Consider the following 56,697-nt stretch of genomic DNA (forward strand, 5'->3'; position numbering starts at 1 on the left):
CCCCGCCCCCCACCCTCAAGATCGGCCTCAACCGCCTCGGCGGCTACCGCAACGAGGTCACCTTCGTCCTCACCGGCCTCGACATCGAGGCCAAGGCCGCCCTCGTACAGCAGCAGATGGCGGAGGCACTCGCCAAGTCCCCGCCCGCTGACGTCCGTTGGGACCTCGCCCGCACCGACCACCCCGACGCCCCCACCGAGGAGACCGCCGCCGCCCTGCTCCACCTCGTCGTACGCGACCCGGACCCGGAGACAGTGGGACGGTCCCTCGCCGGAGCCGCCGTCGAACTGGCCCTCGCGAGCTACCCCGGCTTCCACGTACTCGCACCGCCAGGAAAGGCCGCGCCCTACGGCGTCTTCGAGGCCGCGTACGTCGACCAAGGGGCCGTGGACCAGGTGGCCGTCCTCCACGACGGGCGGCGGGTTCCTGTGCCGCCGGCCCACGATACGGCCGTACTCGACGATGTGCCGGAGCCGCCCCTTCCGGAGCCGCTGCCACCGGGGCCCACGACACGTGCTCCCCTCGGCCTCATCGCGGGTGCCCGCAGCGGGGACAAGGGTGGGAACGCCAACGTCGGTGTCTGGGTGCGCACGGATGACGCCTGGCGCTGGCTCGCCCGTGAGCTGACGGCTGACAGATTTCAACAGTTGATACCTGAATGTCGTCAGCTGAAACTCACTCGGCACCCGCTGCCCAACCTCCGCGCCCTCAACTTCGTCGTCGACGGCATCCTCGGCGACGGCGTCGCCTCGCAGGCCCGTTTCGACCCTCAGGCCAAGGCCCTCGGCGAGTGGCTCCGCTCCCGCCACCTGGACATCCCGGAGATCCTCCTTTGACGGTCCTCACCTCCACCCTCGACCCCCACGCCCCCGACCACACGGCGAACCGCGAGGTCATGCTCGCCAAGCTCGCCGAACTCGACGCCGAACACGCGAAGGCCCTGGCGGGCGGCGGCGAGAAGTACATCGAACGGCACCGCGAACGCGGCAAGCTGCTCGCCCGCGAGCGCATCGAACTGCTCCTCGACCCCGACACCCCCTTCCTGGAGCTGTCCCCGCTCGCGGCCTGGGGCAGCGAGTACACGGTGGGCGCGTCCCTCGTCACCGGCATCGGGGTCGTCGAGGGCGTCGAGTGCCTGATCACGGCCAACGACCCGACCGTACGCGGCGGCGCGAGCAACCCCTGGAGCCTGAAGAAAGCCCTCCGCGCGAACGACATCGCGCTCGCCAACCGCCTGCCCTGCATCAGCCTCGTCGAGTCCGGCGGGGCGGACCTCCCCTCCCAGAAGGAGATCTTCATCCCTGGCGGCGCGATCTTCCGCGACCTCACCCGGCTCTCCGCCGCCGGAATCCCGACCACCGCCGTCGTCTTCGGCAACTCCACCGCCGGCGGCGCGTACGTCCCCGGCATGTCCGACCACGTGATCATGGTCAAGGAGCGGGCGAAGGTGTTCCTCGGCGGCCCGCCCCTGGTGAAGATGGCCACGGGGGAGGAGAGCGACGACGAGTCGCTGGGCGGCGCCGAGATGCACGCGCGCGTGTCGGGCCTCGCGGACCACTTCGCCGTCGACGAGCCGGACGCCATCAGACAGGCCCGCCGCATCGTCGCCCGCCTCAACCACCGCAAGGCGTACGAGGATCCGGGCCCCGCCGAGCCTCCGAAGTACTCAGGCGACGAACTCCTCGGCATCGTCCCCGGCGACCTGAAGGCCCCCTTCGACCCCCGCGAGGTCATCGCCCGCGTCGTCGACGCCTCCGACTACGACGAGTTCAAGCCCCTCTACGGCACCAGCCTCACCACCGGCTGGGCGACCCTCTACGGTTACCCCGTCGGCATCCTGGCCAACGCCCAGGGGGTGCTGTTCAGCGAGGAGTCACAGAAGGCCGCCCAGTTCATCCAGCTGGCCAACCAACGCGACATCCCGCTCCTCTTCCTGCACAACACCACCGGCTACATGGTCGGGAAGGACTACGAGCAGGGCGGCATCATCAAGCACGGCGCGATGGTGATCAATGCCGTCAGCAACTCGAAGGTCCCGCACCTCTCCGTCCTCATGGGCGCCTCGTACGGCGCCGGCCACTACGGCATGTGCGGCCGCGCCTACGATCCCCGCTTCCTCTTCGCCTGGCCGAGCGCCAAGTCGGCCGTCATGGGTCCGCAGCAGCTCGCCGGGGTCCTGTCCATCGTCGCCCGGCAGTCGGCGACCGCGAAGGGCAGGCCGTACGACGAGACCGCCGAGAACACAGACGCCGCCCTGCGCGCGATGGTGGAGCAGCAGATCGAGTCCGAGTCGCTCCCCATGTTCCTGTCCGGACGGCTGTACGACGACGGGGTCATCGACCCGCGCGACACCCGCACCGTCCTCGGCCTGTGCCTGTCCGCGATCCACACGGCGCCCTACGAGGGCGCGCGCGGCGGCTTCGGCGTCTTCCGGATGTGAGGAATGTGGACGTGAGGATGGTGGATGTGAGGAACGTGAGGGACCACATGATTTCGACACTCCTCGTCGCCAACCGGGGCGAGATCGCCTGCCGTATCTTCCGCACGTGCCATGAGTGGGGAATCCAAACCGTCGCCGTGCACTCCGACGCCGACGAAAACGCCCTCCACGCGCGCGTGGCCGACGCGACGGTACGACTGCCGGGCGCCGCCCCCGCGGACACGTATCTCCGCGGCGACCTGATCGTGAAGGCGGCCCTCGCCGCCGGCGCCGACGCCGTCCACCCCGGCTACGGCTTCCTCTCCGAGAACGCCGACTTCGCCCGCGCGGTCCTCGACGCGGGCCTCACCTGGATCGGTCCGCCCCCGGAGGCCATCGAGGCGATGGCGTCCAAGACGCGCGCGAAGGCGCTCATGGGGCTCCCGCCCCTCGGGGAGGTGACGGAGGCCGACCTACCGGTGCTGGTGAAGGCGGCCGCGGGCGGCGGAGGGCGCGGCATGCGCGTAGTACGCCACCTCAAGGAGCTGAGCGCCGCCCTGGAGGCAGCCCGCGCCGAAGCCCTGAGCGCCTTCGGCGACGGCGAGGTATTCGTCGAGCCGTACGTCGAGCACGGCCGCCACATCGAGGTCCAGATCCTCGCCGACACCCACGGCACCGTCTGGGCCCTCGGCACCCGCGACTGCTCCCTCCAACGCCGCCACCAGAAGGTCATCGAGGAGTCCCCGGCACCCGGCCTCTCGGAAGAGCTCGCGGAGGAGCTGCGCACGCTGTCCAAACGCGCGGCCCGCGCCGTCGACTACGTCGGCGTCGGCACGGTCGAGTTCCTCGTCGCCGACGACGACAAGGCCCACTTCCTGGAGATGAACACCCGCCTCCAGGTCGAACACCCGGTGACGGAGACGGTCTTCGGCATCGATCTGGTCGCGCAACAGATCCGGATCGCCGAGGGCCACGCCCTGCCCATCGACCCCCCACGCGCGCGTGGCCACGCCATCGAGGCCCGCCTCTACGCCGAGGACCCATCCCGCGACTGGGCCCCACAAACAGGCACCCTGCACCGCCTGGCGCTCCCCTCGGCGGTACGCCTGGACACGGGCTACACCGACGGCGACACCATCGGCATCCACTACGACCCCATGCTCGCCAAGGTCATCGCCCACGCCCCCACCCGCGCCGAGGCGCTCCGCAAACTCGCGGGTGCCCTGGAGAAGGCGACGCTCCACGGCCCGACCACCAACCGAGACCTCCTCGTCCGCTCCCTGCGCCACCCCGAGTTCACGACGGCCCGCATGAACACGGCTTTCTACGACCGCCACCTCACCGACCTGACGACCCCCGCCCCCGACCCGTACGCCCCCCTGGCGGCAGCCCTCTCGGACGCGGCCGGCCGCTCCCGCTTCGGTGGCTGGCGCAACGTCCCCTCACAACCGCAGACCAAGCGGTACGCGATGGCGGGCGAGGACCGGGAGGTCCACTACCGGCACACACGAACCGGGCTGGAGGCGGACGGGGTGACGGTCGTGCAGGCCACCGCGCACCTCGTCGTCCTCGAAGCAGGCGGCATACGAAGGAAGTTCGAGATCGCCCGCTACGGCGACCAGATCCACGTCAACACCACGGCCCTCACCGCCCTGCCCCGCTTCCCCGACCCCACCACCCAGCACACACCGGGCTCCCTACTGGCCCCCATGCCGGGCACGGTCGTACGAGTGGCCGAGCACCTGAAACCGGGCACCCCGGTAGAGGCCGGATTCCCCCTCCTCTGGCTGGAGGCAATGAAGATGGAACACAAGATCACAGCCCCGATGACGGGCATGCTGAGCGCACTGCACGTAGTACCTGGCCAACAGGTGGAGCCGGGCATGCTGCTAGCCGTGGTGCAGCCAAGTTAGGGGCACGGGGCTGTATCAATATGCGGCTCCGCCGCGTGAGCGCGACCAGCCACAAACCACCCGCACCCGGCAAGGAGCCCTGATGCCCCCCACCCTCGAATCCGAAGAGCACAAGTCCCTACGAGAAGCCGTATCCACCCTGGGCAGACACCACGGCCGCAACTTCAACCCCGACCAACTCTGGAACGACGCAGCCGAGCTCGGCTACCTAGGCGTCAACCTGCCGGAGGCACACGGAGGCGGAGGCGGCGGCATCACCGAACTCTCCATCGTCCTCGAAGAACTCGGCGCCGCAGGCTGCCCCCTCCTCATGATGGTCGTCTCCCCGGCAATCTGCGGCACAGTGATCGCCCGCTTCGGCACGGACACCCAAAAACAAGAGTGGCTCCCCGCCCTGGCGGACGGCACCCGAACCATGGCCTTCGGCATCACAGAACCCGACGCCGGCTCCAACAGCCACCGCATCACGACCACGGCCCGCAGGGACGAATCCGGAGACTGGCTACTCACCGGCCGCAAGGTCTTCATCTCCGGCGTGGACAAAGCAGACGCGACCCTCATAGTCAGCCGCACGGAAGACGCCCGCACCGGCACCCTCAAGCCCTGCCTCTTCATAGTCCCCCGCGACACCCCCGGCTTCGAGTACCGCCAGATCCCCATGGAACTCAAGGTCACGGAGAAGCAGTTCGAGCTGACCCTCGACGACGTACGGCTCCCCGCCGAAGCCCTGGTGGGGGACGAGAACGCCGGCCTCCTCCAGCTCTTCGCCGGCCTCAACCCCGAACGCATCATGACGGCGGCGTTCGCGATCGGCATGGGCCGGTACGCGCTCGCGCAGGCGATCACCTACGCCCGCGACCGCACCGTATGGAACACCCCCATCGGCGCCCACCAGGCCATCGCGCACCCTCTAGCCCAGTCCCACATCGAACTCGAACTGGCCCGCCTGATGATGCAGAAGGCGGCGTATCTCTACGACGCCGGGGACGACGCGGCGGCGGGCGAGGCGGCGAACATGGCCAAGTACGCGGCGGGGGAGGCCTGCGTGAAGGCCGTCGACCAGGCCGTGCACACCCTCGGCGGCAACGGCCTCACGAGCGAGTTCGGGCTCGCCTCGCTGATAACGGCCGCGCGCGTGTCTCGTATCGCGCCGGTGAGCCGGGAGATGATTCTCAACTACGTCTCCCACCAGACCCTGGGCCTGCCCAAGTCGTACTGAGCGGCACCGGCACCGTGTGGCGCGAGGAGGAACCATGTTCCGCAGCGAGTACGCAGACGCCCCACCCGTCGAACTCCCCATCCACGACGCCGTACTGGGCCACGCCGCCGAGTTCGGCGACCTGCCCGCGCTGATCGACGGCATCGACGGCACGACCCTCACGTACGAACAGGTGGACCGCTTCCACCGACGGCTCGCCGCCGCGTTCGCCGACGCCGGCGTACGCAAGGGCGATGTGCTCGCCCTGCACAGCCCCAACACGATCGCCTACCCGACGGCGTTCTACGCGGCCACCCGCGCGGGCGCCACCGTCCACCCGCTGGCCACCCCGGGCGAGCTGGCCACCCAGCTGCGGGACTCGGGGGTGAGCTGGATCGTCACCGTGTCCCCCCTCCTCGACACCGCCCGTGCCGCCGCCGAACGCGTGGGCGGCCGGGTGATCACCGATCGGCTGAACGTCTCAGGAAGCATGGCGTGCGCCGCGGGCGTCGCACGCCGGTTTGGGACTGTCGCACTGGGACGTCGCGGCAGGGTAGGGCGGGTATCTCCCGCCCCTGGCGGTCAGCCGGTGCCGGGGGGATGTCAGCGGTCACCAGCCGCTCGAACGTCCGTGAACCCCAACCCAGGTGGGTTGGAATCCCTCTCCACGGAGGGGGAGGATGCCAAATCTACGGCCTCACCGCCCGCGTGAACGCCCCGCCTCGGCGGGGCGCTTCCGCCGTCCTGCCCCGCTTCGACCCGGAGCCCTTCCCCACGGCCATCCAGACCACCGCATCACCGCCCTCTACGTCGCCCCGCCGATCCTCCTCGCCCTGGCCAAGCACCCGGCCGCCGACCGCTACGACCTCTCCACGGTCCGGCACATCCTCTCCGCCGCCGCACCCCTGGACGCGAAACTCGCCGCCGCCTGCTGCGCCCGCCTCGGCCTGCCGCCCGTCGTCCAGGGCTACGGCATGACCGAACTCTCCCCCTGCTCCCACCTGGTGCCCCTCGCCCAGGCCGCCGACGCGCCCCCCGGCACCGTAGGCAAGCTCATCGCGAGCACCGAGATGCGGATCGTCTCCCTCGACGACCCCGACAAGGACGTCCCCGTCGGCGAGCCGGGCGAGGTCGTCATCCGCGGCCCCCAGGTCATGAAGGGCTACCTGGGCCGCCCGCAGGCCACCGCCGACATGATCGACGCCGACGGCTGGCTGTACACCGGGGACGTGGCGTACTGCGACGCCGACGGCTGGCTCCACGTCGTCGACCGCGTCAAGGAACTCATCAAATACAAGGGCTTCCAGGTCGCCCCCGCCGAACTCGAAGCCCTCCTGACCACCCACCCGGGCATCGCCGACGCCGCCGTCATCGGCCACTACAACGACGACGGCAACGAGGTCCCGCACGCCTTCGTCGTCCGCCACCCCACCGCCCCCGACCTCTCCGAGGGCGAGGTCATGATGTACGTCGCCGAACGCGTCGCCCCGTACAAACGCGTCCGCCACGTCACCTTCATCGCCGCCGTCCCTCGCGCGGCCTCCGGCAAGATCCTCCGCCGCGAACTCCGGGAGCGCCTATGAGCCATCCGCTACGGGAGCACGTGTGAACAAACTGATCCAGCACGCCCACGACCGGGGCATCGCCACCCTCACCCTCGACTCCCCGGCCAACCGCAACGCGATCTCCGCCACCCTGGTGAGCGAGCTGCGCGACGCCGTCACGGAGTGCGGCCGGGACGGCACCGTACGGGCGGTCGTCCTCACCCACACCGGCAACACGTTCTGCGCCGGCGCCGATCTGCGCGACCCGCCCGACCCGAAAGCCCTGGTCAAGCTGCTCCGGCAGCTCATCGAACTGCGCAAACCCGTCGTCGCCCGCGTCACCGGCCACGTCCGTGCGGGCGGCCTCGGACTGCTCGGGACCTGCGACATCACCGCCGCCGGCCCCGAGGCCACCTTCGCCTTCACCGAGGTCCGCATCGGCGTCGCCCCCGCCGTCATCTCCCTCACCCTCCGCCTCCGTACGGACCCCCGCGCCCTCGCTCGCTACTGCCTCACCGGCGAGGAGTTCGGCCCCGCCGAAGCCGCCCGCATCGGCCTCCTCACCACCACCGGCGCCGACGTCGACGACGTACTCGAACCCGTCCTCGACGGACTGCGCCGAGCCTCCCCGAGAGCCCTGGCAGAGACGAAACACCTGCTCACAGCTAAGGTGCTGGAGAACTTCGACCAGGACGCGGGCGAACTGACCCGCCTCTCGTCCCGGCTGTTCGCCTCCGCCGACGCCCGCGAGGGCATGACGGCCTTCCTCGAAAGACGGGAACCGGGATGGGTGTTGTGAGCACGGCCGGATTCAACGCCGCCGCTCCGAAACAGGACCGCAGCCGGGCCACCCGGCAGCGGCTCCTGCAAGCCGCCGTGGCCTGCCTCGCCGAACACGGCTGGGCGGGTTCCACCGTCTCCGTCGTCGCCGAACGCGCCGGAGTCTCCCGAGGCGCCGCGCAACACCACTTCCGCACGCGCGAGGACCTGTTCACCGCGGCCGTCGAGTACGTAGCCGAAGAGCGCTCCACCGCCCTGCGCGCCCTGTTCAAGGAAGGCGCCCCCGACGGCGCCCCCGACCGCCGGGCCGTCGTCGCCGCACTCGTCGACCTCTACACCGGCCCCCTCTTCCGCGCCGCCCTCCACCTCTGGGTCGCCGCCTCCAACGAGGACCAGCTCCGAGGCCGGGTCACCGAACTGGAGGCCCACGTCGGCCGCGAGACCCACCGCATCGCCGTCGAACTCCTCGGCGCCGACGAGACCCGCCCCGGCGTCCGCGAAACCGTCCAGGGCATGCTCGACATGGCCCGCGGCCTGGGCCTCGCCAACCTCCTCACCGACGACACGGGCCGCCGCGACAAGGTCGTAGCCCAGTGGGCGGCCCTGCTGGACGAGGCCCTGGGCTGAGCCACACGTCTACGGACTGAGCCGCTCCACCCGCCACGACCCGTCCGGCTCCGCCACATACCGCAACCGGTCGTGCAGCCGGTTGTACCGCCCCTGCCAGAACTCCACACTCTGCGGCGCCACCCGGAACCCACCCCAGTTCGGCGGCACCGGCACCTGCTCGCCCTCCGGATAGCGGGCGTTCAACTCCTCGTAGGCGGCGTCCAGTTCGGCCCGCGAGTAAATGATGGACGACTGCACGCTGGCCCACGCGCCCAGCTGCGAACCATGCGGCCGCGTACGGAAGTATGCCGCCGTCTCGTCCCGCCCGGTCCGCCGGGCCGTACCGCTCACGATCACCTGCCGGGCGATCGCATGCCACGGGAAGAGCAGCGAGACGTACGGGTTCTCGGCGAGGTCGAGGGCCTTGCGGGAGTCGTAGTTCGTGTAGAAGACGAAGCCCTGCTCGTCGTACGCCTTCATCAGCACCGTACGGGAGCTGGGCCGGCCCTCGGCGTCGGCGGTCGACACGACCATGGCGTTCGGCTCGAAGACCGCGCCCTCCTGCGCGGCCTCCCGGAACCACCGCCCGAACTGCGCCATCGGATCCCCGGCCAGCTCGCTCTCGTCGAGCCCGTCGGCCCGGTACTGCTTGCGCATGAGAGCGGGATCGGGAACGGGCACGGGTTCGAGACCGGGATCATTCACGTGGTCATCTTGCCGTATCGACGGCCGACGGGGAGTCTGGTGGCACTGAGTGCCGCGGACTCTCCCCAAACCTGGCACTCAGGCGTAAGGTACGCATCCACCAGTCGCACGCACCCACCAGTCGTACGCATCAAGAGGAGCCGCCTGATGTCCGACTTCGTACCCGGACTCGAAGGAGTCGTCGCGTTCGAGACGGAGATCGCCGAACCGGACAAGGAGGGCGGCGCCCTGCGATACCGGGGCGTCGACATCGAGGACCTGGTCGGCCACGTCTCCTTCGGCAACGTCTGGGGCCTCCTCGTCGACGGCGCCTTCCGCCCCGGCCTGCCCCCCGCCGAACCGTTCCCGATCCCCGTCCACTCGGGTGACATCCGAGTCGACGTCCAGTCGGCCCTGGCCATGCTCGCCCCGGTCTGGGGCCTCAAACCGCTCCTCGATATCGACGAGGAACAGGCCCGCGCCGACCTCGCCCGCGCCGCCGTCATGGCCCTCTCCTACGTCGCCCAGTCCGCCCGCGGCCAGGGCCTGCCCATGGTCCCCCAGCGCGAGATCGACAAGGCCCAGTCCGTAGTCGAACGCTTCATGATCCGCTGGCGCGGCGAACCGGACCCGAAGCACGTGGCGGCGGTGGACGCGTACTGGACTTCGGCAGCCGAACACGGCATGAACGCGTCCACATTCACGGCGAGGGTGATCGCGTCGACGGGCGCGGACGTGGCGGCGGCACTGTCGGGAGCCGTAGGAGCGATGTCCGGCCCCCTGCACGGCGGCGCCCCCTCCCGAGTCCTCGGCATGATCGAGGAGATCGAACGCACCGGCGACGCCGACGCGTACGTCAAGCGAGCCCTGGACAAGGGCGAACGCCTCATGGGCTTCGGCCACCGCGTCTACCGAGCCGAGGACCCCCGAGCCCGAGTCCTCCGCCGCACCGCCCGAGACCTCGGCGCCCCCCGCTTCGAGGTGGCGGAAGCCCTGGAAAAGGCGGCCCTCGCAGAACTCCACGCCCGCCGCCCAGACCGCGTCCTGGCGACAAACGTCGAATTCTGGGCCGCGATCGTCCTCGACTTCGCCGAGGTCCCGGCCCACATGTTCACCTCAATGTTCACCTGCGCCCGCACAGCAGGCTGGTCCGCCCACATCCTGGAGCAGAAGCGCACAGGCCGCCTGGTCCGCCCATCGGCCCGCTACATCGGCCCGGGGCCGCGCGACCCGAGGGAGATCGAGGGCTACGGCGACATTGCCCGCTGAGCGCTCCGCCAGTCACCAATCGGCATCTGAGTCTCAGCGACACGCCACCGACACGGCGTGTCGCTGAGACTGAACGCCCAATCGCTGTGGCTCCTTACGGCGAGGACGTCCGAGCGGCGAGCGCGCCGGACTTTGGGTGTGGGTGGTCGTGAGGCGGATTGTGGGGTCGTCGCTCTCGCGGAGGTGGAAGGCGGTGGGGGTGGCGGCGAGTTCGACGCAGGTGTCTCCTTCGCCGCCATGGGAGAACGTCGACTTCTGCCAGCGCACGGTCCGGTTCATACGGCGCCTCACAGCTCCTTCGTCAAACGGTGGATGAAGTCCCGAGACGCTGTCGGGTCCAGTGATGCTTCCTCCGGCTTTACGAAGGAGTGTTCGGAGCCGATTCAGCTGAGGTTCTGCATCGATGAACACGACCCCGGTGGGCGCGTCCCGGAAACAGGTGTCCAGCTGGGGCACAGGACCACCCGCGTACACCATCGAAGCTCCAGTACCGGCGAAGCCGTCCTGATCGGTGGAAATGACGCGAACGGTGACGTGACCCTGTTCGATCTGTTCGAGAATCCACCGGAGTTGAGAGAGGGACACCTGACGGTCGGCCACGCGCACGCGCAGAGCGAACTCGTGGACGATCGTCTCGTACGGGATGGCGGCGTCGCCCTCGATGACGGCACGCCTTCTCAACCGGTACTCGACCCTCGGTGAGAGCTCCCCTTCGGACAGCTCCGGGCGCATGTACCTGAAGACCGCTCGTGCGTAATCCGCAGTCTGAAGAAGGCCGGGGACGCGGTTGATGACAATCTCGCGCAGGAACGTCGCATTGTGTTCCGCCTCGGCCACGTCCAGGTTCACCTGAGGCAGGACTCCCCGGTACTCGTCCCACCACCCGCGCGTGTGCGATCACCGGCCATGGCCGCCAACGCGTCGACGAAAGCCTCGTCTGTACAGGCGTAATGGCCGGCGAGGCGGCGGATGCGCTCCGCGCTGACGGCCGCGATGCCCGCTTCCACGTGACTCATCTGACCCGACGTCGTGTTCAGGAACGCCGCCGCCTCACGGGCCTTCGTTCCTGCGGCCTCGCGCAGCTTCCGCAGCTCCGCCCCCAGGCGTATCTGCCGTGCGGTGGGATGGCTCCCCGGCGCCACGTGCTCTCCCGTCCCCAACGCCCTCGTTGTCGTGCCCCGTTCGGGTGTCAGAGGTGCGGGCCCTCGGTGATCGAGGGCTGCTCCGCGATGTGATCGACGTGCATGCCGCGTGCCGCTACTACTCCGTAGCCGAACTTGAGCAGCTGGGATCGCGCGACGAAGCGGAGTTCGAGGCCTACGGTCTGGGGCCGGGGGAGATCGCAGAATTGCGGCAGTGGGCGCTGGACTGGGAATCCGATCTCAGGCTTCGGCTCGCCGAGGAATATGCCGACCGGGAGGAAGGAAACGATTGGTAGCGGTTGGAAGCGGGCTTCCGACCACGGCGTGGATCGGAAATGCTCACCCCGCGACCCGCCACTGCTGCGCCCGCCCCGCCACCGTGATCGTCGCCCCGCCGGGTGGCGTCGTGCCCTGCGGTGGGTGACCTCAGCGGCGACGCAACACCCAGGACGACCTGGAGGGCGCGGCCGTTGGGGCGGTCGCCGGTCGGGCTGGGGCGATTGAAACGCAGACGACCCGCAGGCTCTGGGTCCCTCCGCCCCAGGGGCGGAGAAGCCGGCCGGACGTACCGGCGAGCCTGCGGGTCGGGTGACTGCTTGAGATTGGGCCGGCTGCGCACTCAGCACGCGCTGGTCCGGCACCGCACTGGATGTGGTGACGGGCCGCTAGCCCGCAGCCACCTCACGCGTCCGGTTGTTGTACATCTGCCGAACCACCTCCTCTCTCGTGTACCGCCCACCCTAAGAAGTGCTGTGGAGGGGCTCAAGCGATTTTCCGAGAGAATTTCTGTGGCTGAGCCGAAGGTCAGACCTTGCTGCCGACGCCGCTCAGCCTGTCGCCCGTCTTGTACTCGGCCTCGGCGGAGTCACAGTCGACGACCGTCGGCAGCGGATCGCCCTCGGGATCCTCGATCTTGACGCAGTCACCGATATTCGGGTTGTGCGCGGACTGCGAAGCCTCCGCCTCGGCCTTGCCGCCGGTGGGGCTGGTGTTGTAGTCCCACACGTAACAGCCCACACCGCCGATCACCGCGATGACCACCACGGCGGCCTTCAACCCCGCAACGCACCCCCCGGCTGCGGCGGGCGCGGGCCGCGCGGCGGCTGGGGCTGTTGCGGGTGTCCGTACGGCGCCTGGGGCTGCCCGTACGGGGGTTGGGTGTAGACCCAGCCGTGGGTACCCTTCACCAGGCCGCTCTTGGCCTTCTTCGAAAGCTTCACGTAGAGCCAGGTCTTGCCGGCCTTGGTCCTCCAGCACACGCCGGAGGCCGTGTCGCCCTTGTTCAGCAGCCCTTGGAGCGGTACTTGGACCCGGGCCCGATGCGCAGGTTGACGGCGTTGGAGGTGACCTTCGGGCCCCGGTTGTCGCCGTTGCTGTAGTGGCCGCTGCAGGCGCCGCTGTTGACCGCGGCGGTGGCGGCGGTGGCACCGGGGGCCAGGGCCAGGCCGCCCCCGACCGCCAGTGACGCGGTGAGGGCGACGGCCCCCAGCACACGCTTGACGCGCTTCACAGAAAATCCTCCCGTAGTCACTCCGGTCTGCCTCAGATCCGAGGGCCCGTACGCAGCACGGCGAACACCGCCCGGGCCCGGGTGCCGTCCGGCAGGTCCCAGTGGCCGGCGACGTGCCCTGTCGCCCCCTCCGGAAGGTCGACTGGCCTGTCCGGGGCGAGCTGCGGAACCCGGTTCAGGCGGAGGGTCGTGCCCGGTGCCACGGACAGTTCGGTGCCGTCCTTGTCGTCTTGCGCGGCGGCGACGGTGAGGGCGTCCAGGGGAGTGGAGCCCGTATAAGACCGGGTGACCTCGTGGTCCAGGGTGTCGCTGATGCTCTGCTGCTGGGCCTCGGTGCGGCCCTCGAACAGGGCGAGGAGCTGGGTGATCAGGACCGGGTCGTGGGCGCCGTCGTAGGCCCAGCGCTTGCCGAGTACGCCGTGTTCCGAGGTACCGATGAGGGCGTGGTCGGCGCCGTCGAGCGGGGAGCCTCGGTAGGTGAGGGGGACCAGGTAGTGGACCGGGGTGGGGGCGGAGGTGTCGGTGGTGACCATGAACTCGATGCCGACCTCGCCCGCGGGGTCGTCGAGGCGGAAGCCGCCCGCCTTGGTCAGTTCGGGTTCGCCGGGGCCGCCCCGGTACCAGGGCTGGGTGGGCAGCCATGTGGTGAGGAGTTCGAGCTTGGTGGGCTTCATGGTGGTCTGGTGGATGTGAGCCATGGGGGAGATTCTTACTCCGCCGACCTCTCCAGCGCCTCAAGATCGAGCGCGGCGGCGATCCGTACGGCCACGTCCTCCGCGTATACCGCGTCGGCGCGTTCGAACTGGGGGCGGCCGGCGCCGCGGAGGAAGGTGACGACACCGAGGGTGCGTCCGCGGCTGCGGAGGACCGTGCACAGGGCGTGGACGGCGTCCGGGGGCCATTGGCGGCCGGTGGCCCAGTCGCGAGCGGCCTCGGGGGTCGCGGACCCGGCGCTGGCGCGGACCGAGCCCGCCCGCTCCACGCACTGCAGGGCGGGGTGGCCCTGGCCGTAGCGGACGGGCAGGCCGGCGTGGCCGGCGAGCCGGCTGGGGCCGGGGGAGCCGGCGGGGGTGGCGGCGGCGCGTACGAGGCGGGCGGGGCCTTCGCCGTCGGTGAGGGAGCCGCCGGCGACGCGGTCGATGAGGGCGTGGTCGGCGAAGCCGGCGAGGGCGAAGTCGAGGTGGACGGTGGCGGCCTCGCCGGGGTCCTCGCACTCGGCGGCGGCGCGGGCGGCCCGGTGGAGCTGGTTGACGCGGAAGCGGAGCAGTGCGGCTTCCTGTTCGTTCTGTTTGGCCTCGGTGATGTCCTGGAAGAGCCAGCCGACGCCGAGCGGGACGGGTTCCTCGGCGAGGGGTGAGGCGAGGCGGAGGAAGCCGCTGCGCCAGCAGCGTCGTTTCTCCCCGTCGGGGGTGCGGACGCCGACCCAGATCTCGGCGGGTGCGGGCGGGGCGCCTTCGGCGAGTACGTGGGTGAGGGCGCTCTCCACTTCCTCGACGCCCTGGGCGAGCAGTTCGCCGAGGGGGCGGCCGAGGACGGTCGTACGGCCGATGCCGAGGGCGCGGGCGGCGTGCGCGTTGACGACGGCGGGGCGCAGGTCGGCGTCGACGAGGACGACTCCCCAGGAGGCGTCCTCGAAGAGGGCCTCGCTGAGGGCGATGGACCGTTCGAGGTCGATCTGGGCGTGGACTTCGCTGAACGCGCAGTACAGGCCCGCGGGCTTGCCGTCAGGCCCTCGTACGGCGGCGGACTGGGTCCGTACGAGCACCCGCCCGCCGTCCTTGGTGACGAGGGCGAACTCGTGGACCTGGCGTCCGGGGGCGCGCATGGCGGCCATCAGCCGGCCCTCGACCTCCTCGGCGTCGGCGGTCCGTACGGCCCATCCGGCGAAGCCTCGCCGTCCCACGGCCTCCTCGGCCGTCCAGCCCAGGATGCGCTCGGCCTCGCGGTTCCAGTGGGTGACGACGCCGTCGCCGTCGAAGGCGCACAGCGCGGCGTCCATGCCGTCCAGCAGGGCGGCGAGCAGGTCGGAACCACCGGAGTCCATCGGGTCCACACTGTCCACACTGTTCACACTGCCCTCAGTGTTCTCGGTGTCCTTGTCCTCCGGGCCGGCTCGCTCGGGCTCGTCGGGCCCCAATTCGTCGGTGGTCCCACTACGCCGGGAAGCACTCACCTGAACCCCCTGCAGGCTGCGTTGCGTCCGCATGTACGGCATGTACGGCGCGTCGGTTCGCTCACTCGTCATCATTCAACTCGAACGTGACTCAGCCCACATCTGGTTCGCGCAAGATTTGGACGAAATCGTTGTACGCCGACGGTCCGGCGATGACCTGCCGCCCCTCGCGCCTGGAGAGGCGGCGCAGGTCATGGTCGGGGCGCCTTCAGAGGCTGCGGGCGGCGATGTTGCCGTAGTCGGTGGTCGCGTGGATGGTCAGGCCGGCGGCGCCGTCGGTGTTCTTGAGCGCGTTGTGGATCCGGCCGTAGCCGGTGCCGGCGTCCAGGGAGGCGGAGACTCCGGCGGCGGCGCCGACCGACACGTCGCCCATCTGGGTGCGCAGTACGACCATGCCGCGCACGGCCTCGGTGATCCGGATGTCGCCCTTCGCGGTGCTGATCTCCGCGGGGCCGCCCAGCCGGCCGACCGAGATGTCACCGCCGGAGGTGGTGACGCGCACGCTCTCCGCCTCGTCGAGCTTGACCGCGCCGCACGCGCCCTCGAAGGCGACGTCGCCGAACCGTCCGACGGCCCGGAGTTCGGCGTAGGCCGCCTTCACCTCGACCCGGGAACCGGCGGGCAGCTGGACCGTCACCTCGACGGATCCGGAGGGGCCGAAGTACTGGTTCTTCGCCGAAGCCCCGATCCGCAGGACGCCGTCGCTGTACGTGACCTTGGCCTCCTCCGCGACCTTCACGTCGCGGCTCTTCGAGGCGTTCGCCGGCAGGACCTCGACGGTGGTGTCGGCGCGGTCGGCGGCGATGAACCGGACGTTGCCCGCGGGGATGTCGAGGACTGCGGTGATCGGGGCGGGGGTGGTGAACTTCTGCATCGTGCTCTCCTCCTGTTGCGTTCTGCGCTTCCTGCGCTTCGTTGTTTCTGACATCGGAAAAGCTACGTTGCTTTCCATGATGCGACAACAGGTTCGTTGCGAAGAATCTGTATCATTGCAGGTGGCGGCTATATAATCGTTGCAACGGGTTTGCATTCAATGCAACGACAGCCACTCGATCGTTGCAATGGATGGAAAGTGAACGCTATGCTGGAGGCGTCTGAGGAAGCACAGGGAAGTACGAAGGGAGACCGCGATGCCGGGAGGCAGGCTCACCCAGCAGGAACGCCGGCAGATCGCGCTGGGGGTGGCCGACGGGCTCGCCTACGCGGAGATCGCCAGACGTCTCGACCGCCCCACCTCGACCATCACGCGGGAGGTGATGCGCAACGGCGGCCCCGCCGACTACCGCGCCGACCTGGCCCACCGCGCCACCGAACGCCGCACCCGCCGGCGCGGGCAGGCAGCGCCCCGAGGGCCGCAGGCGCCCGTGCAGGCCGACGGGCGTGACTCCGAGGCCGTGCGTGAGTACGAGGACACGTTCGCGACCCTCTTCATGCAGCAGGGCCTGCCCAAGATGACGGCCCGGGTGCTGGCGGCCCTCTACACCACCGACGCGGGCAGCCTCACCGCGTCCGCACTCGTCCAGCGCCTCCAGGTCAGCCCGGGGTCCGTCTCCAAGGCGGTCACGTTCCTGGAGGGCAAGGGCCTCATCCGCAGGGAACGCGACGAACGCCGCCGCGAGCGCTACGTCGTCGACGACGACGTCTGGTACCAGGGGATGGTCGCCAGCGCCCGGGCCCACGCCCAACTCGTCGAGACCGCACGGCAGGGCGTCGGCATCCTCGGCCCCGGCACCCCGGCCGCCATCCGCCTCGAAAACATCGCCCGTTTCGTCGACTTCGTCGGCGAGAGCCTCATCCGCGCCGCCGAGCAGGCCCGCGAGGTCCTCTACACGAAACCGGAAGCGACCTCGGGCGACACCGGCACCGCCGCGCCAAGCCCGGATCGCGGATAGGCGGCCGCCCTGGCCAAAGGGGCAGTCACCGGGTGTGGAAGATCCGGTCGCCGTACTCCCGCATCACCCGGTCGTTCCAGTCGAGGCCGCCGTCGACGTTCCCCGAGCGCAGCAGCGGCGGTTCGACGCCCCGGTCGGCGAGGGAGGCGGCGGCGGTGGCCATGACCGCCTGGAGGAGGGCCGAGGTGACGACGGTGGAGGCGGGGGCGAAGGGAGCCGGGACGGCGTCGTGGGTGAGTTCCGCGTCGCCGACCGCGATCTTGGAGTCGAGGACGAGGTCGCAGTGGTCCTTGAGGAAGGTGCCGGAGGAGTGGCGGGACTCCGTCTCCGTGGCGTACGCGACGGAGGTGACGCCGATGACCCGTACGCCCCGCTCGCGGGCGTGCGCGGCCATCTCCACGGGGAGGGCGTTGCGGCCGGAGAGGGAGACGACGATCAGGAGGTCGCCGGAGCGCAGGGGGCTCGTGTCGAGCACGGCGCTCGCCAGGCCGTCGACCCGTTCCAGGGCGGAGCCGAGCGTCGCGGGTGTCACGTCGACGCCCACGACGCCGGGTACGGCCAGCAGGTTCATCAGCGCGAGGCCGCCGGCGCGGTAGACGAGATCCTGTGCGGCGAGGGAGGAGTGCCCGGCGCCGAACGCGAACAGCCGCCCGCCGTCGACGACGGTGTCCGCGACGAGCTTCCCAGCGGCGGCGACCGCCTCACCCTCCTCGTCCCGCACCCGCTCCAACAGCCCGATCGCCGCGTCCAGGAACCGCCGAGCCGGTGCGTCGTCGCTCATGCGTGAACCCTTCGTCCATTGTTGCCCAGCGCTGCCGTGGATCACGTTAGTGGTCTGGACCAGTGGGGTGTCAATGGGGCCGCGCCCCGTCAGGGGCGCGGGGCTGTGCCGATTTGCGGCTCCGCCGCGCGGGCGCGACAAGCCCCCACTCACCCGCACCCGCCAACGAACCGATCCGACCGAGCTCGAACGCGCCGCGGGGTCGAAGGGGCGGCAGCCCTGGATGGGGGTCCCCCGCCCGAGCGAAGCCGGGAGTGGGGGGAGGGACGGGTAGGGGCGGAGGGGGCGAAAACCCGCCTCGCACGGCCGTCGTAACGCCGCCGTTTCACCGCAACGGCACGCTTGTCAGTCGGATGCGCAAGAATTGAGTCCAGGGCCAGCGCAAGCCGGTGGGCCAAATCGGAAGCCTCCGGCTGAATCTCATCGAGGGGCACGTATGTCCGGACTGATCGACACGACGGAGATGTATCTCCGCACCATCCTCGAGCTGGAGGAGGAAGGCGTGGTCCCCATGCGCGCCCGGATCGCCGAACGGCTCGACCAGAGCGGTCCCACGGTGAGCCAGACGGTCGCGCGCATGGAGCGCGACGGCCTCGTGTCGGTCGCCCCGGACCGCCACCTGGAGTTCACCGAGGAGGGCCGCCGCCTCGCGACCCGCGTGATGCGCAAGCATCGCCTCGCGGAGTGCCTCCTCGTCGACGTGATCGGCCTGGAGTGGGAGCAGGTCCACGCGGAGGCGTGCCGCTGGGAGCACGTGATGAGCGAGGCCGTCGAGCGCCGCGTGCTCGAACTGCTGCGCCACCCCACCGAGTCGCCGTACGGCAACCCGATCCCGGGCCTGGAGGAGCTGGGCGAGAAGGACGGCGCGGACCCGTTCCTGGACGAGGGCATGGTGTCGCTGGCGGACCTCGACCCGGGCACGGAGGGCAAGACCGTCGTCGTACGCCGTATCGGCGAGCCCATCCAGACGGACGCCCAGCTGATGTACACGCTGCGGCGGGCGGGCGTGCAGCCCGGCTCCGTGGTGAGCGTGACGGAGGCGGCGGGCGGCGTCCTCGTGGGCAGCGGCGGCGAGGCCGCGGAACTGGAGGCAGACGTCGCCTCCCACGTCTTCGTCGCCAAGCGCTGAGCCAGGCGCCGATCTCCACCGGCGGACGCCGCCCGAACTGCACGCGGGCTCCGCCGAATTCAGTGCGCCGAATCGCAGCGCTCGCGCCGTTCGCGTGCGAGGCTTGCGCGTGAGGCATATGACCTGAGGGGCTCTTGGCCGCCCGAGACGGAGGTCTCGCGGCGGTAGGGGAGGGGGCGGGGCGGATGTGCCGTGGACATGAGGGCCGGGGACATGAGGAGGGCCCCGGCGCCGTGTGGCGCCGGGGCCTGTCCTCCCCTGTGCTGACCCGGAGCCCCGAGCTCCCAGGGTCATCCCCCTCGGACCGATTTCCCCGAGTGGTCCGCCTCCCGTTGAAGATCTCCCCTCGGCGGCGGCGTGCAATCCCTGAGGGGGGTCACTCGAACGAGGGGTGTTGTCGCCGAGAACGGCATCTCCGAATATGTGTTCGATAACGTGTGGGGCGTGTCGTCGGATGGGACGTGGCGTCGCGTGCCCCGCCCCGACTGACGCGCACATCCCATACACGTGCCGATCGACGGGCACGCTGTAACAACAGGCGCGGGGGCAGCAGTAGAACAGCGGTACGGCAGCGGTCAGGACGAGTGGACCGACCGGCTCGAAGCGGGAGCGAGAGACGGGAGCGAGCGGTCCGAGCGGAAGTGTGGGGGGTGCCAATGGTGCGGCGCATCGACGTGACCGGAGCGGGCGGCGTAAGTCTCGCTGCCTGGGAGTACGGCGACCCGCCCAAGACCGGGGACAAGGCCGGGGACAAGGCCGGGGACAAGACTGGGGACAGGGCGCAGGACGAGCTCGGCGAGAACCCGCCGCGGCCGGGCGTGCTGTTACTGCACGGCCTCATGGGCCGCGCCTCGCACTGGGCACCCACCGCCCGCTGGCTCTCCGAGCGGCACCGCGCCGTCGCGCTCGACCAGCGCGGCCACGGCCGGAGCGAGAAGCCCGAGCAGGCCGCGTACACCCGTGAGGCCTACGTCGAGGACGCCGAGGCCGCCGTCGAACAGCTCGGCCTCGCCCCCGTCGTCCTCATCGGCCACGCCATGGGCGCGCTGACCGCGTGGCAACTGGCCGCCAAACGCCCGGACCTGGTGCGGGGTCTGGTCATCTGCGACATGCGGGCCTCGGCGCTGGGCGCCGCCTCGCAGCGCGAATGGGAGAGCTGGTTCAAGGCCTGGCCGCTGCCCTTCGCCACCCTCGCCGACGTCCGCAAGTGGTTCGGCGAGGACGATCCCTGGGTGGAGCGCCCGAACCCCTCCCGGGGCGAGTTCTACGCCGAGGTCATGCAGGAGAGCGCCGACGGCTGGCGGCCCGTCTTCGACCCCGAGCAGATGCTCACGACCCGCGAGACCTGGGTGTACGACGCGCATTGGGAGGAGCTCACCCAGGTCCGGTGCCCCGCCCTCGTCGTCCGCGGCCTCGACGGCGAACTGGGCCGCGCCGAGTCCCAGGAAATGGTCCGCGTCCTGCCCCACGGCCAGTACGCCGAGGTGGCCGACGCCGGCCACCTCGTCCACTACGACCAGCCCGACGCCTGGCGCGCGGCGATAGAGCCGTTCCTGGACGGCTTCACGCACTGACCGCCCGCACCCCCGTCGGCACTCGGCGACTGGCAGTTCCGTCCCAGTCGCACGCCGCCCGCACCCCGTGAAGATGGAGATCCAGGCGAGGCCGAGCACCTCGGGCAGGGCACCCAGTCGCCGAGCAGCGCGGTGGGTCAGGGCGGTGACGAGCGTGGCGTACGGCAGGGCGCGGCGAGGCGGGGGCGACGACAGTCGACGACGAGCTTGTGCTGGGCGCCCGCGAGGTCGAGGACGTCCAGCAGTTGAGCGGCCCACCTGTCGACCTCGGCGCCGGGCAGCCCGCGCAACCGCCCCGTATAGGAGAGGAGTTCACGCCCCGTCAGCCATTCGAAGAGCCGCAACCCCTCCTGCGGGACACCGATCCGTGCACCACTCATGTCGGGTGCTTCTTCCGGTCAAGGGTGCCCCCAGTTTCCCTGGGAGCGCGGGGAACTGCGCGAGCAACCACAACCCACCCGCAGCCGCGAAACCGACCGAAGCACCCCACCCGGAGCGCTACCGGCGCCCATCCCTACCGCACGCATACGCAAGCGGCGAGATCAATTCCTCCGCATCCGGCAGCCACCGATTCGCGGGCGTGGGCCGCCGGGCCCACTGCACGGCCCCGCGCGACCCGTACCGCGTCGGCGGAGCCGCCACGTACTCGCCCTCACCCAACGCCTTGAGGTCGAGCGCGAGTGGCGACCAGCCCAACTTCCGTACCAGATCAGGCACCTTGACCGACGCGCCCGGCAGCACGAAGAACTGCATACGGCGGTCCGGCGTCCAGGTCACCGGCCCGAGCGTCAGATCCATACGCTCCATGCGGGCCAGCGCCAGCAGCCCCGCGGTCTCGGGAACATCGATCGTGTCGAACGTGCGCCCCGTCGGCAGCAGGATCGACGCGGTCGGCTGCTTGGACCAGAGACGGCGTGCGACGGTCGCACTGCCTGTCGCCTGGGACGCCCAGTCCTCGCGCGCCGGGTGCGCGCCGGGGGTGGCACACGCGGCATTGCCGCAGGAGCAGTGCTGCACCCCGTCGACGGCTTCCAGCCAGGTGCCGGGAAACACGTCCCAGTGGCGTTCTTCGGCGTATCGAACGGCGGTGTCCAGCAGCGTTTCACCACGCTGCTTCGGGATGTGGGCAGCTTCAGGGCCCGCGATGGTCTCTTCCACGATGAACACAACTCTAGCGGTCATCAGGGGTTACGGAAGTCACATGCGCGGGGGAGAGCATCGTCAACGGAGCCGGGGCGCATGGGTGCATGTGCGGGGGCGCGCGGGAGGGATCACGGAATGAGCCGGGTAGCCACGTGTGGGGTACAGCATGCGTGTTTACCCCGGCAATCCTGGCATGTCTCGCATCTTCGGTATGTCGGCGGGGCATTGATCTTCGAGGCCGGATCCTTTCGATACGCGGGTACGCGCTTTCGGTACCCGCGTGTCACGCGATTCGGCCGCTGAAGACACGTCAACTCGGTGCGTGGGCAAGGCACCACAGCCACAGGGGGTACGCCATGGCCGCAAGGCCGCTCGTCGCCAGGCAGCCGAACGAACGACTGCAGGCGCTCATCCAGGAAGCGGGCTGCTCGAACGCGGGGCTCGCCCGGCGGGTCAACATGTGCGGCGCGGAACACGGACTCGACCTGCGCTACGACAAGACGTCCGTCGCGCGCTGGTTGCGTGGACAGCAGCCGCGGGGCCGGGCGCCCGCGATCATCGCCGAGGCGCTGGGCCGCAAACTGGGCCGTACGGTCACGATCGACGAGATCGGCATGGCCAACGGCAAGAACCTCGCGTCCGGTGTCGGTCTCCAGTTCTCGCCGACGGTACTGGGGGCGATCGAGCAGGTCTGCGAGCTGTGGCGCAGCGATGTGGGGCGGCGGGACTTCCTCTCGGGGTCGTCCGTCGCCGCCTCCGCGCTCGTCGAGCCCAGCCGCGACTGGCTGATCTCCGGGCCGGACCCCCAGGTGGCGCGTTCGGCGGGGCCCCGGGTGGGGCTGCCCGACGTGGCGGCCGTACGCGCGATGACCCAGGCGCTCGTCGACCTCGACCACCAGTACGGCAGTGGGCATGTACGGCCGGTCGTCGTGCACTATCTCAACAGCGTCGTGTCCGGGCTGCTGGCCGGGTCGTACCGGGAGGCGGTGGGGCGGGAGCTGTTCGCCGCGGTCGCCCGGCTGACCGAGCTCGCCGGGTACATGGCCGTCGACACCGGGCAGCCCGGGCTCGCCCAGCGCTACTACATCCAGGCGCTCCGGCTCGCGCAGGCCGCGGGCGACCGCGCGTACGGCGGGTATGTGCTCGCCGCGTCCATGAGCCACCTCGCGGCGCAGCTCGGAAACCCGCGCGAGATCTCGCAGCTGGCGCGCGCGGCGCAGGAAGGGGCGCGGGGGCGGGCGACCCCGCGTGCGGAGTCCATGTTCTACGCCGCGGAGGCGCGCGGGCATGCGCTGATGGGCGACGCGCGCGCCGCGCAGGACGCGGCGGGGCGGGCCGTGGAGGCGCTGGAGGCGGCGGAACCGGCGTCCGGGGACGACCCGGCGTGGATCAAGCACTTCGACGAGGCCTATCTGGCCGACGAGCTGGCGCACTGCCACCGGGATCTCGGGCAGGCGGTGGCTGCGGCCCGGCGGGCCGAGGAGTCGCTGGCCAAGCATCCCGAGTCGCGGGCCCGGCGGCGGGCGATCGGCTACGTGCTGCTCGCCACGGCGCAGGTCCAGCAGAGGGAGGTCGAGCAGGCCTGCGCGACGGGGATGAAGGCCGTGGAGCTGCTGGGGTCGCTTCGGTCGAATCGGGGGGCCGAGTACCTGGAGGACTTCCAGCAGCGGTTGGAGCCGTTCGGGGAGGAGGCGGTGGTCAGGGAGTTCGGGGCGCGGATGGATCTGCAGGCGGCGTAGTCGCTCCGCTCGGGGCAGGGGGGCCTATTGGCTCGGGGGTGCCTGTTGTTTTGGCGGCTGCGGGTGGGTTGTGGCTGGTCGCGCAGTTCCCCGCGCCCCTGGGGGGGCGGGGTGGTTCGACGGCTGCGGGCGGTTCGTGGCTGGGCGCGCCCGCGCGGCGGAGCCGCACATCGCTGGGGTACCGCGCCCCTGAGGCGTGCGGGGCGTGGGTGGTGCGGCGCCCTGAGGGGTGCGGGCGCGGGTGGTGGCCTGCTTGTTACCAGGAACCGGTAGCGTGAGGCGTCGATTCCACAAGTTCCCCCATTCGTAGGAGTCCCGGTGACGCAGAGTGGACAGGGCGGGGAGCCCTCGGCGCGGCCCGCGCACGAAGGCATCGTGCTGCCCTCCGACGGTGGCGCGCCGCTCCTGCCGGGGGATCTGCCCCCGGCTCCGGTCCCGCCCCGGTGGGGCACCGAGCCGCCCGCCGCCCAGCCGCCGGCCGACCCCTGGAACGCCGCTCCGCCCATGCCGCAGTGGGGTGACCAGGGCGCTCAGAGCGTGCCGTTGCCGCCTGAGGTGCCGCCGGTCGCGCCGTTGGACGAGGGGGTCACGCAGTACATCCCGCCCGTGCCGGCGGCCGGTGCCATGCCCGTGGACGAGGCGGCCACTCAGTACATACCGCACATACCGCAGATGCCGCCCGCGCCGGCGGCTCCCGCCGCGGAGGACGCCACGCAGTACCTGCCGCCGGTGGGGCCGGGCGCGCTGCCGCCGGAGGCGCCGTCCGACGCGACGACGTTCCTGGGGCGGGTGCCGAACGCCGGCGCCGGGCCCCTGCCATCCACGGCGCACCCCGGTCAGCCCGCCCACCCGGACGCCGAGGCCACGCAGTACATACCGCCGGTGGCCGCACAACCTCAGCAGCAGGCGTACGGCGCGCCGGCGCCGCAGCAGCCGGACGTGTTCGACAACCTCTTCCGGAGCGATCAGGGAGACCCGGGGGGCACGCAGCACCTGCCCCGGGTCGAGGGGCCGCCGCCGGTGTCGCAGCCGCCGCAGCCGCCGTACGGGGGGCGGGGTGCCGCGAGACGGGACGGTGGCGGAGGCGGTCGTAGCGGCAAGTCACGGGTGCCCCTCATCGCGGGCGTCGGGATCGTCATCGCCGCGCTCGGCATCGGAGCCGGTGCCCTCATGGGCGGTGGGTCGGAGGACGACCAGCAGAGCGACAACAAGACCGTGTCGGCGTCCGAGAGCGCGCCCGAGGAGTCGGCGTCACCGTCCGCGGACCCGGCGCAGGAGCAGGCGGTCGCGCTGGACAAGCTGCTGGCGGACAGCGGCAACAGCCGTAACTCCGTGATCAAGGCGGTCGCGAACATCAAGGCCTGCAAGAACCTGGGGCAGGCCGCCACCGATCTGCGCAACGCGGCCCAGCAGCGAGGCGATCTGGTCACCCGCCTCGGCGGACTGTCCGTCGACAAGCTGCCGGAGAACGCCGTCCTGACCACCGCGCTCACGAACGCCTGGAAGGCCTCCGCCTCCGCCGACAACCACTACGCCGCGTGGGCCGACCAGGCAGCCAAGAAGAAGGGCTGCAAGAAGGGGCAGGCCCGCACCACCCCACAGACCCAGGCCGGCAACCAGGCCAGCGCCACGGCGAGCGCCGAGAAGACGAAGGCCGCCCGGCTGTGGAACGGCATCGCCTCCACCTACGGCCTGACGCAACGCCAGGCGGGCCAGCTCTAGTCGGCGGCCAGGTGCGGCTAGGTGGCGTCCACCAGGGTCTTCTCCACGTTCACGAACCCCCGCCGCGCGGCGACCAGTTGACCCTTCCGTACGACCTGGAAGGTGACCTCCGGGTTGATCAGGCGGGGGAAGTTCGCTGCCGCGATGAGGTCCTCGAAGCGCCAGCGGAGCGGCGGGGTGAGCCCGCCGGTGTCGACCTTCAGGCCGTCGTCGAGGACGCTGCGGATCGCGATGGACGTCACCTCACCGTCGCCGATCTTCTCGATGGTGGCCTTCAGCACGGTGTACGCGATCCAGGTGGTCTGCACGCCTGGATCGGCCGGGTCGATCCGGTTGTCCTTGAAGGCGTACTCCTGGATCACGTCCTTCATCGTGTCCCAGCGCTTGTCGGTCTCCACCGGGTACCAGCCGGTGACGAACGACCCCTCGTACGGCCCCGACCTGCCGCCGGTCGCGTCGATCACCGTCTGGTCGACGCTGCCGAGGACCGTGCCGGTGCGTACGTCCGCGTAGTCGTCGCGGTCGCGGCGGAAGGAGTCCATGAAGGTGAAGGTGCGGTCGCCGAGCGCGGGCACCACGCACCCTTCCCGGGCGGGATCGGCGGTGGCCCGCTGGAGGGCCTGCCGGGCATGGTCCGAGTACTCGGTCGCGTCCTCGGCGGCCAGCTGGTCGGCGGCCTTGCCGTGGCCCTTCGCCTGCAGCCCCGAGTTCAGGAGCAGCGGGAGCTGGTCGCCGGCTATCGAGTCGGGGCGTACGAGGGCGACGGGGCCGCAGGCCTGCGCGAGCTGTTCGCCGAGGCCGGCCATGAGCGAGGCCTGGCCGCCGTTGACCGGGTAGGAGAGGGAACTGGCGAACTCGTCGTCGGTGACGCCGTAGCCTCCGATGTACGGGATGCCCGCGGACTCCAGCGGGGCGAGGAAGGAGCGGCCGTGCTGGCTGTAGGAGCCGACGACCGCGACGACGTTCTCCTTGGCCGCGCGGCGGGCGCACTTCGCGGCGGAGACGGTGTTGTTCCGGTCGTTGCAGGTGAGGATCTTGAGCTCGCGGCCGTTGATGCCGCCGTTGGCGTTGACCCAGCGGGCGTACGCCTGTGCCATGGCCGGCATGCCGGGCTTGTTGGTGGCGGCGGTGTCCTGTGGGGCCCAGGTCATGACGGTGACGGGGGCGTCCCCGGAACCCCCCGTGGTATCAGGGATGACGCCGCACCCGACGACGAGTGACGCACACGCCGCCAGCGTGGTGGCTCTGGCCAGGCCTTTCGTGATGCTCTTGGTGAGGCCTTGGGCAGGAGTAGTCAGTCGCGCCTGGAAGCCGGTCATGGGTCCGCACGATTCCGCCACATCACCAACCCGGGCGTGACGCGTGGTCAACATGGGGTGACTGGGAGGTGAATTGCGGGAGGCTACGATCGTATTTTCGAGAGGTTTGAGAGAGGAACGCACGATCTGATGACCGTCCAAGGTTCGGAGAACCCTTCCCGTCGCGGGCGTCGCTCATCCACCATGGGTGGCATGCCACTGAACGACATGCCGTGGTGGCGCTGGCGCAGCAATGTGCGCTCCGCGCTGCACATGCTCTCCGATCCGGTGTTCCAGCGGGACGTCTGGCTGGCCGGCGTCGACGGCTACGGTGACGTCACCGACGCCGTGTACCGCCTGGTCGAGGACACCTGGTTGGACAACTGGTCCGCCGAGAAGTACGTGGGCACGATCTTCCGTGACGCGCAGGAGGCGGCGCTCGTCGACACCGCCGTGCTGCGCGTCCTGCGGATCATGCACCAGGTCGGCCCGGACGCGCTCGTCTCCGCGTACCTCGACCACGACGCCTGGCCCGAGGCGGTCCGCGCGGCCCGAGAGGCCCACGTGCGCCTCTCGGCGAGTGACGGGGAGGACCCGGACGCACCGCCGCGGACGCTCGAGGTGCTGCGGATCATGACGAGGGCGGCGTAGGGGCGCTGCCGGTGGGTGGTGCGGCCTGTGGTCCGGTTGGGCCGGTCTGCGGGACGGTTGCCGACCTGGGTACGCCATATGGGACCCTGTCGGGCATGAACGAGCAGTCCACCCGAGCCGCGGCGCCCGCCGACCAGTACGTCCTGACCCTCGCCTGCCCGGACAAGCAGGGAATCGTGCACGCCGTGTCGAGCTACCTCTTCATGACCGGCTGCAACATCGAGGACAGTCAGCAGTTCGGCGACCACGACACGGGTCTGTTCTTCATGCGCGTCCACTTCTCGGCGGAGGTGCCGGTGACGGTGGAGAAGCTGCGGGCCAGCTTCGCGGCGATCGGTGACTCCTTCCAGATGGACTGGCAGATCAACCTCGCCGAGGAGAGGATGCGGGTCGTCCTCATGGTCAGCAAGTTCGGGCACTGCCTGAACGACCTGCTGTTCCGGGCGTCGACCGGGGCGCTGCCGGTGGAGGTCGCGGCGGTGGTGTCCAACCACACCGACTTCGCCGAGCTCGTGGCGTCGTACGACATTCCCTTCCACCACATTCCGGTGACGAAGGACACGAAGGACGAGGCCGAGGCGCGGCTGCTGCAGCTCGTGCGCGACGAGAACGTCGAGCTGGTGGTGCTGGCCCGCTACATGCAGGTGCTGTCGGACGACCTCTGCAAGCAGCTCAGCGGCCGGATCATCAACATCCACCACTCGTTCCTGCCGAGCTTCAAGGGCGCGAAGCCGTATCACCAGGCGCACGCGCGTGGTGTGAAGCTCATCGGCGCGACCGCGCACTATGTGACGGCGGATCTGGACGAGGGGCCGATCATCGAGCAGGAGGTCGAGCGGGTCGGGCACGGCGTGACCCCCGAGGGCCTCGTCGCGATCGGGCGTGACGTGGAGTGCCAGGCGCTGGCACGCGCGGTCAAGTGGCACGCCGAGCGCCGCATCCTGATGAACGGCCGCCGGACGGTCGTTTTCGCGTAGGGGCGCCTGGTAGCTCGGGGTGCGGGGCGTTCGGCGACTGCGGGTGGTTCGTGGTTGCTCGCGCCCACGCGGCGGAGCCGCATATCGAGACAGTCCCGCGCCCCTTACGGGGCACAGGCCGGTCGTGTAGCTGCGGGCAGTCGTGCCGCTGGGGCGATGGGGGCACCTCCCGCTCATGGGGGTCCCTCCCGCTCGAGCGAAGTCGAGAGTGGGGGGAGAAGCCGAGAGTGGGGGAGGGTGGGCGCAGCGGCACCTTGTAACCGCCGGGCGGCGGACCCGCCCCCGCCCGGCAGAAGCCCCGGGTGCCCTGACCCGGCGGCGGTTACATTCGGCTCAGGCTCGCCGCCGCGAACAGTACGTCTCGGATGGCCGCGCGGTCGCCCACCTGCCCCGCGGCCGCGTCCTCCGGAGGAACGTGGCCCGCGGCGAGGCGGCAGAACTCGACGCCGTCGAGGGTCACGTGGGCGACCTCGTGCTCGGCGGAGCCCACGGCCGCGGGGGAGTCGAGCGGGATGAGCCACTCACCGCCCCCGGAGCCCTCGATCTCCAGGCGGAGGCTGCGCCCGGGCGCACCGGCCGATACCAGATGGCGCCCGGCCGGCGGCGCCGCCAGCCCCGTCCGACGCCGGTCGGCCAGCGCGGCGGGCAGCATCCGAGCCGCCAGATCGATCATGCCGTGCAGATGGCGCGGGGAGGGCGCCTCGTACGGGTAGTCCACCGCCTCCGCGATGTCCTCCGCGTGGATCCAGCACTCGAACGCCCGGTCGAGCATCGCGTCCCGCAACGGCAGCTCGAACCCGCCGTACGACACCGCCTCGGTGCCGTCGTCGCCCGTGAACGACGTCGTACGGACGATGTTGTGGCTCTGTTCCCGCCAGGGCCCCCGGATCGAGCGGGTGGGCGGGAAGTGGGCGGCCTTCCAGTACGCCTCGGTGCGTGCCTCGGGCGTACGGTCGTCCGGTACCGCTTCGAGCTGGTCGAGCGGGTCCTCCAGGCCGAGCGCGGTCGCGACGAGACCGTCGACGCACAGCAGGTGGGCGATGACCCCGGCGACGGTCGTGCGACGGTCCACCGGCCCCTCGCCCTCGAACCAGCGCAGCCGCACGGGCGTGTGCCAGTCCGCGCTGCCGATGTCCTGGAGCAGCGCGTCCAGCCGGGCCGCCTCCGCGTCGTACGGTGCCGCCCAGCGCGGTACGGGGATGCGCGGCGGTCGCCGGCCGAGGCAGCTGTCCAGGACCTGGGTACGCAGGGACGGGTCGAGATCGAGGCTCTCCGGCTGGTGCAGCAGGCCCACGGCCTCCCGCAGCCGTCGGGCCTCGTCCGCACACGAGCCACACGTCCCGAGATGCTCCTCCACCGCCAGCGCCTCCTCCGCCGAACACACCGCCAGAGCCCAGGCCCCGAGCAGCGCCTTGAGCACCCGATGCTCCAACACGAGTGGCATGAAGGGGACGGAGGACGGGGCCGACGGCGCAGCGGCCGGCGCGAGCCCTTCGCCCTGCCCACTTTCCACCACCGACCCATCGCTCACCGAAGCCGGCCCCGCCGCCACTCCGGGCGGTCCAGCCTCCACCGGTGGCGCTTCGGGTTCAGAGGTCTGCGTCGACGGCGGTTCAGGGCGGTCGGTCCGCCCCGGCGTTTGTTCGGGCGACGAAGCCTGCGCCGACCGTGGCTCGGCCGGGTCGGTCTGGGCGGGCGGTCGTTCGGGCGCCGGGTCCGGCGTCGGCTCGGGTACGGCGTTCGGCAGTGGCAGGCCGGTGTCCTCCACGGACGACCGCGGAAGCGGGATGCGCGGCGGTCCGACGGGCCCGTCGCCACCCCCACCGCCCACCGGCCCACCGGGGCCCTGGGAGCCGCCTACACCACTGCTGGATCCCGCCTCGCCCTCGCCAGGTCCTGCCGCGCCGTCGCCGGTCTCCGCCGGTCCGTCGTCCGAGACGTCATCGCCGCGACCCCGGCCGGAGTCCAGGTCTCCCCGGTCGGCGCCCTCCTCGTCCATCGGCTCCCTCGCCGACGGCACCCGGCCGAGGCTCAGCCCCTCGTCGCGGCTGTCCTCCTGCCAGGCCTGGCCCTGTGGCTCCTCGTCGTACGCGTCGGAGCTGTTCGTGTCGGCGTTCACACGGCACCCCCGTATTCGGGTGGGGTGCCGGAGGGGCGGGTGTCGTGGGCGGTGGAGAGGAGCTGGAGGCCGAGGCGGAGGCGGCGGCGGGCCTCGTCCTCGGTGACGCCGAGGTAGGTGGCGGTCTGGCGGTAGTCGCGGCGCTGGAAATAGGCCAGTTCCAGGGCGGCCCGCAGCGGTGTCGGCATGGCCTGCACTATGTAGTCGGCGCGGGCGGCGACCGAGGCGTGGTGGATCTTGCGCTCCAACTCCTCGGCCGTGCCCTCGCCGCCCTGGGCGAGCGCGGCGGTCTCGGTGGCGCGCAGCCGCTGCACGGCCAGCCGGTGGGTCAGCGCGGCGACCCAGGAGCGGAGCGGGCCGTGCTTGGGGTCGTACGCCCCGGGGTCCTCCCAGAGCTGGAGGAACACCTCGCGGGTGATGCCGTCGGCGGCCCGCTCGTCGTCGAGGACCCGGTGGGCGAGACCGTGCACGAGCGATGCGAACCGGTCGTACAGCTCACCGAGCGCGGCCGCCTCGCCGTGCGTCAGCCGCTGCTGCATCCTGCGGTCCCAGCGGGGTGGTGCGTCCTTCGTCGCCATGCGGGCCCTTCCCCCTGGTGGTACCTGCGCCGTTCCTGATCGCCGGGTGGTCGGCCCGACGGGTAAGTCCAGCCTGTGCGCACTGCCTTCTCGAATGTAGTCGGCACCGCTGACCGCGCACGCCCCTTTATGGCAATGTGCGCCCCTCGCAAGGCGGATGGTGGTAGGGACCGGCAGGGACCTCCTTCGTAAGGCGCATTTACGCCGCCCACGTGCGCGGCAGCCCGTCCGCAGCCCATCCGCCGACCCTCTTTCGCATCTCCGTGCGACGCCTACCCTGCGCGAAACCGACCACACAGGACCGTGCTTGATTGATTCGCGATCAACAGCCTGTCGAAAGTCGATCAGTTGTGACCGTACTCGATGGAAATCGCACCGAAAAGGCTCGTGAAATGGCTCGGTTACCACGCGCTTTCGGCGGAGTACGGGTGTTTCATGGAACGAGGGCGGGGCAGCCGCGCAGCAGGAAGCGGTTCGGTGGCTTCCGGTTCGGCGACTGAGAGGCATCGCGGTGGCATTCGAAGTGACCGACGGCAGGCACGGTGAGTGGGCGGTGCTGCATGTGTCGGGAGAGATGGATCTGGTCACGTCACCGTTGCTCCGCCAGCGGGTGCACGAAGCGGTGGCCGAGGGGCGGCGAAGTCTCGTCCTCGACCTCTCCGGAGTCGTGTTCTGCGACTCCAGCGGGGTCGGCGTCCTCATCGCCACCCGCCGGCTCATGCGGTCCTGCCGGGGCCGGCTCCGCCTGATCCTCCCGGCCGACGGCCACGCGGGCGGCGGCCCCGCCGAGGGCGCGCACGTCAACCGCGTCCTCGCCGCGCTGGGCGTACGCCGCCTCTTCGACGTCCACCAGGACGTGACGTCGGCGATCGCACCGGAGCCCGGGGAGGCCGACCCACTGTCGGCGTGACCTCAGGGAATGTCACCGCGTAGCCACACTGTTGTCCCGGAATTCCCGCAGTCTTGGTACAAGCGCCGCTTTCCCCCACCGTCCCGGCCGCCGACGTCGTACGCTCCGTCCGGAGAAGCACCCCACTTGACGTAAGGCGGGCCCGAGAAGAATGGTCAGCAGCGAGTACGAGGGCAGGATCGCCGCCCGGTTCGCCACTTTCGACCAGGACGGCAACGGCTGGATCGACCGCGAGGACTTCAACGCGGCGACCAAGGCGGTTCTCAGCGCGTTCGACACCACTGCCCGGTCCGACAAGGGCCAGGCCCTGTACAGCGGCGCCGAGGCCTTCTGGCAGGGCATGGCCGGAATCGCGGACCGGGACGGCGACCAGCGGATCACCCGGGACGAGTTCGTGAACGGCGCGGTCAAGCGGCTGCGCGACAACCCCGACCGTTTCGCCGAGATCGCCCGCCCCTTCCTGCACGCGGCCCTCGCCGTCGCGGACGCCGACGGGGACGGCGCGGCCACGGTCGAGGAGACCGCCCGCGTCCTCAAGGCCCTCGGCGTCCCGGCCGAGATCGCCACCGCGACCGCCGCCGCCCTCGACACCGACACGGACGGCAAGGTCAGCGAGTCGGAGATCGTGACGGCGTTCGCGCGCTACTTCACCGTGCCCGAATAGCGCTCGCGCAGCTTGTACTTGAGCACCTTCCGCAGGGTCTCGTTGCGCGGAAGGGCGTCCACCACCTCCAACTGCTCCGGCAGCTTGTGGACCGACAGCCCTTCCGCGCGCAGATAGGCGGTCACCGCCGACAGGGTCAATTTCCCGGCCCCCGGAGGCTGTTCCACCACCGCGCACACCCGCTCCCCGCGCACCGCGTCCGGCAGCCCTATCACCGCCACGTCCCGCACGGCGGGATGACGGTGCAGCAGGTCCTCGATCTCCTTCGCGGAGATGTTCTCGCCCTTGCGGATGATGACGTCCTTGAGGCGACCGGTGAGGACCAGATGGCCGTCCTGCGTGAGATGCCCGAGGTCACCCGTGACAAAGAACCCGTCCGCGTCGAACGCCGCCGCCGACTGCGCCGGATCCAGATACCCCTGACAGACGGCCTCCCCCTTCAGTCGCACCTCCCCGTCCACGATCCGTATCTCCATCCCCTCCGGCGGCCGCCCCTCCGTGGTCGCCAGGTTCTCCGCCGAGTCGTCCGGCGCCCCCATCGTGATCATCGGGACCTCGGTCATGCCGTACCCGTGGGTGAGCCGCACGCCCATCTCACGGACGACGCAGTGGTACAGCTCGGGCGGCTTCGGGGCACCGCCGCCCGCGAGCAGTCGCAGGGAAGGGACGACCGGGACGCCCGGCTGCTTCCGCTGCTCGGCGAGGAACATGGAGTAGAACGCCGTCGAACCGCCCGCCACCGTCACCCCGTGCGCGCGGTAGCCCTCCAGCGCGTCCGGCATGGCGAAGTGCTCGAACAGTACGGCCGGGAAGCCGTACAGCAGGAGCATCACCATGTAGTCGGGGCCGCCGATGTGGGCGTAGGGGAAGGCGATCGAGCCGACGTCGTCCTGGGTGAGGCGCAGCGCGTGGGCGAGGCAGGAGCCGCCCGCGATGAGCGAACAGTCCGTGTGGAGGACGCCCTTGGGGTCGGAGGTGGTGCCCGAGGTCCAGTAGATCCAGCGGACGGAGTTGCCGTCGGCGGGCGGGGCGGGCAGGACGGCCGGGTCGCCGTCCGGCAGTTCGGCGCCGTCGTACGCCTCGAAGATCCCCCTGGCCCCCAGTCGCCGTGCCATCGCCGTGTGGTCGAAGCCCCGCCACTCGCCGGGTACGGCGAAGAACTCGGCCTTGGACTCCCGCAGCGCGAAGCCGACCTCGCGGTCGCGGTAGAAGGGGATGACCGGCGACTGTACGGCGCCGAGCCGGGCCAGGGCGAAGGAGAGCAGGACCGTCTCGATACGGGTGGGCAGCTGCCAGGCGACGACCGTGCCGGGGCGTACGCCCCTGCCGTACAGCCCGGCCGCCACCCGCTCGGCCCGGTCGCGCAGCTCGCCGAAGCCGAGGGAGCGGTCGTCCTGGAGGAGGGCGGGGCGGTCGGGGGTGAGGTCGGCGCGGCGGGCCAGCAGTTCCCAGAGGGTGCGGGACTCGCTGAGCGCGTGGGCGGTGTCGTTCACGGCGGTCCCCTCGTGCAGCTGACGGATAGTCAGATTCTGGGCAGAGCGTAGAGCCGGGCGCCTTGTCGGTCCAGGGGTGCGCCACTAGCCTGCTTGAGAAGGCTTACCTGACGGCCCATCAGATAACTGGTCGGACAGCGGACAACCGAGTGGGGGGACCCATGACCGAACTGCCCCGCATCATCAGCGTCGACGACCATGTGATCGAACCCGCACACCTCTTCGACACCTGGCTGCCGCGGAAGTACCGGGACCGCGGGCCCAGGCCCCTCACCGCCGGGATCGGCGAGCTCGCGTACGTCGCCGGGAAGTACCAGATCACCATGGACCCGGAGGGCCAGCAGACCGACTGGTGGATCTACGAGGACCTCAAGTTCCCGTACAAGCGCAACATCGCGGCCGTCGGCTTCGACCGGGACGAGATGACGCTGGAGGGGATCACCAGGGAGCAGATGCGGCGCGGCTGCTGGGACCCGGCCGAGCGGCTGAAGGACATGGACCTCAACCATGTCGAGGCCTCGCTCTGCTTCCCGACCTTCCCGCGCTTCTGCGGGCAGACCTTCGCCGAGGCGCACGACAAGGAGGTCGCCCTGGCCTGCGTGCGCGCGTACAACGACTGGATGGTCGAGGAGTGGTGCGGCGACAGCGGCGGCCGGTTGATCCCGCTGTGCCTGATCCCGCTGTGGGACATCGACCTGGCGGTCGAGGAGATCCGGCGGAACGCCGCCCGGGGCGTCCGGGCGGTCACCTTCTCCGAGATCCCCACCTACCTCGGCCTGCCCTCCATCCACTCCGGCTACTGGGACCCGTTCTTCGCGGTCTGCCAGGAGACCGGCACGGTCGTCAACATGCACATCGGGTCCAGCTCCCAGATGCCGGCCGCCTCCCCGGACGCCCCGCCCGCCGTCCAGGCCTCGCTCTCCTTCAACAACGCGATGGCCTCGATGATGGACTTCCTCTTCAGCGGGGTCCTCGTGAAGTTCCCGCTGCTCAAACTTGCCTACTCCGAAGGACAGATGGGCTGGATCCCGTACGCCCTGGAGCGGGCGGACGACGTGTGGGAGGAGCACCGCGCCTGGGGCGGCGTACGGGATCTCATCCCCGAGCCGCCGTCGACGTACTACTACCGGCAGATGTTCTGCTGCTTCTTCCGCGACATGCACGGCGTCGCCTCGCTGGATGTCGTCGGGCGCGACAACGCGACCTTCGAGACCGATTACCCGCACGTCGACTCGACCTTCCCGCACACCAAGGAAGTCGCCCTCGACCATGTGAAGGGCCTCGACGACGAGACGGTCTACAAGCTGATGCGGGGCAACGCGATCCGCATGCTCGACCTCGATCTCGATCGCGGCCAGGACCGCTAGTGGATCTGTCGTACACGCCCGAGGAGGAGGCGTTCCGGGCGCGGCTGAGGGCGTGGCTGGCGAAGGTGCTCCCGTCGCTGCCGCCGAAGCCGTCGCCCGACGACTGGCCGGGCCGCAGGGCCTACGACCTCGGATGGCAGCGGATGCTGTACGACGCCGGGTACGGGGAGGTGCACTGGGACGCGTCGCCGACCGTGCGGCTGATCTTCCTGGAGGAGACGGAGAACGCCGGGGCGCCCTATGTGGGCGCCAACTTCGTGGGGCTGCTGCACGCCGGGCCGACGATCGCCGCTGAGGGGACCGCCGAGCAGCGGGCGCGGTGGCTGCCGCCGGTGCTGCGGGGGGAGGAGGTGTGGTGCCAGGGGTTCAGCGAGCCGGAGGCGGGGTCCGATCTGGCGGCGCTGCGCACGCGCGCGTACCGGGACGGTGACGAGTACGTGGTGACCGGGTCCAAGATCTGGACCTCCCATGCGGAAGTCGCCGACTGGTGCGAGCTGTTGGTACGGACGGATCCCTCTGTGCCCAAGCACCGCGGGATCTCCTGGCTGGCGATGCGGATGGACGCGCCTGGTGTCACCGTACGGCCGCTGCGGACCCTCGCGGGGTCCACCGAGTTCGCCGAGGTGTTCCTCGACGAGGTACGGGTTCCCGTCGCCCATCGGGTGGGGGAGGAGAACGACGGCTGGCGGGTGACCATGGTGACCCTGTCGTTCGAGCGTGGGACCGCCTTCGTGGGTGAAGTAGTCGCCTGTCGGCGGGTGTTGAGGGCGATCGCACGGGAGGCCCGGGCGTGCGGGCGCTGGGACGATCCCGTCGTCCGGCGGCGGCTTGGGCGGTTGAACGCCGAGTTCCGGGCGCTGTGGCGGCTCACGCAGTGGAACGTGAGTGAGGCGGAGTCCTCCGGAGGGGTGCCGGGGGTGGGGGGTTCGGTTTTCAAACTGAGGTACTCGCGCGCGCGGCAGGAGCTTTACGAGGCGGCCGCGGAGGTGTTGGGGGTGCGGGCGTTGGATCTCGGCCAGGGGTGGGTGGTCGATCGGTTGTCGTCGTTGGCGTACACGATCGCGGCGGGGACGTCGGAGATTCAGCGGAACATTGTGGGTGAGCGGATTTTGGGGTTGCCGAAAGGGTGACGACGGGCTGAGGGGCGGCTCTCGATTATGCGTTTTCAACTCACCGAAGATCAGCGGGCGTTGCGGGATGGCGTACGGGGGCTGCTGACGCGCCGCTTTGGGGCTGAGGCGCTGCGGGCTGCTGTTGAACAGCCAGGGCTGGACCGGAAGTTGTGGCGGGAGCTGGGGGCCGCCGGGTTCTTTTCGTTGCGGTTGCCCGAGGTTGAGGGTGGGGTCGGGCTCGGGCTGCCGGAGGCCGTGTTGGTGTTTGAGGAGGCGGGGCGGGCTTTGTTGCCCGGGCCGTTGGTTGCGACGCATCTGGCGGCGGGGGATGTGCCCGGGGCGGCCGACGGGGAGGCCGTGGTGACCGCTGTGGGGGGCGGGGGGCTCGTGGAGTGGCTGGACGCGGCGGACGTGGTGCGGGGGGATGCGACGGGGGCTGTGCCGATGCGGTCGGTGGATCCGCTGACTCCCTTGTGGCGGGTGCCGCCCCACTCGGTGGTGGAGCCCGATCCGGTCTTTCTGCTGCTCACCGCCGCCGAGCAGCTCGGTACGGCCGGACGGACGTGTGAGGCTGCGGTGCAACACGCGCGGACTCGTGGGCAGTTCGGGCGGCCCATCGGGGCGTTTCAGGCGGTCAAGCATCTGTGTGCGGAGCTGTTGGTGCGGGTGGAGGTGGCGCGGGCGGCGGTGTACGCGGCGGCCGTGACCGCCGACCCGGTGGACATCGCGGCGGCGCGGCTGCTGGCCGACGAGGCGGCCGTGCGGGGGGCGCGTGACTGCCTTCAGGTGTACGGCGGAATGGGGTTCACCTGGGAGGCCGACGTACATCTGGGTTTGAAACGGGCATGGGTACGGGCGGAACGTGGCGGATTGCACACGGAGAGTGAGAAGTTGCTGGCGGGGGAACTGTTGATCGAGGCCGGCTGACCGGTGCTGACCTGGGTGGGCGCGAAAGGTGTGGCGGAGCCGCTGTTCAATGTCGCGGAACGTGGCATACCGGAATTACCGAGCGTTGATACCGGGTTGTGTCCTAGGTGTGACTTGTCACGGCCTGGAGTCGGAGCCCCACTCCGGTACCTTCTGGGGGATGCGAGCGGTCCCGAGGTCGAGCCAACCCGGTGTTGCCCCTGTGGTGGCCCCGGATCCGGCGATGCGCGCCGCTGGTGAAATGGGCCGGAGGCGTATCGCTCCGGCCTGTTCGACTCCCGGCGATGAGCGTCGCACAGTATGCCGCATGCGTACTCCTTCGCGCTGGAATATGCCCGAAGCGCTTGTTGGGGTGACTGTACGTCAACCATGCTGTCTTGTAAGGGAATCACGTTCCGTGATCCCGGTGCCGATGGTGTCGGCGGCGGTGGCGTCGACCGGGCAGAAGATGACCACGATCGTGGCCCCGCGGGGGTGCGTGGCGATGTGTCCGCCGATTCGGATGGTGTGAGCGGTGCAGGTGCTTCAAGTGCAGCTGGAGATCCGGCCCGACCCCGCGGAGGTGGGTCGCGCCCGGAGATGGGCCCGTTCACGGCTCGCCGGGTCCGGGATCAGGGCGGATGAGCCGCTGGCCGAGACGCTGACCCTGCTCGTCTCCGAGTTGGCCACCAATGCGGTCGTCCACACCGGGCGGCCGGCGATGCTGCGGTTGCTGATGTGCGGGCTGCGGGACGGGTCCATCGGGACGGTTCGGCTGGAGGTCGTTGACACAAGTGCGTGTCCGCCTACGCCGCGGTGTGCGGAGGGCGACGAGACCGATGGGCGCGGGCTCGCCCTTGTCGAAGGGCTCGCCGATCGGTGGGGGTGGAGTCCCGAGGGGGTCGGCAAGCGGATCTGGTGTGAGCTGGATCGGGTTGCGGTGACCGGGGTGGGTGCGGTGGCGCGCGGCGGGTTGGCGTACGGGGTCGTCTAGGGCTGAGGTTTCCGGTTGCCCGGCGGTGATGCCGGGCGGGGGGCGGGTCCGCTGCTCGGCGGTTGCGAGGTGCCGCTGCGCCCACCCTCCCCCATTCTCGGCTTCTCCCCCACTCTCGACTTCGCTCGAGCGGGAGGGACCCCCATGAGCGGGAGGTGCCCCCACCGCCCCAGCGGCACGATTGCCCGCGCGGGGGCTGCGCTGTGGCGGCGCATAGGGGCATGGGCTGGGCCTTGTGAAGGGGGCGGTGCTGACGTGCGCCGGACCGTGCTTCCGTACGCGGCGCCGTAGCGTCGGCCCCGAGGGGCCAACCCCCGAACGGGTGTTGACGTGGCCTGTCCGTTTGATCACGCTTGTGTTCATCGATTCGCCGTGAGGGGACGACGAGGGATTCGGTGACGGAAACCCTCGACGAGTGTGGGTCGTGTTTCGGCGTCGGCTCCCCACTGGGCCCGGGGGGCAGGGCGGGTACGCCGAAGCCGGATGGCGGCGCGCGGTGCCGTGCTCGGGGCGGGCAGCGGCGCGCCGCCAGCCGACCCAAGCTCAGAGGATGGCCACCGGGGCCACCGGCGTGCCCGTGCCGCCGACGAACGGTTCGGGCATCGCCGACAGCAGGAACGCGTAGCGCCCGGTTTCTCCACAGGCTGTGGACAACTCCTCCAGGTTCCAGTTCTGGCCTTGCGGCATGCCCATCTCGACCAGGTCGAGCGCGTGCACCGGCAGCCACAGGTCCTCGATCTCCGGCGGGAAGATCTCGAAGGTCAGGGTGTCATTGGCGACGGCGGCGACATCGCGTGCGTGGAACCACTCCGGGGTGCGCAGGGAGAGCCCGGGGGACGGGTAGGCGTACGCGTGTCTGTCGCCGGCGAGGTAGAGCTGGATCTGGCCCGTGCGGACGAGGACGATGTCGCCGGCCCGGACCCGGATGCCCGCCAACTCCTCGGCTGCCTCCAGGTCTTCGGGGGTGACCGCGTGGTCACCGGGCAGACGGCCGTCGGCGGTGCCTCGGCTGCCCAACGCGCGCGGGATGTCCAGGAGTACGCCGCGCGAGACGATGTGCCGGGCCTTGTCGATCCCGGCGAAGGTGGCGCCGGCGTGCGGGGTGATGGTGGTCGCCGGGCGGCCGTTGTAGACGCGGCCCGAGTGGGAGACATGGGCGAGGGCGTCCCAGTGGGTGGCCGCCTGGAGTCCCATGGTCACGGCGTCGTCGCTGCAGGCGACCGTACCCGGGCCGAAGATCTCCTGGTTGATCTGCACCATGGCGTGCAGGGGGTTCACACGGCCCGGGATCATCCCCGTCTGCACGCCGTCGTGCTGGAGGGGGAGGGCGAGCGGGATCCGGCGGCCGGAGCGGACGCAGGACGCCGCCTCGCGTACGACCTCGTCGGTGATCAGGTTGAGCGCGCCGATCTCGTCGTCCGCTCCCCAACGGCCCCAGTTGTTCACACGCTTGGCGATGTCGGTGAACGCGGTGAAGTCGGTGGGTGACGGTGACATCGGTCCTCCCCGGGGCTTGTGTGGGTGTATCTGACGGGTCGTAGAATCGCCATGCGCTTCAAATCTAACGGTCCGTCAGAAACCGCGATGAGGGGAAGGGGCCGGAGTGGGAAACTTCTTGGCAGGCAAGGTCGTCGCCATCACGGGCGCGGGGCGGGGGATCGGCCGCGCGGTCGCCCTCGGCGCGGCGGCCGAGGGGGCGCGGGTCGTCGTCAACGACTACGGGGTCTCCGTCGACGGCTCCGAGCCGACCAGCTCCGTCGCCGAGGCGGTGGTGAAGGAGATCGAGGCCGCCGGGGGCGAGGCGGTCGCCGTCGCCGACGACATCTCCACGATGGCGGGTGGGCAGCGGGTCGTGGACGCGGCGCTCGCCTCGTACGGGCGGATCGACGGGGTGGTGTGCGTCGCCGGGATCCTGCGCGAGCGGATGCTGTTCAACATGTCCGAGGAGGAGTGGGATCCGGTCGTCGCCACGCATCTGAAGGGGACGTTCACCGTGTTCCGGGCCGCTTCGGCTGTGATGCGGAAGCAGCGGGCGGGGACCTTGATCGGGTTCACCAGCGGCAACCATCAGGGGTCCGTTTCGCAGGCCAACTACAGCGCGGCGAAGGGTGGCGTCATCTCGCTGGTGCGGAGCGCTGCGCTGGGCCTGCATCGGTATGGGGTGACCGCGAATGCCGTCGCGCCCGTTGCCCGTACGCGGATGTCCGCGGGGGTGCCGGTCGAGTTGACGGAGATCGGTGAGCCGGAGGATGTGGCCGCGCTCGTGGTGTATCTGCTGTCGGATCGGGCTCGGGAGGAGCGGATCACCGGGCAGGTGTACACGGTTGCGGGGCCGAAGATCGCGGTTTGGGCGCAGCCGCGGGAGCTGCGCTCGGCGTACGCCGATGGGGGGTGGACTCCGGAGAGGGTCGCGGAGGTTTTGCCGGGGGCGGTGGGGGTGGATCCGATGCCGATGTTGGAGCGGGTGTCGGAGATGGCCCGTGCGGCGGCGTCCGGGGAACGGCCGAACGCCTAGTAGCTCGGGGGTGCGGGTGATTCGGCGACTGCGGGTGGTGTGTGGCTGGTCGCGCCGGCCTAGGGGGTGGGGCACAGGTCGCCTATGTATCTCGCCCTGGCTGCGGGCAGTTGTGCCGCTGGGGCGATGGGGGCACCTCCCGCTCATGGGGGTCCCTCCCGCTCGAGCGAAGTCGAGAGTGGGGGAGAAGCCGAGAGTGGGGGAGGGTGGGCGCAGCGGCACCCTGCCAGCGCCGGTAAGCACTCATTTCGGTCGGCCAACCTAGGGCGGCAACTGTGGAGTTCGGGTTCAGTGAAGAGGATGAGGGCTTCCGGGCGGAGGCCAGGGCTTGGCTGGGCGCCCATGCGAGGGGTGAAGGGCAGGATCGGCGGGCTTGGGAGCGGACCCTCGGTGCTGCCGGGTGGATCGGGCTCGGCTGGGGCGAGGCGGGGTACGGCAATCGCACGGCGACCCTCGTGCAACAGGTCGTGTGGGCCGAGGAGTACGCGCGGGCCGGCGTGCCGCCGCGGTCGGGGCACATCGGGGAGAAACTGCTGGCGCCTACGTTGATCGCGTTCGGGACCGAGGGGCAGAAGGGGCGGTTTCTGCCGGTGATCGCGCGGGGCGAGGAGCTGTGGTGTCAGGGGTACAGCGAACCGGGGGCCGGGTCCGATCTCGCTGGGGTGCGGACCAAGGCCGAGCGCGCGGGCGACGGGTCGTACCGCGTCACCGGGCAGAAGATCTGGACCTCGCTCGCCCATGAGGCCGACTGGTGTTTCGTGCTGGCCCGTACCGAGGCGGGGTCGACGCGGCATCACGGGCTGTCGTTCCTGCTCGTGCCCATGGACCAGCCGGGGCGGATCGAGGTGCGTCCGATCCGGCAGATGACCGGGACGAGCGAGTTCAACGAGGTGTTCTTCGACGGGGCACACGCGCGCGTGGAGCATGTGGTGGGCGGTGAGGGGAACGGCTGGCGGGTGGCCATGGGGCTGCTCGGGTTCGAGCGCGGGGTGTCGACCCTCGCCCAGCAGATCGGCTTCGCGGAGGAGTTGCGAGCGGTCGTACGAGAGGCCGTGGAGAGCGGGGCGGCCGACGATCCCGTCGTACGCGATCGACTCGTACGGCAATGGGCCGAGCTACGGGTGATGCGGTGGAACGCCCTGCGGACGCTGGGCGGTGCGGAGGCGCCCGGCGCGCCGAGCGTGGCCAAGTCGCTGTGGGGGCGGTGGCATCGGCGGCTCGGGGAGCTGGCGATGGAGGTGCGGGGCGCGCGGGCGGCGGTCGGGCCGCGGGAGTGGTCGGCGCGGGCGCCGTACGAACTCGATCCGTTCCAGCATCTGTTCCTGTTCAGCCGGGCCGACACCATCTACGGCGGCTCGGACGAGGTGCAGCGCACGATCATCGCCGAGCGGGTGCTCGGTCTGCCGAAGGAGCCGAGGGGCTGAGGAGGTCGGGCTCGTGAGAGGCGTGGTGTTCGACGGGCAGCGGGTCGAAGTCGTCGATGACCTGGAGGTACGGGATCCGGGGCCCGGGGAGGTGCGGGTGGCCGTTTCGGCGGCCGGGCTCTGTCACAGCGATCTGTCGGTGGTGGACGGGACCATCCCCTTCCCCGTTCCCGTGGTGCTGGGGCATGAAGGGGCAGGCGTTGTAGAGGCGGTGGGCGTTGGGGTCGGCCATGTCCGGGTCGGTGACCATGTGGCGCTGTCCACCCTCGCCAACTGCGGGACCTGCGCCGACTGCGACCGGGGGCGGCCGACCATGTGCCGGCGGGCCATCGGGCGGCCGGGGCGGCCGTTCTCGCGGGGTGGGGAGCCGTTGTTCCAGTTCGCCGCGAACTCCGCTTTCGCGGAGCGGACGGTGGTCAAGGCCGTGCAGGCGGTGCGGATACCGAAGGACATTCCGCTGTCGTCCGCCGCGCTGATCGGGTGCGGGGTGCTGACCGGGGTGGGGGCGGTGCTCAACCGGGCGCGTGTCGACCGGGGGGACAGTGTCGTCGTGATCGGGGCCGGGGGGATCGGGCTCAACGTCATTCAGGGGGCGCGGATCGCGGGGGCGACGCGGATCATCGCCGTCGACGCGAACCCGGAGAAGGAGGCGGTGGCGCGGCAGTTCGGGGCCACCCACTTCCTGGTGTCGGTGGAGGGGGTACGGGATGTCGTACCGACGGGGGTCGCCCACGCCTTCGAGTGCGTCGGCCGCGTCGAACTCATCCGCCAAGCCATCGACCTGCTGGACCGGCGGGGGCAGGCCGTGCTGCTGGGGGTCCCGGCGGCGACGGCCGAGGCCTCCTTCCTCGTCTCCTCGCTGTACCTGGACAAGTCCATCCTCGGCTGCCGCTACGGCTCCTCGCGGCCACAGCGGGACATCGCGCTGTACGCCGACCTGTACCGGGAGGGGCGGCTCCTTCTGGATGAGCTGGTGACCGCCACGTATCCGGTGGAGGACTTCGCGAAGGCGGCGGAGGACACGGGGGAGGGGCGGGTGGCGCGGGCGGTGCTCACCTTCTGATCCCACCTAGGTGGCCAGGTAGTGAGCGATGGTCTCTGCCGCCGTCAGTGGTAGCGCGTGGTGGGAGATGCCGGGGAGGGTGTCGACGCGCGCTCCTGGGAGCGCGGCGCGTGCGGCCGTGGCCGTTCGGGCCGAGTCGTGGCAGCGGGCGCGCTCGGCGAAGAGGATGTCGACGGGGAGGTCGGGGACTCGGTCGAGCCCGGCGGGGTCGGGGCGGGGGCCGGTTACGGGGCGGACGGTGGGGAAGCGGGCCGTCTCGTCCTGAAGGCGCAGCCAGGCCGGGTCGAGGTCGGCGCCGCGGGTCTCCCAGGTCAGGAAGGCCCGGATCCGGGCGGGAGTGGGCCGCAGCAGCATGGGCAGGGCGCGCAGCACATAGCCGGGGCGGAGTCCGGCGAAGATCTGCGTCGGGTCGAGCAGTACGAGCCGGGCCAGACGGTCGGGGTGGCGGGCGGCGAAGTGGGCCGCGATCCAGGCGCCGTACGAGTGGCCGGCGAGGGTGACGGGGCCGGCGGTGCCGAGCCCGTCGAGGACCGCGTCGAGCCAGCCGGCCAGGTCCTCGGGGGTCCGGATCACCCTTCCCTCGGCCGGAACACTGAGCCCGGGCTCCCCCACCAGATCCACGGCATGCACCCGGTGTGTCCGGCCCAGCCCCGCGGCGACGGCGGCGCCCCAGACCGCGGAGGTGGCCCTGCCGCCGGGCAGGAGCACGAGCGGCGGGGCGGTGAGAGGGCCGCAGCTGTTGACGTGGGTGCGGCCGTAGGGAGTGGGGAGTCCGAAGTCCTCTGTGGGCGTGGGCCATTGGGCGAGTACGGCGTCGTAGGCGCCGCGGAACCGTTCGGCGTCGTAGGCGCTGCGAAATCGCGTGGGTATGGCTGACACGGTGAAACCCCATTACCTCGGTTGCCTCGCCAAGCGATAATCTCGCTCAGCGAGAGATTCTAGGTGGAGGCGGTATGGACGACAACCTGAAACTGGTGCATCTGCTGCGGGCGGTGACCGTCGAGTTCGGTCTCCGCCAGGCGGAGTTCGCGGCCCGCAACGGCATGCACTCCACCGACGTGCGGGCCCTGATCTGTCTGCTCGACGCGGCCCGTGCCGGGGAGGCGGCCACGGCGGGCCTGCTCGGCACCCGGCTGGGCCTCAACTCGGCGGGGACGACCGCGGTGATCGACCGACTGGAGAGGCTGGGCCATGTCGCGCGGGTCCGGGACGAGCGCGACCGCCGCCGGGTGCTGCTGCGGGTCGAGCCGGAGGCGGTGCGGCTGGGCTGGGAGTTCTTCGGGCCGCTGATCGAAGGGGTGGTGGGGGTCCTGGACGGGTTCGACGACGGCGAACGGGAGAGCGTCCGGCGGTTCCTGACGGGGGTGCTGACGGCTATGGAGGCGACCCCGTCCCCGTCCCCGTCCCCGCCCCCGCCCTGAACGTCCGCCTGTACGCCGTCGGCGTCACCCCCAGCGCCCCCTGCAAGTGCTGTCGCATGGACTGGGCCGTGCCGAAGCCCGCGTCGTGGGCGATCTGGTCCATGGAGAGGTCGGTGGACTCCAGTAGGTGCCTGGCGCGCTCGACGCGCTGTCGGGTGAGCCACTGGCCGGGGCTGATGCCGACCTCTTCGCGGAAGCGGCGGGTGAAGGTGCGGACGGACATGGACTCCTGTTCGGCCATGTCGCGGAGCTGGATCGGTTCGTGGAGGCGGCCCAGCGCCCAGGCGCGGGCGGCGGTCGTGGTCGCCGTCTGCGGCTCGGGCAGGGGCCGTTGGATGTACTGGGCCTGCCCGCCGTCCCGGTGCGGCGGCACCACCGTACGGCGGGCCACGTCGTTGGCGACCGCCGTCCCGTGGTCGCGTCGTAGGAGATGCAGGCACAGGTCGATCCCGGACGCGACGCCCGCGGAGGTGAGGACGTCGCCGTCGTCGACGAAGAGGACGTCCGCGTCGACCCTGACCTTGGGGAAGAGCCGCTGGAAGTGCTCGGCGTGGTACCAGTGCGTGGTGGCCGGGCGGCCGTCGAGGAAGCCGGCGGCGGCCAGGATGTAGCCGCCAGTGCAGATGGAGACGAGCCGGGTGCCGGGGCGGATGTGGGCGAGGGCGGCGGCCAGTTCAGGGGTGAGGACCCCCTCCTCGTAGACCGGGCCGAGCTCGTACGAGGCCGGGACGACGACCGTGTCGGCGGTGGCGAGGACCTCCGGGCCGTTCGGGACGAGGATCTCGAAGTCCGCGTCCGTCTCCACCGGGCCGGGCGGCCGGATCGAGCAGGTGACGATCTCGTACAGCGGGCGGCCGTCCGCGTCCCGCGCCTTGCCGAAGACGCGCTGCGGAATGCCCAGCTCGAAGGGGAGCAGCCCGTCGAGGGCGAGGACGACGACGCGGTGGAGCTGCGCACGCGTGTCTCTGGTGGCCATGGCCCGATCCTAGTGAATGCTGTCCTCCCAGCCACTCGTTCGCGGTCGTCGCAGGTCCGAAGGTTGGTGGCATGACCCAGACAGCCGCCACCACAGCCGCGACAGGCCAGGAACCCACCGAGTCCCGTCCCGCCAGGCGGATCCACCGCGCCTGGTTCGTCGCCGCCGTCACCTTCGTGACGATCATCGGGGCGGCGGCCTTCCGTTCCCTGCCGGGGCTGTTGATCGATCCGTTGCATGACGAATTCCACTGGTCGCGCGGCACGATCGCCCTCGCGGTGTCGATCAACCTGGCGCTGTACGGCCTGACGGCGCCCTTCGCGGCCGCGCTGATGGACCGCTTCGGCATCCGCCGGGTGGTGGCACTCGCCCTGATGGTGATCGCGGTCGGGTCCGGTACGACGGTGTGGATGAACTCGGCCTGGCAGTTGATGCTGTGCTGGGGTCTGCTCGTGGGTCTCGGCTCGGGGTCGATGGCGCTGGCCTTCGCGGCGACGGTCACCAACCGCTGGTTCACGGAGCGGCGGGGTCTTGTCTCGGGCGTCCTGACCGCCGCCTCGGCCTCCGGACAGCTGATCTTCCTCCCGCTGTTGTCGTGGATCGTCACCGAGTACCGCTGGCGGCCTGCCGCCGTCACCGTCGCCCTCGCCGCGCTGGCCGTCGTCCCCTTCGTATGGCTGCTGCTGCGGGACCACCCGGCGGACGTGGGGCTGAAGCCGTACGGGGCGAAGGAGTTCGTGCCGAAGCCGGAGCCGGTGCCGGGGGCGGCGACCCGGGCGGTGAGGGTCCTCTTCGGCGCGATGCGCACGGGGCCGTTCTGGCTGCTGGCCGGCACCTTCGCGATCTGCGGCGCGTCGACGAACGGCCTCATCCAGACGCACTTCGTGCCCGCCGCCCACGACCACGGCATGCCCATCAGGGCCGCGGCCTCGCTCCTCGCCGTCATCGGTGTCTTCGACGTCCTCGGCACGATCGCCTCCGGCTGGTTCACGGACCGCTTCGAGCCGCGCCGGCTGCTGGCCGTGTACTACGCGTTCCGGGGCATCTCACTCCTCTTCCTCCCCTTCCTCCTGGCCCCCTCCGTCCACCTCCCGATGGTCTTCTTCATCGTCTTCTACGGCCTCGACTGGGTCGCCACCGTCCCGCCCACCATGGCCCTGTGCCGCGAGCACTACGGCGACGACAGCGCCATCGTCTTCGGCTGGGTCCTCGCCGCCCACCAGGTCGGCGCCGCCCTCGTCGCCTTCCTCGGCGGCCTCGCCCGCGACACCTTCGGCTCGTACGAGGTCGTCTGGTACGCCTCGGGGGCGCTGTGCGCGGTGGCGACCCTGATGGCGTTGGTGATACGGCGGCCGCGGCGGCCGGTCGACCGGGCGCGCGGGGCGTTGGCGAAGGCCTGAGGTTCGGGGGCGCCTGTTTCTGCGGACACCGCTTCTTCCTGCATGTTGTCGGCATTGGTCAGGACGCGCGGGTCGACTCGGCCCTCCACCCGGAACGGCGGCACCAGGTTCAGTTCAGGCAGCACGCGGTAGCCGGGACCGTCGACAGGCAGTGCGGCGAGGATCTGGTCCCACACCCCGCCGTTAAGCCACCGCTTATAACGGGAGTGGACGTCCTTCCACGCGCCGAACCGTTCGGGCAGGTCCTCCCACTTCACGCCCGTGCGTGCCTTGTAGAACATCGCGTCGAGCATCCGGCGACCCGGGTGCAAGCAGTGGTAGGGCGGCTCCCACGCCTTGACGATCGGCTCGGCTGCGGCCCACGTCTTGTCCGTCAACTCCGAGGGCACGAGCCGACCGCTCGCCCTGAACCCTCCCGCCATCGAGCACGACAGCCCGAGCTTCGGCTTCGGCCCCGGGCCCGTGATCGTGACCTTCACGTCCAGCAGCCCCAGCACTTCGGCCTGCTCGTCGGGGTCCATGTCGGCCAGCCGGGTGCGCGCCACGGTGGCCAGCACCTGAAGGTCCTTCGCGCGCTGTTGGGCGGCCTCGATAGCGTTTCGGGACTGGCTCGTGGAGTTCATCCAGTGGCAGGGCCACAACAAGCGGACCGGTCCGGGCCACGAGGAGGACGTACGCGCCGAAGCGGTCCGCGAGACGACGAAGCGCTGGCCGAATGTCGAGAAGCTCTCGGCCAAGGCCCATGAGGCGTACGACGAGTTGGTGAAGGTCATGCGTGCGACCGCGATCTTCGAGCCGGTCGTCGCCGAGTCACCCCGCCGAACCGGGAACTCCCCCGGTAGTTCAGAAGGGCACGCCCGCTCGCTTGGCGAGGCGGGTCAAGCGGGGGTTGCTCCGGCGGTGCAGCGACGTGAGCACGCGCATCAGCTCCTGTGACGTGGGGTGGACGCGGGCCATCTCGGGCGCGACGTCCCACGCCTCTTCGAGCGATTCGAGGGCGGCGTCACGGTCACCCAGGGCGAGGTGCGACCGGCTGAGGTTCATGTGCAGAGGACCGATGCGGGTGGCCGGGAGGTCTGTGCCGCCCCGGATCAGGTCGTCGGCGGTGTCCAACGCGGTGCGGTGCTGGTCCATGTCGGAATACGTCGAGATGACGTGCGTCGCGGTCTGGTCGGGCCCGAAGTGGATGCCATGCTCGTCGGCGTCCTCGCCGTACTCCTCGGCGGTGCGCCACGCGGCCTCGATGTGCTGCCGGGCGGTGGCCTTGTCCTTCAGCCGACCGGCCAGCGTCAGGCCGCGAAGGTGCAGGATGCCCAGGCCGAACGCGCGGTCGCGGCCGTGCAAGGTCGTCTCGGCCTCCACGATCGCGCGGTCCACGATGGCCAGACCGCCCGCGAAGTCCCCGGAGTTGAGGAAGGTTCCGGCCTCGTCCCGAGCAGCCACCGTGGCGGCAATCGGGTTCGCCCTCTCGGCGGCCAGCCGCTGTTTCATGACGGCCAGCTCGGCGAGGTGCATCCAGCGGTGTCGGGCGGCCAGCCAGTACACGACCGAGTACGTGTCGGCGACGCGCGTCCAGGCGTCGGGCGACTGGGTGGCGTGGGCGAAGTTGGTCGTCCGGGTCAACACGCCCGGGGTCTTCTGCAACACCGCCGACAGCTCGGTCCGGTAGCGGTGTTCGTTCAGCTCGGCCAGCTCGCGCGGCAGGTCCTCGGGGTGAGTCGGAGGGCCGTCGGGGATGTCGAACCGACGAATGGCGTAGTTCAACGCGGTCAAGCTGTTCTCGTCGGCACCCTCGACCGGAGCCGTACCGAGCAGCTCGTCAAGGGTCATCCGCATGGCTTGTGCGAGGGCTGCGGCGATGCCCTGCGTCAGTGCGCGGTCGCCCACCTCGATCTTGCTGAGCAGCGAGACCGACACACCCGCCCGCCGGGCAAGGGCGACCTGGCTCAGGCCACGCGCCTTACGACAGACGGCCACGTTCGCACCGGGTCCGGGAATCTTGGTCGCGCTCATACCTGTGCGTCTTCCCCGCTCGACTTCCGTTACGTCCCATCGTCCCACCGTGGCCAGTCACGCGCCCTGGTGTTGTGCAAGAGGTGTGCAAGTTCGGCTTGCACGGCGGCAGTTCTCTTGGGTGACACACGTATGCCCAGGTGGGACGAGGGGGCATGGCACAGACAGAAAAGCCGCCAACGATGCTGAGTCACGGCGACCTGCCTTACCCGGCGGGGACGCTCGTTGAAGACACGCTCTCGAAGCGCACGGGCGAGCTTCACGGCGTGATCGAGGAACGCACCAAGGAGGGCAACAAGCTCATCAGCCAGACGGCGTTCCTGCGGCCGGAGGGCGGTGGCACGGAATGGGACGTCCCTTTGAAGCACGTCCGGCCCGTCGAGAACCCTTAAGCGTTCCCACGAAGCGCGCGGCCCTCGTCACCCCGGGCGACGTGATCGGCTACGAGGGTGAGTGGCGCACCGTCAAGGAGGCAACCACCGCACGCGGTCCGATGGGCGGGTTAGCCGTCGTGGTCACCTGGGAGGAAGGCGGTTCGGCGCGCTTCCCTGCCGGGGACGAACTCCTCCTTGGAGAGCCGGATTCCGCCTGACCCGCACTTGAGCCCCACCCCAACTCAACTGGGGTGGGGCTCAGTTGTGCCCTGACACATTGCTTATCGGTCTGCGCTACCATCGTGCGCAGAGGGCCGCCCTGCGGCCCCTCGCACCTGGGCGCTGACACTCGGTGTCGGACCAGGACGCTGCCCCGTTAGAGCTCGGGGCCCCCTTTTCAAGTCCGACAGGGGGCCTGACGCACAAGCTCGAAGACGGGGCCGCAGACAAGGAAGGTTGTTGCACGACCCGGGCTGACGAACAGCCCACCCGAGAACATTTGCGTGTTCGTGCGTCAAGCGCGGGTGTCTCGGTCCGAACCGTAGGGTTCGGATCGAGGCTGCCTGCGCGCAGACCACCGATCCGACCCATGACAGGGAAGGTTAAGGATCGGTGGACGGCACTGCCATCCTCTTCATTCTCGCCATCGCTGGCGTGGTGGCCATCTTCCTCTTCGCCTTGAAGGGGTTGTTGGACCAACTCCCGGACGTCTTCGACTCCGCCGGACGCGCACGCGATGCGTGGGATCGGCTGACCAAGAAGAACGACCAGGCTCCCCAACCCGACGCGACCGAGGAACAGCCGCCCCTGGCGGTCTCCCCGGCCAGCAGCGAGGAGCCGCCTGCCGCCGCATAGGTCGTCCGGGCTTCCGTGGGGTCTCGGAGCGCACGAGACCCCGTCCCGGGGCACCAGGCCCGGCAGGTACACGAGAGGCCACGGGAGATACCGCCCGTGGCCTCGTGCTTCGTGACCGGATGACTCAGGCGGCCACGGCCACTAGGAACCGGATCGGAGCCAGAGCGGCACCCCCGGAAAGAGGTGTGGGGGCGCCTGGAGCCGCAACCTTTCAGCCTGGGCACACTCCCTGTAGACGGGGAGGGGTGTTGGTGATGTTCATGGCAACCGCCGGGGTGGCGGGTGAGGGCGCGACCCGCAGGAGCGCCGAGCCGTCGGCGGTTTCCATGGCCGTACTGGGAGTGGAGGGCGCGCTGTTGTGCGCCGCGCTCTCCCTGGTGGCTCTGGGCACCCGCTCCGGGCCCGGCGGCGGGGAGGCCTTCGCCGCCGTCGCGATCGGCCCGCTGCTGCTTCTGCTCATCCTGTTCGCGGCCGCCGTACTGACCACGGCGTACGTCCTCCCGGCCGTGGTGCTGGCCCACTGGACCGCACGGCAGCTGACGGGCCGTATCGCCTGGTGGTGGATCCCGCCCGTCTGCACCCTGTGGGTGCTCCCGGCCCTGGCCGTCCCGTCCTGGCAGCTCACGGCCCTCGCCGTCTACGCCGTGGCCCTGCCCCCGGCCCTCGCGGCGCACTTCACCGTCGCACGCGCCGACGCGGGCCGCCCGGTCCAGCCCTGCGTGGCGATCCTGACGTGGGGTGCGGTGGCCGTGGTGTGCGTGCTGGTGGGGGGTGGGTTGGTGGTGATGCGTTAGGTGGGCTGGCCGGGGGCTGGTTGGTCGGAGCGGCGGGCCGAGGAGGCCTGGACGAAGCCGCCGAACCGGCCCCGGTGGAACAGCAGCGGTGCGTTCGTGGGGGCGTCGGTCTCGTCCGCCGTGCCCAGCGCCTCCACCCTGCCCACCACGATCAGGTGGTCGCCGCCGGTGTGCACGGCGTGGATCGTGCAGTCGATCCAGGCGGGGGCTCCGGTGAGGCGGGGGGAGCCGGTGGCGAGGGCCGGGTCGTAGGAGACCCCGGCGAACTTGTCCGCGCCGCTCACGGCGAAACGGCGGCACAACTCGCCCTGGAGAGCGCCGAGTACGTTCACACAGAAGACGCCGGCGCGGGCGATGCGGGGCCAGGTCGTCGACGTACGGCCGACCATGAACGCGACCAGGGGTGGGTCGAGGGAGAGCGAGGCGAAGGACTGGCAGGCGAAGCCGGCGGGGGGCTCACTCTTTTCGGCCGCCGGTGCGGTGATCACGGTCAGTCCCGTCGCGAAGTTGCCCAGTACGCGCCGGAATTCGGCCTGGTCGACCGGTGCGCGCTCGTCCTCGCCGACGCAGCGCAGGTCGGGGCGCGGCAGTGCTTCGACGACCGGTTCGGTGGCCGTCCCGCGGCCTCTGTCCGCCCTCAGGTAGCGGACGGCGGCGGCTGCCATTCCCGCATGTCCCATCACATCGACCATTGAAACTGACGCACCGTCAGAAGTGAAGTGTTGGGCGAGTGGGACTCAGCGGCCCTCGAAGCGCGGTGCCCGGCGCTCCCCGAAGCTCGCCACGCCCTCCTGCGCGTCCGCCGTCGTCATGTTGATCTCCTGCGCGGCGGCCTCGGCGGTGAAGGCGGTGGTGCGGTCGGTGTCGAGGGAGGCGTTGACGAGCTGTTTGGTGAGGGCGAGCGTGCGGGTGGGGCCGGTGGCGAGGCGTTCGGCCCACTCCCGGGCCGTCTTCTCCAGGTCCTGGGCGGGGACGACACGGTTGACCAGGCCGAGGCGTTCCGCGTCGGCGGCGGGCAGGGCGTCGCCGAAGAACATCAGCTCCTTGGCGCGCTGGGGGCCGATCAGGCGGGGGAGGAGGTAGGCGCCGCCGCCGTCCGGGACGAGGCCGCGGCGTACGAACACCTCGATGAAACTGGCCTCTTCGGCCGCCAGGACGAGGTCGCACGCGAACGCGAGGTGCGCGCCGATGCCGGCCGCCGTGCCGTTCACCGCCGCGATCACCGGCTTCTCGCAGTCGAGTACGGCGGCGACGAGGCGCTGGGCCCCGAGGCGGATGGTGCGGGAGATGTCGCCGGGTACGCGTTCGCCGGTGTCGGTCGCCGGTCCGCGCAGGTCGGCCCCCGCGCAGAAACCGCGGCCGGTCGCGGTGATCACGACCGCGCGTACGGCGGGGTCGGCGGAGGCGTCCGAGAGCAGCTGGATGAGTTGTTCCCGCTGGTCAGGGGTGATGGCGTTCAGCGCTTCGGGGCGGTTGAGGGTGATCCACGAGACGGCGTTGTCAGTGGCGTGCAGTATCAATGAGTCACGGGATTTTTCGGGAGGTTCGAGGGGGGAAGCGGACATGTGGGTGCTCCTGTTACTGCGGGGAGTGATGGCTGGGCTCGGAGTCCGGTGGTGTTCAGTCCGGTGGTGGTCAGCGGCACACCGTCAGCGCGTCCAGCGCCACGGCCCCCTGCCCCCTCGGCAGCACCATCAGCGGGTTGATGTCCAGCTCCGCGATCTCGTCCCCGAGTTCGAGCGCCATGCGCTGGACGCGGAGGACGACCTCGACCAGGGCGTCCACGTCGGCCGGGGGAGCCCCGCGGACCCCGTCCAGCAGGGCCCGCCCGCGCAGTTCGGTCAGCATCGCGCGGGCATGGTCCTCGCCGAAGGGGGGAACGCGTACGGCGGAGTCGCGCAGCACCTCGACGAGGACACCGCCGAGCCCGACCGTGACCGTCGGTCCGAAGAGGTCGTCGTGGGTGACGCCCACGACCATCTCCACGCCGCGCTCGACCATCTGGCAGACCAGCACGCCGTCGAGGGACACGTCCTCGTAGCGGGCGATGTCCGTCAGTTCGCGATAGGCGTCGCGGATCTGGCTGGCGGAGGTCAGGCCGATCTTCACCAGCCCCAGCTCCGTCTTGTGGGCGATCCGCGCCCCGGACGCCTTCATCACCACCGGGTAGCCGACGAGGCTCGCGGCGCGTACGGCCGCCGCCGCGCTGGTCACCAGTTGCTCGCGCGGCACGCGTATCCCGTACGCGCGCAACAGCTGCTTCGCGGCATGCTCGCTCAGCTGCTGCCCCGGCCGCATCAGTGCCCGTGCCTTGCGGAAGGAGGGCGAGGGGGAGCGGGGGGCCTCGTCGAAGGGGGAGCGGTAGGCGGCGGTGAAGCGGCTGTGGTCGAGGTGGGCGCGGACGGCGGTGATGCAGTTGGCGAAGGTACGGAAGGTCGCCACCCGGGACGACCCGAGCAGGGTCTCGCGGTACGCGGCCTCGATGCCCACCGGCGACCCCCACACCACGCACACCAGCTTGTCCGTTCGCTTCGCCGCGTCCACCAGATCCTGGGCGAGCTTGTCACTCATCGGCGGGAAGGGGCCGGTGATGGGGCAGATCAGCACGCCCACCGCTGGGTCGTCGAGGATCGCGTCGAGGATGCGGGGCCCGCGCCAGTCGCCCACGGGGTGCCCGCCGTTGTCGACGGGGTTGGCCACGCTCAGGTAGTCGGGGATCCACTGGTGCAGCTCGGCCTGCTTGGCCTCCGAGAGCGTGGGCAGGGGCAGCCCGGCCTCCGTTGCCAGGTCGGCGAAGTGCGCGCCCGTGCCGCCGGAGATCGAATAGACGACGACGCCGTCGGCCGACGGGCGGTTCGAGGTGGACCCCGGCCGTCGTGCCCGTGCCAGCAGGGTGGCCGTGTCCTGGAGTTCGTCGAGCCCGTCGACCCGTATCACGCCGTACTGTCGCATCGCCGCGTCCACCACCGCGTCCGCGCCGGTCAGCTTGCCGGTGTGGGAGGCGGCGGTGCGGGCGCCGGTCTCGGTGCGGCCGACCTTGACGGCGACGACGGGTACACCGCGCCGGGCGGCCCGGTCGGCGGCGAGGAGGAAGGCGCGGCCGTTCTTGAGGCCCTCGACGTAGGCGGCGATGGCGCCCACCTCGGGGCGTTCGGCGAAGTAGGAGATGAAGTCGGCGGTCTCCAGATCGGCCTCGTTGCCGGTGGGGGCCCAGTGGGAGAGGCGGATGCCGAGTTCCTGGAGGGAGAAGACGGGACGGCCCTGATGCCCGGACTGCGTGATCAGCGCGATCGCCGGCCCATCCAGATCCTCCCGGAACCGCTCGAAGGCGTTGAGGTTGGTGTTCGGCCCGAGCAGCCGCATCCCCCCGGACCGCTCCACAGCGGCGGCCAGCCGCTCCTGCGCGGCCGCGCCCTCCGCACCGGTCTCGGCGAACCCGGAGGCGAAGGCGACGGCGAACTTCGCCTTTGCCTGGGCGAGTTGGTCGATCACGGGAAGGGGGTCGGAGACGAGCAGTACGGCCAGATCGACCTGCTCGGGCAGTTCGGCGACGGAAGGGGAGCAGGGAATGCCGAAGACCGACTGACGCGTGGTGTGCACGGGGTGCAGCCGGGCGCCGACCCGTTCGGCCCAGGCGATCAACTGCCGGGTGATACCGGTGTTGGGCCGCCCCTCGGCGTCCGAGGCACCGACGACGGCCACGGACTCGGGGTTGAAGAGGCGGTCCAGGTCGGGGACGGCGGCGTACAGCGGGCGCCCGCTGACGTCCAGGTCACCGGCCTCGGCCGGCCTGCCGTGCACGACCTGTTGGGAGTGCTCGCCGCAGGCGATGGCCCGAGCCCGGCGGGAGTCGGTGGTGAGGGTGCCGTGGGTTGATCCAAGCATCGGTCCGCCCGCTCCTGTGTGACAGCCAATTCACTGACGTGACGCGCTCACGTTTCACGTAACTGACACAGCGTCAGATTTCAGGCTATCTGAACTGACGCAATGTCAGGAATGGGTGTGCAGGCAAAGTTACGCGGCGGTACGGGTTGCGTACGGGGGTTGTACCCACCGTGCGCGATCGGAACCGAGGACGGATGGGGCGGACGGGGACACTCGCGTGCGGAGGCTTGGCTCAGCGCGCGGCGCGGCCCTCCACGGTGAGTGCGTCGCGTGTGGCGACGCCGCCCCTGCGGGCGATGGTCTTGGCGATCTTCTCGGCGTCGAGGGCGAGTTCGCGGAACATACCGCTGATCGGGTTGGTGTAGCCCTGGAAGTAGAGACCTGGCGCGTTGGCCGGGGTGCGGGCGCCGTGGACGAGGGGTCTGCCACGCGCGTCCAGCACTCCGAGGTGGCCGACAAGGCACTCCAGGGCACGGATATAGCCGGTGGCTGCGATGACGGCCTCCGGTCCGATGCGTTCGCCGTCGGCGAGGATCACATTGCCGTCCTCGAAGCCCTCCACGGCGGCCACGACCTCCACACGCCCCTTCCGTACGGCGTCGATGAGGCCGACGTCCTGGACGGGGATGGACCCCTCGTTCACGCGGGAGTAGAGGCCGGTGTCGGGGCGGGCCAGACCGTGCGCGGACAGGTCGGGCACGCTGAGCCTCGCCATCGGCTTGGCGAGCCGGTCCACCAGGGCGACCGGGAGGTGTCGTACGAGGACACCTGTGTACTGGGCCGCCCAGCCCGCCGTGGACCGGCGCACGATGTGCGGGGCGGTGCGCACGGCCAGCCGTACGCGCTCCGCGCCGCCCTCGCCGAGGTCGACGGCGATCTCGGCGCCGGTGTTGCCGATGCCGACGACGAGGACGTCGCGGCCGGCGTAGGGCTTGGGGTTGCGGTACTCGGAGGCGTGCAACAGCTCACCGCGGTACGTCTCCCGGCCCGGCCAGTCGGGCACGTGGGGGGTGTGGTTGTAGCCGGTGGCGACGACGACCGCGCCGCCGGTGAGCTCGCGGCCGCCGGTGGCGTGCAGCAGCCAGCCGGTGCCGTCGGACGACCGCTCCACCCGGGACACCTCGACACCGGTCACGATCTCCAGTTCGTGCACCTCGGCGTACTTCTCCAGGTACCGCACCACGTTGTCCCGCGACACCCACCGCCCGAACCGGCGCGGCATGGGCAGCCCGGGCAGCCCCGACAGTCGTCGGGTCGTGTGCAGATGCAGCCGGTCGTAGTGCCGCCGCCAGGACGCGCCCACCCCGTCCGCCTTCTCCAGCACGACGGCCCGCACGCCCCGCGCCCGCAACGCGTACGCCGCCGCGAGCCCGCCGGGGCCGCCGCCGATGACGTAGACGGGGTGCTCGGAGGCTGGGGTCGCGGATTCCGTGGATGCTCTGGAGTCGGCCATGTGTCTGAGCGTATTCGCGCCCTCACTTGATGGGTCTCGGTCAAGACCGGAATTGGTTGCGGATTGATCACGGCTGCAGGGGGTGTGGGTGGGACTGGTGACGTAGCTCTCTTGGAGTGTGGGGAGGCGGTGGCGTACGTGGTGACGGCGCAAGGTGGGGCTAGGGCCTGTCGTCAAATTCCCGTCGTCCGCCGGAGGGCGGGCCGAGCGCCCGCCGCGGTAGCGGCTGATGTC

52 protein-coding genes and 4 pseudogenes are annotated in these 56,697 nt (G+C 70.7%); 31 read left to right on the forward strand and 25 right to left on the reverse strand.

Going from position 1 to position 56,697, the window contains the following annotated elements:
- The 7 genes and pseudogenes from F3T56_RS47710 to F3T56_RS12100 all read left to right on the forward strand — a co-directional run.
- A partial coding sequence (locus F3T56_RS47710) for an acyclic terpene utilization AtuA family protein (RefSeq protein WP_149825165.1) occupies positions 1-836 on the forward strand: 836 nt, incomplete at its 5' end.
- Positions 833-2,440 (forward strand): acyl-CoA carboxylase subunit beta, encoded by a 1,608-nt coding sequence (locus F3T56_RS12070; RefSeq protein WP_149824946.1) that lies wholly within the window; start codon positions 833-835, stop codon positions 2,438-2,440. The genes F3T56_RS47710 and F3T56_RS12070, both read left to right, overlap by 4 nt.
- 47 nt (positions 2,441-2,487) lie before the next feature.
- Positions 2,488-4,332 (forward strand): acetyl/propionyl/methylcrotonyl-CoA carboxylase subunit alpha, encoded by a 1,845-nt coding sequence (locus tag F3T56_RS12075; RefSeq protein ID WP_149824948.1) that lies wholly within the window; start codon positions 2,488-2,490, stop codon positions 4,330-4,332.
- A gap of 82 nt (positions 4,333-4,414) precedes the next feature.
- Positions 4,415-5,551 carry an acyl-CoA dehydrogenase family protein gene (locus F3T56_RS12080; protein ID WP_149824950.1) on the forward strand — a complete coding sequence of 379 codons (1,137 nt, stop codon included), beginning with the start codon at positions 4,415-4,417 and terminating at the stop codon, positions 5,549-5,551.
- 34 nt (positions 5,552-5,585) lie between these two features.
- Positions 5,586-7,113 (forward strand): annotated as a pseudogene (locus tag F3T56_RS50050) (AMP-binding protein).
- A 22-nt stretch (positions 7,114-7,135) separates the two neighbouring features.
- Positions 7,136-7,873 (forward strand): enoyl-CoA hydratase family protein, encoded by a 738-nt coding sequence (locus tag F3T56_RS12095; RefSeq protein ID WP_149824952.1) that lies wholly within the window; start codon positions 7,136-7,138, stop codon positions 7,871-7,873.
- Positions 7,861-8,481, forward strand: coding sequence for a TetR/AcrR family transcriptional regulator (locus F3T56_RS12100; RefSeq protein ID WP_149824954.1), 621 nt, complete (start codon positions 7,861-7,863; stop codon positions 8,479-8,481). The genes F3T56_RS12095 and F3T56_RS12100 overlap by 13 nt, the downstream gene beginning before the upstream one ends.
- Before the next feature lie 9 nt (positions 8,482-8,490).
- Here F3T56_RS12100 and pdxH read toward each other — a convergent pair whose 3' ends face one another.
- Positions 8,491-9,120, reverse strand: coding sequence for a pyridoxamine 5'-phosphate oxidase (gene pdxH, locus F3T56_RS12105; RefSeq protein ID WP_172638913.1), 630 nt, complete (start codon positions 9,118-9,120; stop codon positions 8,491-8,493).
- A 195-nt stretch (positions 9,121-9,315) separates the two neighbouring features.
- Here pdxH and F3T56_RS12110 point away from each other — a divergent pair, with 195 nt between their 5' ends.
- Positions 9,316-10,416: a citrate synthase 2 gene (locus F3T56_RS12110; RefSeq protein WP_149824956.1), complete on the forward strand. Its 1,101-nt coding sequence runs from the start codon at positions 9,316-9,318 to the stop codon at positions 10,414-10,416.
- 33 nt (positions 10,417-10,449) lie between these two features.
- Here F3T56_RS12110 and F3T56_RS12115 read toward each other — a convergent pair whose 3' ends face one another.
- Both F3T56_RS12115 and F3T56_RS12120 read right to left on the reverse strand, forming a co-directional pair.
- Positions 10,450-10,695 carry a DUF397 domain-containing protein gene (locus F3T56_RS12115; RefSeq protein ID WP_149824958.1) on the reverse strand — a complete coding sequence of 82 codons (246 nt, stop codon included), beginning with the start codon at positions 10,693-10,695 and terminating at the stop codon, positions 10,450-10,452.
- A gap of 8 nt (positions 10,696-10,703) precedes the next feature.
- Positions 10,704-11,525 (reverse strand): annotated as a pseudogene (locus F3T56_RS12120) (helix-turn-helix domain-containing protein).
- Between the two features lie 122 nt (positions 11,526-11,647).
- Here F3T56_RS12120 and F3T56_RS12125 point away from each other — a divergent pair.
- Positions 11,648-11,854: a hypothetical protein gene (locus F3T56_RS12125; protein WP_246203579.1), complete on the forward strand. Its 207-nt coding sequence runs from the start codon at positions 11,648-11,650 to the stop codon at positions 11,852-11,854.
- Positions 11,855-12,362: 508 nt separating this feature from the next.
- Here the strand turns inward: F3T56_RS12125 and F3T56_RS12130 are convergent.
- The 6 genes from F3T56_RS12130 to F3T56_RS12155 form a co-directional block, all read right to left on the reverse strand.
- A complete protein-coding gene (locus tag F3T56_RS12130; protein WP_149824961.1) occupies positions 12,363-12,614 on the reverse strand; it encodes an LppU/SCO3897 family protein in 252 nt (83 codons plus the stop codon).
- Positions 12,611-12,817 (reverse strand): hypothetical protein, encoded by a 207-nt coding sequence (locus F3T56_RS12135; protein ID WP_149824963.1) that lies wholly within the window; start codon positions 12,815-12,817, stop codon positions 12,611-12,613. Before F3T56_RS12135 ends, F3T56_RS12130 begins: the two co-directional genes overlap by 4 nt.
- A 23-nt stretch (positions 12,818-12,840) precedes the next feature.
- Positions 12,841-13,068 (reverse strand): hypothetical protein, encoded by a 228-nt coding sequence (locus F3T56_RS12140; RefSeq protein WP_149824964.1) that lies wholly within the window; start codon positions 13,066-13,068, stop codon positions 12,841-12,843.
- Positions 13,069-13,100: 32 nt separating this feature from the next.
- Positions 13,101-13,766, reverse strand: a complete 666-nt coding sequence (locus F3T56_RS12145) for a maltokinase N-terminal cap-like domain-containing protein (protein WP_149824966.1) — start codon at positions 13,764-13,766, stop codon at positions 13,101-13,103.
- A gap of 11 nt (positions 13,767-13,777) precedes the next feature.
- Positions 13,778-15,241: a PAS domain-containing protein gene (locus F3T56_RS12150; protein WP_149824968.1), complete on the reverse strand. Its 1,464-nt coding sequence runs from the start codon at positions 15,239-15,241 to the stop codon at positions 13,778-13,780.
- 208 nt (positions 15,242-15,449) lie between these two features.
- Positions 15,450-16,115 carry a DUF4097 family beta strand repeat-containing protein gene (locus F3T56_RS12155; protein WP_149824970.1) on the reverse strand — a complete coding sequence of 222 codons (666 nt, stop codon included), beginning with the start codon at positions 16,113-16,115 and terminating at the stop codon, positions 15,450-15,452.
- A gap of 256 nt (positions 16,116-16,371) precedes the next feature.
- Between F3T56_RS12155 and F3T56_RS12160 the strand changes: the two genes are divergently transcribed.
- Positions 16,372-17,133 (forward strand): GbsR/MarR family transcriptional regulator, encoded by a 762-nt coding sequence (locus F3T56_RS12160; RefSeq protein ID WP_149824972.1) that lies wholly within the window; start codon positions 16,372-16,374, stop codon positions 17,131-17,133.
- A gap of 25 nt (positions 17,134-17,158) precedes the next feature.
- Here the strand turns inward: F3T56_RS12160 and F3T56_RS12165 are convergent, their stop codons facing one another.
- Entirely contained in the window at positions 17,159-17,914 is a 756-nt protein-coding gene (locus F3T56_RS12165; RefSeq protein ID WP_149824974.1) for an SIS domain-containing protein, read from the reverse strand.
- 436 nt (positions 17,915-18,350) lie between these two features.
- Here F3T56_RS12165 and F3T56_RS12175 point away from each other — a divergent pair, with 436 nt between their 5' ends.
- Complete coding sequence (locus tag F3T56_RS12175) at positions 18,351-19,043, forward strand: iron-dependent transcriptional repressor DtxR (protein WP_149824978.1); 693 nt, start codon at positions 18,351-18,353, stop codon at positions 19,041-19,043.
- A gap of 656 nt (positions 19,044-19,699) precedes the next feature.
- On the forward strand, positions 19,700-20,617 hold the full coding sequence (locus F3T56_RS12180; RefSeq protein WP_149824980.1) for an alpha/beta fold hydrolase: 918 nt from the start codon (positions 19,700-19,702) through the stop codon (positions 20,615-20,617).
- 194 nt (positions 20,618-20,811) lie between these two features.
- Here the strand turns inward: F3T56_RS12180 and F3T56_RS12185 are convergent.
- Positions 20,812-20,988 (reverse strand): annotated as a pseudogene (locus tag F3T56_RS12185) (ABC transporter ATP-binding protein); the annotation flags it as partial.
- A 127-nt stretch (positions 20,989-21,115) separates the two neighbouring features.
- Positions 21,116-21,775: a bifunctional DNA primase/polymerase gene (locus tag F3T56_RS12190; RefSeq protein WP_425473565.1), complete on the reverse strand. Its 660-nt coding sequence runs from the start codon at positions 21,773-21,775 to the stop codon at positions 21,116-21,118.
- A gap of 341 nt (positions 21,776-22,116) precedes the next feature.
- Here F3T56_RS12190 and F3T56_RS12195 point away from each other — a divergent pair, with 341 nt between their 5' ends.
- Complete coding sequence (locus tag F3T56_RS12195; protein ID WP_149824981.1) at positions 22,117-23,499, forward strand: NsdA family TPR-like regulatory protein; 1,383 nt, start codon at positions 22,117-22,119, stop codon at positions 23,497-23,499.
- 318 nt (positions 23,500-23,817) lie between these two features.
- Positions 23,818-25,221 (forward strand): hypothetical protein, encoded by a 1,404-nt coding sequence (locus tag F3T56_RS12200; protein WP_149824983.1) that lies wholly within the window; start codon positions 23,818-23,820, stop codon positions 25,219-25,221.
- Positions 25,222-25,238: 17 nt separating this feature from the next.
- On the opposite strand, the gene F3T56_RS12205 is transcribed toward F3T56_RS12200, so the two are convergent.
- Entirely contained in the window at positions 25,239-26,540 is a 1,302-nt protein-coding gene (locus tag F3T56_RS12205) for an ABC transporter substrate-binding protein (RefSeq protein WP_149824985.1), read from the reverse strand.
- A gap of 129 nt (positions 26,541-26,669) precedes the next feature.
- Between F3T56_RS12205 and F3T56_RS12210 the strand changes: the two genes are divergently transcribed.
- The gene (locus F3T56_RS12210; protein ID WP_149824987.1) at positions 26,670-27,170 is read left to right on the forward strand and encodes an SCO4402 family protein; all 501 of its coding nucleotides are present in this window, start codon (positions 26,670-26,672) and stop codon (positions 27,168-27,170) included.
- Between the two features lie 95 nt (positions 27,171-27,265).
- Positions 27,266-28,147, forward strand: a complete 882-nt coding sequence (gene purU / locus F3T56_RS12215) for a formyltetrahydrofolate deformylase (protein WP_149824989.1) — start codon at positions 27,266-27,268, stop codon at positions 28,145-28,147.
- Between the two features lie 322 nt (positions 28,148-28,469).
- Here the strand turns inward: purU and F3T56_RS12220 are convergent, their stop codons facing one another.
- The gene (locus tag F3T56_RS12220; RefSeq protein ID WP_246203594.1) at positions 28,470-29,978 is read right to left on the reverse strand and encodes a zf-HC2 domain-containing protein; all 1,509 of its coding nucleotides are present in this window, start codon (positions 29,976-29,978) and stop codon (positions 28,470-28,472) included.
- 284 nt (positions 29,979-30,262) lie between these two features.
- Complete coding sequence (locus F3T56_RS12230) at positions 30,263-30,844, reverse strand: sigma-70 family RNA polymerase sigma factor (protein ID WP_149824991.1); 582 nt, start codon at positions 30,842-30,844, stop codon at positions 30,263-30,265.
- A gap of 505 nt (positions 30,845-31,349) precedes the next feature.
- On the opposite strand from F3T56_RS12230, the gene F3T56_RS12235 reads away from it, so the two are divergent.
- Positions 31,350-31,754: an STAS domain-containing protein gene (locus F3T56_RS12235; protein ID WP_149824993.1), complete on the forward strand. Its 405-nt coding sequence runs from the start codon at positions 31,350-31,352 to the stop codon at positions 31,752-31,754.
- A 151-nt stretch (positions 31,755-31,905) separates the two neighbouring features.
- Complete coding sequence (locus tag F3T56_RS12240) at positions 31,906-32,418, forward strand: EF-hand domain-containing protein (RefSeq protein ID WP_149824995.1); 513 nt, start codon at positions 31,906-31,908, stop codon at positions 32,416-32,418.
- On the opposite strand, the gene F3T56_RS12245 is transcribed toward F3T56_RS12240, so the two are convergent.
- Positions 32,397-33,911, reverse strand: a complete 1,515-nt coding sequence (locus F3T56_RS12245) for a class I adenylate-forming enzyme family protein (RefSeq protein WP_149824997.1) — start codon at positions 33,909-33,911, stop codon at positions 32,397-32,399. The genes F3T56_RS12240 and F3T56_RS12245 overlap by 22 nt on opposite strands.
- 161 nt (positions 33,912-34,072) lie before the next feature.
- Between F3T56_RS12245 and F3T56_RS12250 the strand changes: the two genes are divergently transcribed.
- The 4 genes from F3T56_RS12250 (at position 34,073) to F3T56_RS12270 (ending at position 38,290) form a co-directional block, all read left to right on the forward strand.
- Entirely contained in the window at positions 34,073-35,278 is a 1,206-nt protein-coding gene (locus F3T56_RS12250) for an amidohydrolase family protein (protein ID WP_149824999.1), read from the forward strand.
- Positions 35,278-36,408, forward strand: a complete 1,131-nt coding sequence (locus tag F3T56_RS12255; protein ID WP_149825000.1) for an acyl-CoA dehydrogenase family protein — start codon at positions 35,278-35,280, stop codon at positions 36,406-36,408. Before F3T56_RS12250 ends, F3T56_RS12255 begins: the two co-directional genes overlap by 1 nt.
- Before the next feature lie 27 nt (positions 36,409-36,435).
- Complete coding sequence (locus F3T56_RS12260) at positions 36,436-37,317, forward strand: acyl-CoA dehydrogenase family protein (protein WP_149825002.1); 882 nt, start codon at positions 36,436-36,438, stop codon at positions 37,315-37,317.
- A 514-nt stretch (positions 37,318-37,831) separates the two neighbouring features.
- Positions 37,832-38,290 (forward strand): ATP-binding protein, encoded by a 459-nt coding sequence (locus F3T56_RS12270; RefSeq protein ID WP_149825005.1) that lies wholly within the window; start codon positions 37,832-37,834, stop codon positions 38,288-38,290.
- A gap of 543 nt (positions 38,291-38,833) precedes the next feature.
- Here the strand turns inward: F3T56_RS12270 and F3T56_RS12275 are convergent.
- Positions 38,834-39,787 carry a cyclase family protein gene (locus F3T56_RS12275; protein WP_149825007.1) on the reverse strand — a complete coding sequence of 318 codons (954 nt, stop codon included), beginning with the start codon at positions 39,785-39,787 and terminating at the stop codon, positions 38,834-38,836.
- A gap of 106 nt (positions 39,788-39,893) precedes the next feature.
- On the opposite strand from F3T56_RS12275, the gene F3T56_RS12280 reads away from it, so the two are divergent.
- The 3 genes from F3T56_RS12280 (at position 39,894) to F3T56_RS12290 (ending at position 43,292) form a co-directional block, all read left to right on the forward strand.
- Positions 39,894-40,805: an SDR family NAD(P)-dependent oxidoreductase gene (locus F3T56_RS12280; RefSeq protein ID WP_149825009.1), complete on the forward strand. Its 912-nt coding sequence runs from the start codon at positions 39,894-39,896 to the stop codon at positions 40,803-40,805.
- A gap of 275 nt (positions 40,806-41,080) precedes the next feature.
- On the forward strand, positions 41,081-42,229 hold the full coding sequence (locus tag F3T56_RS12285) for an acyl-CoA dehydrogenase family protein (protein ID WP_149825011.1): 1,149 nt from the start codon (positions 41,081-41,083) through the stop codon (positions 42,227-42,229).
- A gap of 13 nt (positions 42,230-42,242) precedes the next feature.
- Complete coding sequence (locus tag F3T56_RS12290) at positions 42,243-43,292, forward strand: alcohol dehydrogenase catalytic domain-containing protein (protein WP_149825013.1); 1,050 nt, start codon at positions 42,243-42,245, stop codon at positions 43,290-43,292.
- Positions 43,293-43,298: 6 nt separating this feature from the next.
- Here the strand turns inward: F3T56_RS12290 and F3T56_RS12295 are convergent, their stop codons facing one another.
- On the reverse strand, positions 43,299-44,162 hold the full coding sequence (locus F3T56_RS12295) for an alpha/beta fold hydrolase (RefSeq protein WP_149825172.1): 864 nt from the start codon (positions 44,160-44,162) through the stop codon (positions 43,299-43,301).
- A gap of 83 nt (positions 44,163-44,245) precedes the next feature.
- Between F3T56_RS12295 and F3T56_RS12300 the strand changes: the two genes are divergently transcribed.
- The gene (locus tag F3T56_RS12300) at positions 44,246-44,713 is read left to right on the forward strand and encodes a MarR family transcriptional regulator (RefSeq protein WP_149825015.1); all 468 of its coding nucleotides are present in this window, start codon (positions 44,246-44,248) and stop codon (positions 44,711-44,713) included.
- On the opposite strand, the gene F3T56_RS12305 is transcribed toward F3T56_RS12300, so the two are convergent.
- Positions 44,667-45,689: a GlxA family transcriptional regulator gene (locus F3T56_RS12305; protein ID WP_149825017.1), complete on the reverse strand. Its 1,023-nt coding sequence runs from the start codon at positions 45,687-45,689 to the stop codon at positions 44,667-44,669. The genes F3T56_RS12300 and F3T56_RS12305 overlap by 47 nt on opposite strands.
- Positions 45,690-45,760: 71 nt before the next feature.
- Between F3T56_RS12305 and F3T56_RS12310 the strand changes: the two genes are divergently transcribed.
- The gene (locus F3T56_RS12310; RefSeq protein ID WP_149825018.1) at positions 45,761-47,089 is read left to right on the forward strand and encodes an MFS transporter; all 1,329 of its coding nucleotides are present in this window, start codon (positions 45,761-45,763) and stop codon (positions 47,087-47,089) included.
- A 173-nt stretch (positions 47,090-47,262) separates the two neighbouring features.
- Here the strand turns inward: F3T56_RS12310 and F3T56_RS49690 are convergent.
- Both F3T56_RS49690 and F3T56_RS12320 read right to left on the reverse strand, forming a co-directional pair.
- Positions 47,263-47,862: pseudogene (locus F3T56_RS49690) on the reverse strand (transposase); the annotation flags it as partial.
- A 70-nt stretch (positions 47,863-47,932) separates the two neighbouring features.
- Complete coding sequence (locus tag F3T56_RS12320; RefSeq protein ID WP_246203581.1) at positions 47,933-49,102, reverse strand: helix-turn-helix domain-containing protein; 1,170 nt, start codon at positions 49,100-49,102, stop codon at positions 47,933-47,935.
- A 155-nt stretch (positions 49,103-49,257) separates the two neighbouring features.
- On the opposite strand from F3T56_RS12320, the gene F3T56_RS12325 reads away from it, so the two are divergent.
- The 4 genes from F3T56_RS12325 to F3T56_RS12340 all read left to right on the forward strand — a co-directional run bounded on the left by F3T56_RS12325 (position 49,258) and on the right by F3T56_RS12340 (position 51,125).
- On the forward strand, positions 49,258-49,494 hold the full coding sequence (locus tag F3T56_RS12325) for a hypothetical protein (protein WP_149825020.1): 237 nt from the start codon (positions 49,258-49,260) through the stop codon (positions 49,492-49,494).
- A gap of 41 nt (positions 49,495-49,535) precedes the next feature.
- Positions 49,536-49,694, forward strand: coding sequence for a hypothetical protein (locus F3T56_RS47720; protein WP_246203582.1), 159 nt, complete (start codon positions 49,536-49,538; stop codon positions 49,692-49,694).
- Between the two features lie 394 nt (positions 49,695-50,088).
- The gene (locus F3T56_RS12335) at positions 50,089-50,331 is read left to right on the forward strand and encodes a hypothetical protein (protein ID WP_149825024.1); all 243 of its coding nucleotides are present in this window, start codon (positions 50,089-50,091) and stop codon (positions 50,329-50,331) included.
- A 254-nt stretch (positions 50,332-50,585) separates the two neighbouring features.
- Positions 50,586-51,125 carry a hypothetical protein gene (locus F3T56_RS12340; RefSeq protein ID WP_246203583.1) on the forward strand — a complete coding sequence of 180 codons (540 nt, stop codon included), beginning with the start codon at positions 50,586-50,588 and terminating at the stop codon, positions 51,123-51,125.
- Here the strand turns inward: F3T56_RS12340 and F3T56_RS12345 are convergent.
- From F3T56_RS12345 to F3T56_RS12360, 4 genes are all read right to left on the reverse strand, one after another.
- Complete coding sequence (locus F3T56_RS12345; RefSeq protein WP_246203584.1) at positions 51,122-51,805, reverse strand: flavin reductase family protein; 684 nt, start codon at positions 51,803-51,805, stop codon at positions 51,122-51,124. The genes F3T56_RS12340 and F3T56_RS12345 overlap by 4 nt on opposite strands.
- Before the next feature lie 57 nt (positions 51,806-51,862).
- A complete protein-coding gene (locus tag F3T56_RS12350) occupies positions 51,863-52,690 on the reverse strand; it encodes an enoyl-CoA hydratase/isomerase family protein (RefSeq protein ID WP_149825026.1) in 828 nt (275 codons plus the stop codon).
- 70 nt (positions 52,691-52,760) lie between these two features.
- Positions 52,761-55,010 carry an acetate--CoA ligase family protein gene (locus tag F3T56_RS12355; RefSeq protein WP_149825028.1) on the reverse strand — a complete coding sequence of 750 codons (2,250 nt, stop codon included), beginning with the start codon at positions 55,008-55,010 and terminating at the stop codon, positions 52,761-52,763.
- Between the two features lie 232 nt (positions 55,011-55,242).
- A complete protein-coding gene (locus F3T56_RS12360; RefSeq protein WP_149825029.1) occupies positions 55,243-56,463 on the reverse strand; it encodes a flavin-containing monooxygenase in 1,221 nt (406 codons plus the stop codon).
- Between the last annotated feature and the right edge of the window lie 234 nt (positions 56,464-56,697).

It is taken from the genome of Streptomyces tailanensis (genome assembly GCF_008386495.1).
Lineage (GTDB): Bacteria > Actinomycetota > Actinomycetes > Streptomycetales > Streptomycetaceae > Streptomyces > Streptomyces tailanensis.

Excerpts from the sequence above, each read along its gene's own strand:
- F3T56_RS12355 (WP_149825028.1), bottom strand. The coding sequence starts at position 55,010 with ATGCTTGGATCAACCCACGGCACCCTCACCACCGACTCCCGCCGGGCT.
- F3T56_RS12205 (WP_149824985.1), bottom strand. The coding sequence starts at position 26,540 with ATGACCGGCTTCCAGGCGCGACTGACTACTCCTGCCCAAGGCCTCACC.
- F3T56_RS12145 (WP_149824966.1), bottom strand. The coding sequence starts at position 13,766 with ATGGCTCACATCCACCAGACCACCATGAAGCCCACCAAGCTCGAACTC.
- F3T56_RS12300 (WP_149825015.1), top strand. The coding sequence starts at position 44,246 with ATGGACGACAACCTGAAACTGGTGCATCTGCTGCGGGCGGTGACCGTC.
- F3T56_RS12080 (WP_149824950.1), top strand. The coding sequence starts at position 4,415 with ATGCCCCCCACCCTCGAATCCGAAGAGCACAAGTCCCTACGAGAAGCC.
- F3T56_RS12325 (WP_149825020.1), top strand. The coding sequence starts at position 49,258 with ATGGCACAGACAGAAAAGCCGCCAACGATGCTGAGTCACGGCGACCTG.
- F3T56_RS12350 (WP_149825026.1), bottom strand. The coding sequence starts at position 52,690 with ATGTCCGCTTCCCCCCTCGAACCTCCCGAAAAATCCCGTGACTCATTG.
- F3T56_RS12165 (WP_149824974.1), bottom strand. The coding sequence starts at position 17,914 with ATGAGCGACGACGCACCGGCTCGGCGGTTCCTGGACGCGGCGATCGGG.
- F3T56_RS12175 (WP_149824978.1), top strand. The coding sequence starts at position 18,351 with ATGTCCGGACTGATCGACACGACGGAGATGTATCTCCGCACCATCCTC.
- F3T56_RS12160 (WP_149824972.1), top strand. The coding sequence starts at position 16,372 with ATGCCGGGAGGCAGGCTCACCCAGCAGGAACGCCGGCAGATCGCGCTG.
- purU (WP_149824989.1), top strand. The coding sequence starts at position 27,266 with ATGAACGAGCAGTCCACCCGAGCCGCGGCGCCCGCCGACCAGTACGTC.
- F3T56_RS12345 (WP_246203584.1), bottom strand. The coding sequence starts at position 51,805 with ATGGGACATGCGGGAATGGCAGCCGCCGCCGTCCGCTACCTGAGGGCG.
- pdxH (WP_172638913.1), bottom strand. The coding sequence starts at position 9,120 with ATGCGCAAGCAGTACCGGGCCGACGGGCTCGACGAGAGCGAGCTGGCC.
- F3T56_RS12320 (WP_246203581.1), bottom strand. The coding sequence starts at position 49,102 with ATGAGCGCGACCAAGATTCCCGGACCCGGTGCGAACGTGGCCGTCTGT.
- F3T56_RS12195 (WP_149824981.1), top strand. The coding sequence starts at position 22,117 with ATGGCCGCAAGGCCGCTCGTCGCCAGGCAGCCGAACGAACGACTGCAG.
- F3T56_RS12250 (WP_149824999.1), top strand. The coding sequence starts at position 34,073 with ATGACCGAACTGCCCCGCATCATCAGCGTCGACGACCATGTGATCGAA.
- F3T56_RS12100 (WP_149824954.1), top strand. The coding sequence starts at position 7,861 with ATGGGTGTTGTGAGCACGGCCGGATTCAACGCCGCCGCTCCGAAACAG.
- F3T56_RS12110 (WP_149824956.1), top strand. The coding sequence starts at position 9,316 with ATGTCCGACTTCGTACCCGGACTCGAAGGAGTCGTCGCGTTCGAGACG.
- F3T56_RS12155 (WP_149824970.1), bottom strand. The coding sequence starts at position 16,115 with ATGCAGAAGTTCACCACCCCCGCCCCGATCACCGCAGTCCTCGACATC.
- F3T56_RS12305 (WP_149825017.1), bottom strand. The coding sequence starts at position 45,689 with ATGGCCACCAGAGACACGCGTGCGCAGCTCCACCGCGTCGTCGTCCTC.
- F3T56_RS12210 (WP_149824987.1), top strand. The coding sequence starts at position 26,670 with ATGACCGTCCAAGGTTCGGAGAACCCTTCCCGTCGCGGGCGTCGCTCA.
- F3T56_RS12075 (WP_149824948.1), top strand. The coding sequence starts at position 2,488 with ATGATTTCGACACTCCTCGTCGCCAACCGGGGCGAGATCGCCTGCCGT.
- F3T56_RS12360 (WP_149825029.1), bottom strand. The coding sequence starts at position 56,463 with ATGGCCGACTCCAGAGCATCCACGGAATCCGCGACCCCAGCCTCCGAG.
- F3T56_RS12230 (WP_149824991.1), bottom strand. The coding sequence starts at position 30,844 with ATGGCGACGAAGGACGCACCACCCCGCTGGGACCGCAGGATGCAGCAG.
- F3T56_RS12260 (WP_149825002.1), top strand. The coding sequence starts at position 36,436 with ATGCGTTTTCAACTCACCGAAGATCAGCGGGCGTTGCGGGATGGCGTA.
- F3T56_RS12275 (WP_149825007.1), bottom strand. The coding sequence starts at position 39,787 with ATGTCACCGTCACCCACCGACTTCACCGCGTTCACCGACATCGCCAAG.
- F3T56_RS12310 (WP_149825018.1), top strand. The coding sequence starts at position 45,761 with ATGACCCAGACAGCCGCCACCACAGCCGCGACAGGCCAGGAACCCACC.
- F3T56_RS12115 (WP_149824958.1), bottom strand. The coding sequence starts at position 10,695 with ATGAACCGGACCGTGCGCTGGCAGAAGTCGACGTTCTCCCATGGCGGC.
- F3T56_RS12340 (WP_246203583.1), top strand. The coding sequence starts at position 50,586 with ATGTTCATGGCAACCGCCGGGGTGGCGGGTGAGGGCGCGACCCGCAGG.
- F3T56_RS12180 (WP_149824980.1), top strand. The coding sequence starts at position 19,700 with ATGGTGCGGCGCATCGACGTGACCGGAGCGGGCGGCGTAAGTCTCGCT.
- F3T56_RS12240 (WP_149824995.1), top strand. The coding sequence starts at position 31,906 with ATGGTCAGCAGCGAGTACGAGGGCAGGATCGCCGCCCGGTTCGCCACT.